Source organism: Rhodococcus coprophilus NBRC 100603 (assembly GCF_001895045.1).
GTDB lineage: Bacteria > Actinomycetota > Actinomycetes > Mycobacteriales > Mycobacteriaceae > Rhodococcus > Rhodococcus coprophilus.
In genome coordinates this window covers 169484-226032 of record NZ_BDAM01000011.1, presented here as the reverse complement: position 1 = coordinate 226032, position 56549 = coordinate 169484, and the positions used below count along the sequence as shown (strand labels likewise).

At 66.7% G+C, this 56549-nt stretch carries 60 protein-coding genes and 4 tRNA genes (2 of these 64 running past the window's edge); 14 read left to right on the top strand and 50 right to left on the bottom strand.

Annotation, left to right across the window (positions count from 1 at the left end; all coding sequences use genetic code 11):
* From RDCOP1_RS19660 to RDCOP1_RS19535, 26 genes are all read right to left on the bottom strand, one after another.
* Nucleotides 1-3175, bottom strand: the 5' portion of a protein-coding gene (locus tag RDCOP1_RS19660) for a DNA-directed RNA polymerase subunit beta' (protein ID WP_072704465.1). 797 nt of this gene lie to the left of the window's left edge; 3175 of the gene's 3972 nt are visible here — the first part of the coding sequence; its start codon is at nt 3173-3175; its stop codon lies off the left edge, out of view.
* A 116-nt stretch (nt 3176-3291) separates the two neighbouring features.
* Entirely contained in the window at nt 3292-6798 is a 3507-nt protein-coding gene (rpoB, locus tag RDCOP1_RS19655; protein ID WP_072704462.1) for a DNA-directed RNA polymerase subunit beta, read from the bottom strand.
* A gap of 352 nt (nt 6799-7150) precedes the next feature.
* Nucleotides 7151-8041 carry a Tim44 domain-containing protein gene (locus RDCOP1_RS19650; protein WP_072704459.1) on the bottom strand — a complete coding sequence of 297 codons (891 nt, stop codon included), beginning with the start codon at nt 8039-8041 and terminating at the stop codon, nt 7151-7153.
* Nucleotides 8042-8096: 55 nt separating this feature from the next.
* Nucleotides 8097-8726 (bottom strand): hypothetical protein, encoded by a 630-nt coding sequence (locus RDCOP1_RS19645; protein WP_072704456.1) that lies wholly within the window; start codon nt 8724-8726, stop codon nt 8097-8099.
* 77 nt (nt 8727-8803) lie between these two features.
* On the bottom strand, nt 8804-10051 hold the full coding sequence (locus RDCOP1_RS19640) for an MlaD family protein (protein ID WP_072704452.1): 1248 nt from the start codon (nt 10049-10051) through the stop codon (nt 8804-8806).
* Nucleotides 10048-11385, bottom strand: a complete 1338-nt coding sequence (locus RDCOP1_RS19635) for an MCE family protein (protein WP_084722719.1) — start codon at nt 11383-11385, stop codon at nt 10048-10050. The genes RDCOP1_RS19640 and RDCOP1_RS19635 overlap by 4 nt, the downstream gene beginning before the upstream one ends.
* A complete protein-coding gene (locus RDCOP1_RS19630) occupies nt 11382-12638 on the bottom strand; it encodes an MCE family protein (RefSeq protein ID WP_072704449.1) in 1257 nt (418 codons plus the stop codon). The genes RDCOP1_RS19635 and RDCOP1_RS19630 overlap by 4 nt, the downstream gene beginning before the upstream one ends.
* Nucleotides 12638-13636 (bottom strand): MCE family protein, encoded by a 999-nt coding sequence (locus RDCOP1_RS19625; protein ID WP_072704447.1) that lies wholly within the window; start codon nt 13634-13636, stop codon nt 12638-12640. The genes RDCOP1_RS19630 and RDCOP1_RS19625 overlap by 1 nt, the downstream gene beginning before the upstream one ends.
* Nucleotides 13633-14712, bottom strand: coding sequence for an MCE family protein (locus tag RDCOP1_RS19620; RefSeq protein ID WP_072704444.1), 1080 nt, complete (start codon nt 14710-14712; stop codon nt 13633-13635). The genes RDCOP1_RS19625 and RDCOP1_RS19620 overlap by 4 nt, the downstream gene beginning before the upstream one ends.
* Complete coding sequence (locus RDCOP1_RS19615) at nt 14709-16079, bottom strand: MCE family protein (RefSeq protein ID WP_072704441.1); 1371 nt, start codon at nt 16077-16079, stop codon at nt 14709-14711. Before RDCOP1_RS19615 ends, RDCOP1_RS19620 begins: the two co-directional genes overlap by 4 nt.
* Entirely contained in the window at nt 16076-16936 is an 861-nt protein-coding gene (locus RDCOP1_RS19610) for an MlaE family ABC transporter permease (RefSeq protein ID WP_072704438.1), read from the bottom strand. Before RDCOP1_RS19610 ends, RDCOP1_RS19615 begins: the two co-directional genes overlap by 4 nt.
* A 4-nt stretch (nt 16937-16940) precedes the next feature.
* Nucleotides 16941-17732 carry an MlaE family ABC transporter permease gene (locus tag RDCOP1_RS19605; protein WP_072704435.1) on the bottom strand — a complete coding sequence of 264 codons (792 nt, stop codon included), beginning with the start codon at nt 17730-17732 and terminating at the stop codon, nt 16941-16943.
* Nucleotides 17733-17740: 8 nt separating this feature from the next.
* Nucleotides 17741-18850 (bottom strand): ABC transporter ATP-binding protein, encoded by a 1110-nt coding sequence (locus tag RDCOP1_RS19600; protein WP_072704425.1) that lies wholly within the window; start codon nt 18848-18850, stop codon nt 17741-17743.
* Nucleotides 18851-19170: 320 nt separating this feature from the next.
* Entirely contained in the window at nt 19171-19557 is a 387-nt protein-coding gene (gene rplL / locus RDCOP1_RS19595; RefSeq protein WP_072704422.1) for a 50S ribosomal protein L7/L12, read from the bottom strand.
* Between the two features lie 111 nt (nt 19558-19668).
* A complete protein-coding gene (rplJ, locus tag RDCOP1_RS19590) occupies nt 19669-20199 on the bottom strand; it encodes a 50S ribosomal protein L10 (RefSeq protein WP_072704419.1) in 531 nt (176 codons plus the stop codon).
* Between the two features lie 389 nt (nt 20200-20588).
* On the bottom strand, nt 20589-21302 hold the full coding sequence (gene rplA, locus RDCOP1_RS19585) for a 50S ribosomal protein L1 (RefSeq protein WP_072704416.1): 714 nt from the start codon (nt 21300-21302) through the stop codon (nt 20589-20591).
* A 124-nt stretch (nt 21303-21426) separates the two neighbouring features.
* Complete coding sequence (gene rplK / locus RDCOP1_RS19580; protein ID WP_072704413.1) at nt 21427-21861, bottom strand: 50S ribosomal protein L11; 435 nt, start codon at nt 21859-21861, stop codon at nt 21427-21429.
* A 62-nt stretch (nt 21862-21923) separates the two neighbouring features.
* A complete protein-coding gene (gene nusG / locus RDCOP1_RS19575) occupies nt 21924-22733 on the bottom strand; it encodes a transcription termination/antitermination protein NusG (RefSeq protein WP_072704410.1) in 810 nt (269 codons plus the stop codon).
* A 43-nt stretch (nt 22734-22776) separates the two neighbouring features.
* Nucleotides 22777-23208 carry a preprotein translocase subunit SecE gene (secE, locus tag RDCOP1_RS19570; RefSeq protein ID WP_072704407.1) on the bottom strand — a complete coding sequence of 144 codons (432 nt, stop codon included), beginning with the start codon at nt 23206-23208 and terminating at the stop codon, nt 22777-22779.
* Between the two features lie 32 nt (nt 23209-23240).
* Nucleotides 23241-23313, bottom strand: a tRNA-Trp gene (locus RDCOP1_RS19565).
* A 178-nt stretch (nt 23314-23491) separates the two neighbouring features.
* Entirely contained in the window at nt 23492-23917 is a 426-nt protein-coding gene (gene hadB / locus RDCOP1_RS19560) for a (3R)-hydroxyacyl-ACP dehydratase subunit HadB (RefSeq protein ID WP_072704405.1), read from the bottom strand.
* Complete coding sequence (hadA, locus tag RDCOP1_RS19555; protein WP_072704402.1) at nt 23904-24476, bottom strand: (3R)-hydroxyacyl-ACP dehydratase subunit HadA; 573 nt, start codon at nt 24474-24476, stop codon at nt 23904-23906. The genes hadB and hadA overlap by 14 nt, the downstream gene beginning before the upstream one ends.
* 89 nt (nt 24477-24565) lie before the next feature.
* Complete coding sequence (rpmG, locus tag RDCOP1_RS19550) at nt 24566-24733, bottom strand: 50S ribosomal protein L33 (protein WP_003941903.1); 168 nt, start codon at nt 24731-24733, stop codon at nt 24566-24568.
* Nucleotides 24734-24790: 57 nt separating this feature from the next.
* Nucleotides 24791-24866 (bottom strand) — tRNA-Met (locus tag RDCOP1_RS19545).
* A 43-nt stretch (nt 24867-24909) separates the two neighbouring features.
* Nucleotides 24910-24982: transfer RNA gene (locus RDCOP1_RS19540), tRNA-Thr, on the bottom strand.
* A gap of 244 nt (nt 24983-25226) precedes the next feature.
* Nucleotides 25227-25312 (bottom strand) — tRNA-Tyr (locus RDCOP1_RS19535).
* Nucleotides 25313-25460: 148 nt separating this feature from the next.
* Here RDCOP1_RS19535 and RDCOP1_RS19530 point away from each other — a divergent pair.
* Nucleotides 25461-25952: a YajQ family cyclic di-GMP-binding protein gene (locus RDCOP1_RS19530; RefSeq protein WP_072704708.1), complete on the top strand. Its 492-nt coding sequence runs from the start codon at nt 25461-25463 to the stop codon at nt 25950-25952.
* 85 nt (nt 25953-26037) lie between these two features.
* On the opposite strand, the gene htpX is transcribed toward RDCOP1_RS19530, so the two are convergent.
* Together htpX and RDCOP1_RS19520 are read right to left on the bottom strand one after the other, a co-directional pair.
* Nucleotides 26038-26898, bottom strand: a complete 861-nt coding sequence (gene htpX, locus RDCOP1_RS19525; protein WP_072704399.1) for a zinc metalloprotease HtpX — start codon at nt 26896-26898, stop codon at nt 26038-26040.
* 120 nt (nt 26899-27018) lie between these two features.
* Nucleotides 27019-28065, bottom strand: a complete 1047-nt coding sequence (locus tag RDCOP1_RS19520) for a polyprenyl synthetase family protein (RefSeq protein WP_072704396.1) — start codon at nt 28063-28065, stop codon at nt 27019-27021.
* Nucleotides 28066-28177: 112 nt separating this feature from the next.
* Between RDCOP1_RS19520 and RDCOP1_RS19515 the strand changes: the two genes are divergently transcribed.
* On the top strand, nt 28178-29449 hold the full coding sequence (locus tag RDCOP1_RS19515) for a geranylgeranyl reductase family protein (protein WP_072704392.1): 1272 nt from the start codon (nt 28178-28180) through the stop codon (nt 29447-29449).
* A 27-nt stretch (nt 29450-29476) separates the two neighbouring features.
* Here RDCOP1_RS19515 and RDCOP1_RS19510 read toward each other — a convergent pair whose 3' ends face one another.
* From RDCOP1_RS19510 to menD, 3 genes are read right to left on the bottom strand one after another with little or no spacing between them, the layout of a single operon-like run.
* A complete protein-coding gene (locus RDCOP1_RS19510; RefSeq protein WP_072704389.1) occupies nt 29477-30175 on the bottom strand; it encodes a demethylmenaquinone methyltransferase in 699 nt (232 codons plus the stop codon).
* Nucleotides 30176-30227: 52 nt separating this feature from the next.
* The gene (locus RDCOP1_RS19505) at nt 30228-30683 is read right to left on the bottom strand and encodes a DUF3592 domain-containing protein (RefSeq protein WP_072704387.1); all 456 of its coding nucleotides are present in this window, start codon (nt 30681-30683) and stop codon (nt 30228-30230) included.
* Entirely contained in the window at nt 30680-32299 is a 1620-nt protein-coding gene (gene menD / locus RDCOP1_RS19500) for a 2-succinyl-5-enolpyruvyl-6-hydroxy-3-cyclohexene-1-carboxylic-acid synthase (protein WP_072704384.1), read from the bottom strand. The genes RDCOP1_RS19505 and menD overlap by 4 nt, the downstream gene beginning before the upstream one ends.
* 118 nt (nt 32300-32417) lie before the next feature.
* Here menD and RDCOP1_RS19495 point away from each other — a divergent pair, with 118 nt between their 5' ends.
* The gene (locus RDCOP1_RS19495) at nt 32418-33005 is read left to right on the top strand and encodes a flavin reductase family protein (RefSeq protein WP_072704381.1); all 588 of its coding nucleotides are present in this window, start codon (nt 32418-32420) and stop codon (nt 33003-33005) included.
* Between the two features lie 73 nt (nt 33006-33078).
* Entirely contained in the window at nt 33079-33942 is an 864-nt protein-coding gene (locus RDCOP1_RS19490; RefSeq protein ID WP_072704705.1) for a siderophore-interacting protein, read from the top strand.
* A 96-nt stretch (nt 33943-34038) separates the two neighbouring features.
* On the opposite strand, the gene RDCOP1_RS19485 is transcribed toward RDCOP1_RS19490, so the two are convergent.
* From RDCOP1_RS19485 to RDCOP1_RS19475, 3 genes are all read right to left on the bottom strand, one after another.
* Complete coding sequence (locus RDCOP1_RS19485; protein WP_072704702.1) at nt 34039-34479, bottom strand: DUF6918 family protein; 441 nt, start codon at nt 34477-34479, stop codon at nt 34039-34041.
* 86 nt (nt 34480-34565) lie between these two features.
* Nucleotides 34566-35549: an o-succinylbenzoate synthase gene (locus RDCOP1_RS19480; RefSeq protein ID WP_072704378.1), complete on the bottom strand. Its 984-nt coding sequence runs from the start codon at nt 35547-35549 to the stop codon at nt 34566-34568.
* The gene (locus RDCOP1_RS19475) at nt 35546-36229 is read right to left on the bottom strand and encodes a PaaI family thioesterase (RefSeq protein WP_072704375.1); all 684 of its coding nucleotides are present in this window, start codon (nt 36227-36229) and stop codon (nt 35546-35548) included. Before RDCOP1_RS19475 ends, RDCOP1_RS19480 begins: the two co-directional genes overlap by 4 nt.
* A gap of 63 nt (nt 36230-36292) precedes the next feature.
* Here RDCOP1_RS19475 and RDCOP1_RS19470 point away from each other — a divergent pair, with 63 nt between their 5' ends.
* Complete coding sequence (locus RDCOP1_RS19470; protein WP_072704699.1) at nt 36293-37186, top strand: 1,4-dihydroxy-2-naphthoyl-CoA synthase; 894 nt, start codon at nt 36293-36295, stop codon at nt 37184-37186.
* Nucleotides 37187-37276: 90 nt separating this feature from the next.
* Here RDCOP1_RS19470 and RDCOP1_RS19465 read toward each other — a convergent pair whose 3' ends face one another.
* Complete coding sequence (locus tag RDCOP1_RS19465; RefSeq protein ID WP_072704372.1) at nt 37277-37555, bottom strand: DUF4193 domain-containing protein; 279 nt, start codon at nt 37553-37555, stop codon at nt 37277-37279.
* Nucleotides 37556-37840: 285 nt separating this feature from the next.
* On the opposite strand from RDCOP1_RS19465, the gene RDCOP1_RS19460 reads away from it, so the two are divergent.
* From RDCOP1_RS19460 to RDCOP1_RS19435, 6 genes are all read left to right on the top strand, one after another.
* On the top strand, nt 37841-38245 hold the full coding sequence (locus tag RDCOP1_RS19460) for a VOC family protein (RefSeq protein ID WP_072704368.1): 405 nt from the start codon (nt 37841-37843) through the stop codon (nt 38243-38245).
* A gap of 129 nt (nt 38246-38374) precedes the next feature.
* Complete coding sequence (locus RDCOP1_RS19455; protein ID WP_072704365.1) at nt 38375-39556, top strand: inorganic phosphate transporter; 1182 nt, start codon at nt 38375-38377, stop codon at nt 39554-39556.
* The gene (locus tag RDCOP1_RS19450; protein ID WP_072704360.1) at nt 39553-39816 is read left to right on the top strand and encodes a hypothetical protein; all 264 of its coding nucleotides are present in this window, start codon (nt 39553-39555) and stop codon (nt 39814-39816) included. Before RDCOP1_RS19455 ends, RDCOP1_RS19450 begins: the two co-directional genes overlap by 4 nt.
* A 117-nt stretch (nt 39817-39933) precedes the next feature.
* Nucleotides 39934-40233 carry a DUF3349 domain-containing protein gene (locus RDCOP1_RS19445; protein WP_072704357.1) on the top strand — a complete coding sequence of 100 codons (300 nt, stop codon included), beginning with the start codon at nt 39934-39936 and terminating at the stop codon, nt 40231-40233.
* 13 nt (nt 40234-40246) lie between these two features.
* Complete coding sequence (menE, locus tag RDCOP1_RS19440; RefSeq protein WP_072704355.1) at nt 40247-41395, top strand: o-succinylbenzoate--CoA ligase; 1149 nt, start codon at nt 40247-40249, stop codon at nt 41393-41395.
* Nucleotides 41396-41458: 63 nt separating this feature from the next.
* Entirely contained in the window at nt 41459-42328 is an 870-nt protein-coding gene (locus RDCOP1_RS19435; protein WP_072704352.1) for a 1,4-dihydroxy-2-naphthoate polyprenyltransferase, read from the top strand.
* A 43-nt stretch (nt 42329-42371) separates the two neighbouring features.
* Here the strand turns inward: RDCOP1_RS19435 and RDCOP1_RS19430 are convergent, their stop codons facing one another.
* The 5 genes from RDCOP1_RS19430 to RDCOP1_RS19410 all read right to left on the bottom strand — a co-directional run bounded on the left by RDCOP1_RS19430 (nt 42372) and on the right by RDCOP1_RS19410 (nt 45200).
* Nucleotides 42372-42764 carry a phage holin family protein gene (locus tag RDCOP1_RS19430; protein WP_072704349.1) on the bottom strand — a complete coding sequence of 131 codons (393 nt, stop codon included), beginning with the start codon at nt 42762-42764 and terminating at the stop codon, nt 42372-42374.
* A 43-nt stretch (nt 42765-42807) separates the two neighbouring features.
* Complete coding sequence (locus tag RDCOP1_RS19425; protein ID WP_072704696.1) at nt 42808-43386, bottom strand: Clp protease N-terminal domain-containing protein; 579 nt, start codon at nt 43384-43386, stop codon at nt 42808-42810.
* Nucleotides 43387-43391: 5 nt separating this feature from the next.
* Nucleotides 43392-43607, bottom strand: coding sequence for an HTH domain-containing protein (locus tag RDCOP1_RS19420; RefSeq protein WP_072704346.1), 216 nt, complete (start codon nt 43605-43607; stop codon nt 43392-43394).
* Nucleotides 43608-43689: 82 nt separating this feature from the next.
* Nucleotides 43690-44802 (bottom strand): L-cysteine desulfhydrase Cds1, encoded by a 1113-nt coding sequence (cds1, locus tag RDCOP1_RS19415; protein WP_072704343.1) that lies wholly within the window; start codon nt 44800-44802, stop codon nt 43690-43692.
* Nucleotides 44799-45200, bottom strand: a complete 402-nt coding sequence (locus RDCOP1_RS19410) for a DUF4229 domain-containing protein (RefSeq protein WP_072704341.1) — start codon at nt 45198-45200, stop codon at nt 44799-44801. The genes cds1 and RDCOP1_RS19410 overlap by 4 nt, the downstream gene beginning before the upstream one ends.
* 197 nt (nt 45201-45397) lie before the next feature.
* Here RDCOP1_RS19410 and RDCOP1_RS19405 point away from each other — a divergent pair, with 197 nt between their 5' ends.
* Nucleotides 45398-45607 (top strand): BldC family transcriptional regulator, encoded by a 210-nt coding sequence (locus tag RDCOP1_RS19405; RefSeq protein ID WP_072704338.1) that lies wholly within the window; start codon nt 45398-45400, stop codon nt 45605-45607.
* Between the two features lie 212 nt (nt 45608-45819).
* Complete coding sequence (locus RDCOP1_RS19400; RefSeq protein WP_072704335.1) at nt 45820-46017, top strand: hypothetical protein; 198 nt, start codon at nt 45820-45822, stop codon at nt 46015-46017.
* Between the two features lie 7 nt (nt 46018-46024).
* Here RDCOP1_RS19400 and RDCOP1_RS19395 read toward each other — a convergent pair whose 3' ends face one another.
* The 7 genes from RDCOP1_RS19395 to hemL all read right to left on the bottom strand — a co-directional run bounded on the left by RDCOP1_RS19395 (nt 46025) and on the right by hemL (nt 53227).
* A complete protein-coding gene (locus RDCOP1_RS19395; RefSeq protein WP_072704332.1) occupies nt 46025-46981 on the bottom strand; it encodes a MinD/ParA family ATP-binding protein in 957 nt (318 codons plus the stop codon).
* Nucleotides 46982-47033: 52 nt separating this feature from the next.
* Nucleotides 47034-48008 carry a c-type cytochrome biogenesis protein CcsB gene (ccsB, locus tag RDCOP1_RS19390; RefSeq protein ID WP_072704329.1) on the bottom strand — a complete coding sequence of 325 codons (975 nt, stop codon included), beginning with the start codon at nt 48006-48008 and terminating at the stop codon, nt 47034-47036.
* Nucleotides 48005-49696 (bottom strand): cytochrome c biogenesis protein ResB, encoded by a 1692-nt coding sequence (gene resB / locus RDCOP1_RS19385; protein WP_072704326.1) that lies wholly within the window; start codon nt 49694-49696, stop codon nt 48005-48007. The genes ccsB and resB overlap by 4 nt, the downstream gene beginning before the upstream one ends.
* Nucleotides 49693-50511: a cytochrome c biogenesis CcdA family protein gene (locus RDCOP1_RS19380; protein WP_072704693.1), complete on the bottom strand. Its 819-nt coding sequence runs from the start codon at nt 50509-50511 to the stop codon at nt 49693-49695. The genes resB and RDCOP1_RS19380 overlap by 4 nt, the downstream gene beginning before the upstream one ends.
* 50 nt (nt 50512-50561) lie before the next feature.
* Nucleotides 50562-51164: a TlpA disulfide reductase family protein gene (locus RDCOP1_RS19375; protein ID WP_072704323.1), complete on the bottom strand. Its 603-nt coding sequence runs from the start codon at nt 51162-51164 to the stop codon at nt 50562-50564.
* Nucleotides 51161-51811, bottom strand: coding sequence for a histidine phosphatase family protein (locus tag RDCOP1_RS19370; protein WP_072704320.1), 651 nt, complete (start codon nt 51809-51811; stop codon nt 51161-51163). The genes RDCOP1_RS19375 and RDCOP1_RS19370 overlap by 4 nt, the downstream gene beginning before the upstream one ends.
* A gap of 90 nt (nt 51812-51901) precedes the next feature.
* A complete protein-coding gene (hemL, locus tag RDCOP1_RS19365; RefSeq protein WP_072704317.1) occupies nt 51902-53227 on the bottom strand; it encodes a glutamate-1-semialdehyde 2,1-aminomutase in 1326 nt (441 codons plus the stop codon).
* Nucleotides 53228-53353: 126 nt separating this feature from the next.
* Here hemL and RDCOP1_RS19360 point away from each other — a divergent pair, with 126 nt between their 5' ends.
* Nucleotides 53354-55300, top strand: coding sequence for an acyl-CoA dehydrogenase family protein (locus tag RDCOP1_RS19360; protein WP_072704314.1), 1947 nt, complete (start codon nt 53354-53356; stop codon nt 55298-55300).
* Here the strand turns inward: RDCOP1_RS19360 and RDCOP1_RS19355 are convergent.
* From RDCOP1_RS19355 to RDCOP1_RS19345, 3 genes are all read right to left on the bottom strand, one after another.
* Nucleotides 55282-55485, bottom strand: a complete 204-nt coding sequence (locus RDCOP1_RS19355; protein WP_072704311.1) for a heavy-metal-associated domain-containing protein — start codon at nt 55483-55485, stop codon at nt 55282-55284. The genes RDCOP1_RS19360 and RDCOP1_RS19355 overlap by 19 nt on opposite strands.
* 39 nt (nt 55486-55524) lie before the next feature.
* Nucleotides 55525-56016 carry a transport-regulating membrane protein Mce1N gene (gene mce1N, locus RDCOP1_RS19350; protein ID WP_239537301.1) on the bottom strand — a complete coding sequence of 164 codons (492 nt, stop codon included), beginning with the start codon at nt 56014-56016 and terminating at the stop codon, nt 55525-55527.
* Nucleotides 56017-56228: 212 nt separating this feature from the next.
* Nucleotides 56229-56549, bottom strand: partial view of a hypothetical protein gene (locus RDCOP1_RS19345; RefSeq protein ID WP_231922903.1) — the 3' portion only. It continues 213 nt past the right edge of the window; 321 of the gene's 534 nt are visible here — the last part of the coding sequence; its start codon lies off the right edge, out of view; its stop codon occupies nt 56229-56231.

Sequence of the window (56549 nt, the reverse complement as noted above, 5' to 3'; positions counted from 1 at the left end):
GGATACGGCCGGACACGTCGGCGATCGGAGCCTTGCCCTTCGGCACACGTGCCTCGAACAGCTCCTGGACACGCGGCAGACCGCCGGTGATGTCCTCACCGACACCACCCTGGTGGAAGGTACGCATGGTCAGCTGCGTACCGGGCTCACCGATCGACTGTGCTGCGACGATACCGACGGCTTCGCCGATGTCGACGAGCTTGCCGGTCGCCATCGAGCGGCCGTAGCAGGTGGCACACACACCGGTTCCGGTGTCGCAGGTCAGGACCGAACGGACCTTCACCTTGCGGATACCGGCCTCGAGCAGTGCCTCGATCGCGGGGTCACCGAGATCGGAACCACGCTCGACGACGACGTTGCCGTCCTTGTCGACCGCATCGGTGGCGAGCGTACGGGCGTACGTGCTCGTCTCGATATGGGCGTCGCGGACCAGCTTGCCGGTCTCGTTGCCGTCGGCGTCACGCTCGGGCTCGGCGATGATCATCTCGATGCCACGCGGCGTACCGCAGTCGACCTCACGCACGATGACGTCCTGCGACACGTCCACCAGACGACGGGTCAGGTAACCCGAGTCGGCGGTACGCAGAGCGGTATCGGCCAGACCCTTACGAGCGCCGTGCGTGTTGATGAAGTACTCGGCGACGGTCAGGCCCTCACGGAACGAGGACTTGATCGGACGAGGAATGAACTCGCCCTTCGGGTTTGTCACCAGGCCCTTCATACCCGCCAGCGAGCGGATCTGGGTCATGTTGCCCGCAGCACCCGACTTGACGATCGTGGGGATCGGGTTGTCGTCCGGGTAGTGCGCCTCCATGGCCTGACCGACCTCTTCGGTCGCTTCCTGCCACAGCTTGACGAGCGAATCGCGACGCTCGTCCTCGGAGAGCTTTCCTCGGTCGTACTGCCGCTGGATCGCGTCGGCCTGGCCCTCGTAACGCTCGAGGATGTCCTTCTTCTCCGGCGGAACGAGCACGTCCGCCATCGAGATGGTCACGCCCGAACGAGTGGCCCAGTAGAAGCCGGCGTCCTTGAGCTTGTCGACGGTCTGCGCGACGACGATCATCGGGTAGCGCTCGGCGAGATCGTTGATGATCGCGGCCTGACGCTTCTTCGGCATGATGTCGTTGACGAAGCCGTAGTTGACCGGCAGGAGCTCGTTGAACAGGACACGACCGAGGGTCGTCTCCGCCGTCCACGCCTGGCCGTACTTCCAGCCCTCGGGGAACAGCTCGTTCTCGAGTTCACGCGACGGACGCTGGTGCGTGAGCCGCACCTTGATCGGAGCCTGAACCGAGAGCACGCCGCGGTCGACAGCCATCTGCGCTTCGGCCGGGGACGAGTACACGCCCTGCTCGGCCTGATCGCCGGTGGCCGGCTGGTAGGCACCCGGAGCGTCTTCACGCAGACGGGTCAGGTGGTACAGACCGGTCACCATGTCCAGACGAGGCATGGCGAGCGGACGACCCGAAGCCGGCGACAGGATGTTGTTCGAGGACAGCATCAGGATGCGGGCCTCGGCCTGCGCCTCCGCGGACAGCGGAAGGTGCACGGCCATCTGGTCACCGTCGAAGTCGGCGTTGAAGGCCTCACACACCAGCGGGTGGAGCTGAATGGCCTTGCCCTCGACGAGCTGCGGCTCGAACGCCTGGATGCCCAGACGGTGCAGCGTGGGAGCACGGTTCAGCAGAACCGGATGCTCGCTGATGACCTCTTCGAGGACATCCCACACCTGAGCGCGCTGACGCTCGACCATCCGCTTGGCGGACTTGATGTTCTGCGCGTGGTTGAGATCCACCAGACGCTTCATGACGAACGGCTTGAACAGCTCGAGCGCCATCAGCTTGGGCAGGCCGCACTGGTGCAGCTTGAGCTGAGGACCGACGACGATGACCGAACGGCCCGAGTAGTCGACGCGCTTACCGAGCAGGTTCTGACGGAAGCGGCCCTGCTTGCCCTTGAGCAGATCGGACAGCGACTTGAGCGGGCGGTTGCCCGGACCCGTGACGGGCCGGCCACGACGACCGTTGTCGAACAACGCGTCGACGGACTCCTGCAGCATCCGCTTCTCGTTGTTGACGATGATCTCGGGAGCACCGAGATCGATCAGTCGCTTGAGGCGGTTGTTGCGGTTGATCACGCGGCGGTACAGATCGTTGAGGTCGGACGTCGCGAAACGGCCGCCGTCGAGCTGAACCATCGGGCGAAGCTCCGGCGGGATCACCGGAACGGCGTCGAGCACCATGCCCATGGGCGAGTTGCCGGACTGCTGGAACGCCGCGACGACCTTGAGTCGCTTGAGCGCGCGCAGCTTCTTCTGGCCCTTGCCGCTGCGGATGGTCTCGCGCAGCGACTCGGCCTCGGCATCGATGTCGAAGTTCTCGATGAGCTTCTGGATCGCCTCGGCGCCCATGGCACCGGTGAAGTACTCCCCGTAGCGGTCCTGCAGCTCGCGGTAGAGCATCTCGTCGACGATGAGATCCTTCGGCTTCAGCTTCGTGAAGGTGCTCCAGATCTCGTCCAGGCGATCGAGTTCGCGCTGCGAGCGGTCGCGCAGCTGACGCATCTCGCGCTCGCCGCCGTCCTTGACCTTGCGGCGGACGTCGGACTTGGCACCCTCGGCCTCGAGCTCGGCCAGGTCTGCTTCGAGCTTCTGCGCACGGGCCTCGAGGTCGGCGTCGCGCTGATCTGCGACAGCCTTCTTCTCGACCTCCATCTCGGCCTCGAGGGTCGAGAGTTCGTTGTGACGCAGGTCGTCGTCGACTGCGGTGATGACGTACGCAGCGAAGTAGATGATCTTTTCGAGATCCTTCGGAGCGAGGTCGAGCAAGTAGCCGAGACGGCTCGGCACACCCTTGAAGTACCAGATGTGGGTGACGGGCGCGGCCAGTTCGATGTGGCCCATCCGCTCACGCCGCACCTTGGCGCGAGTCACCTCGACGCCGCAGCGCTCGCAGATGATGCCCTTGAAGCGGACGCGCTTGTACTTACCGCAGTAGCACTCCCAGTCCCGGGTGGGGCCGAAGATCTTCTCGCAGAAGAGGCCGTCCTTCTCGGGCTTGAGCGTGCGGTAGTTGATGGTCTCAGGCTTCTTGACCTCGCCGTACGACCAGTTACGGATGTCCTCGGCGGTGGCCAGGCCGATCCGGAGTTCATCGAAGAAGTTGACGTCGAGCACGTAACTTCCTTTCCCCTGTGCGGGCTTTGTTGCTGCTAGTTGTCGCTATCGCTGCCGGGGCCCGATGCGGTACGCGTCCCGGTTCTACTCGGTGGCGTACCGCATCGGCTCGGCTCCTAGTTCGCGAGGTCGTCGACGGTGGCCGACTCGTTGCGGGAAAGGTTGATGCCCAGGTTGGCGGCAGCCCGTTCGAGATCCTCGTCGTCGCCGTCGGCCATCGTGATGGCCGCGCCGTCGCTGGAGAGCACCTCGACGTTCAGGCACAGCGACTGGAGTTCCTTGAGGAGCACCTTGAAGGACTCCGGGATACCCGGCTCCGGGATGTTCTCGCCCTTGACGATCGCCTCGTAGACCTTCACGCGGCCCACGACGTCGTCGGACTTGATGGTGAGGAGTTCCTGGAGCGTGTACGCGGCACCGTAGGCCTGCATGGCCCAGCACTCCATCTCACCGAAGCGCTGGCCACCGAACTGGGCCTTACCGCCGAGCGGCTGCTGGGTGATCATCGAGTACGGACCGGTCGAACGAGCGTGGATCTTGTCGTCGACCAAGTGGTGCAGCTTGATGATGTACATGTAGCCGACCGACACGGGGTACGGGAACGGCTCGCCGGAACGTCCGTCGAACAAGGTCGCCTTGCCGTCGGGCCCGACCATGACTTCGCCGTCACGGTTGGGCAGCGTCGACGAGAGCAGACCGGTCAGTTCCTCTTCACGGGCACCGTCGAACACCGGGGTGGCGATGTTGGTGTCGGGATCTGCCGACACCATCTCCTCGGCGAGGTTCTCTGCCCACTCGGGGCGGCTGCCGTCGTCGGCGATCTGGATGTTCCAGCCCGCCTTGCCGATCCAGCCGAGATGCGTCTCGAGGATCTGGCCGATGTTCATACGACGCGGAACACCGTGCGTGTTGAGGATGATGTCGACCGGCGTGCCGTCCGACAGGAAAGGCATGTCTTCCTGCGGAAGGATCTTGCCGATGACGCCCTTGTTGCCGTGGCGGCCGGCGAGCTTGTCGCCGTCCTGAATCTTGCGCTTCTGTGCCACGTACACGCGGACGAGCTCGTTGACACCGGGGGGCAGATCGTCGTCGTCCTCGCGCGAGAACACGCGGACGCCGATGACCTTGCCGGTCTCACCGTGCGGAACCTTGAGCGACGTGTCGCGAACCTCGCGCGCCTTCTCACCGAAGATCGCGCGGAGCAGGCGCTCCTCGGGGGTCAGCTCGGTCTCGCCCTTCGGCGTGACCTTGCCGACGAGGATGTCGCCGTCGCGGACCTCGGCACCGATGCGGACGATGCCGCGCTCGTCGAGATCCGCGAGGACCTCGTCGGAGACGTTCGGGATGTCCCGGGTGATCTCCTCGGCACCGAGCTTGGTGTCGCGGGCGTCGATCTCGTGCTCCTCGATGTGGATCGAGGTGAGCACGTCCTCCTCCACGAGGCGCTGCGACAGGATGATCGCGTCCTCGTAGTTGTGGCCTTCCCACGGCATGATCGCCACGAGCAGGTTCTTGCCGAGCGCCATCTCACCGTTCTGGGTGCAGGGGCCGTCGGCGAGGACCTGGCCGGACTCCACGCGCTGACCCTCGTCCACGATCGGACGCTGGTTGGAGCAGGTGCCCTGGTTGGAGCGATCGAACTTGCGCAGGCGGTACGTCCGGCGGTTGCCGTCGTCGGCCATCACGGTGATGAAGTCGGCCGAGACCTCCTCCACCACACCGCTCTTCTCGGTGACGATGACGTCGCCGGCGTCCACAGCGGCACGGAGTTCCATGCCGGTGCCGACGATCGGAGACTCGCTGCGCACGAGCGGGACAGCCTGACGCTGCATGTTCGCGCCCATGAGTGCACGGTTGGCGTCGTCGTGCTCGAGGAACGGAATCATCGCGGTAGCGACGGAGACCATCTGGCGAGGCGAGACGTCCATGTACTCGACGGTGTCGGCCGAGACGTACTCGATCTCCGCGCCCTTCTTACGGACGAGCACGCGATCTTCAGCGAACGTTCCGTCCGCGGCGATCGGCGAGTTCGCCTGCGCGATGAGGTAGCGGTCCTCTTCGTCGGCCGTGAGGTAGGCGACCTCGTCGGTGACCACGCCGCCCTCGACCTTGCGGTACGGGGTCTCGATGAAGCCGAACGGATTGACCCGTGCGTACACCGACAGCGAACCGATCAGGCCGATGTTCGGGCCCTCAGGGGTCTCGATGGGGCACATGCGGCCGTAGTGCGACGGGTGGACGTCGCGGACCTCGAGGCCGGCGCGCTCACGCGACAGACCACCCGGGCCGAGCGCGGACAGACGACGCTTGTGCGTCAGGCCCGACAGCGGGTTGTTCTGGTCCATGAACTGCGACAGCTGGGAGGTTCCGAAGAACTCCTTGATCGCGGCCACGACAGGACGGATGTTGATCAGCGACTGCGGCGTGATCGCCTCGACGTCCTGAGTGGTCATCCGCTCGCGAACCACACGCTCCATGCGGGACAGGCCGACGCGGATCTGGTTCTGGATGAGCTCACCCACGGTGCGCAGACGACGGTTGCCGAAGTGGTCGATGTCGTCGACCTCGACGGGAACCTCGACGCCACCGGGAACGGTCATCTTGTTCTCGCCGGCGTGCAGACGCACGAGGTACTCGATCGTGGCGACGATGTCTTCCTCGGTGAGGGTGGACGCCTCGATCGGCTGACCCGAGTTCAGGCCGAGCTTCTTGTTGATCTTGTAACGACCCACGCGGGCGAGGTCGTAGCGCTTGTCCTTGAAGAAGAGGTTTTCCAGCAGGGTCTGCGCGCTCTCCTTGGTCGGCGGCTCACCCGGGCGGAGCTTTCGGTAGATGTCGAGCAGCGCCTCGTCGGTGCCGGCCGTGTTGTCCTTCTCGAGCGTGGACATCATGATCTCGGAGAACCCGAAACGCTCCACGATCTGCTCGGTGGACCAGCCGAGCGCCTTGAGCAGCACTGTGACGGGCTGACGACGCTTGCGGTCGATGCGCACACCGACGGTGTCGCGCTTGTCGACGTCGAATTCGAGCCAGGCGCCGCGACCGGGGATGACCTTGACGCTGTGCAGGTCCTTCTCGGTGCTCTTGTCGACGGACTTGTCGAAGTACACGCCCGGAGAACGCACGAGCTGCGAGACGACGACGCGCTCAGTGCCGTTGATGACGAACGTGCCCTTGTCGGTCATCATCGGGAAATCGCCCATGAAGACCGTCTGGCTCTTGATCTCGCCGGTGTTGTTGTTGATGAACTCCGCGGTGACGAACAGCGGAGCCGCGTACGTCATGTCCTTGTCCTTGCACTCCTCGACGGAGGCCTTGACCTCGTCGAAGCGCGGGTCGGAGAAGGAGAGGGACATCGAGCCCGAGAAGTCCTCGATGGGCGAGAGTTCGTGGAGGATCTCTTCGAGACCGCCGACGAGATGGCCGTCTTGTCGTTCGGCAGCCTTCGCGCGCCAGCGCTCGGAGCCGATCAACCATTCGAAGGAATCCGTCTGTATGTCGAGGAGCCCTGGGACTTCGAGAGGCTCGCGAATTTTCGCGAACGAGACCCTCTTCGGGGCTCCGGGGATTCCGGCTACTGCCTTGGTCTGGCTAGAGACTGCCAAGATGCGTCCTTCCAGCACCTCACGCGGGACGCTCCAACCGGTGCGACCGCCGCTGTACCTGCTTCTTCATGTGGGGCGTTTTCGCTGGTCGCAACCCGATTGAATACTCACCGAACAACCGGGAGGATCTCACCCTCGGGGCGAAATCCGTCTCGACGATCGAGGAGTGGACAGGAGGCAGCCAGCGCAAAGAACGAGCCTACACCAAGCAAACGCAGATGTCCACAGGGGTGCCTCAAAGAAACCTGGCAAGCGGCGCGGGAAGGAACGAACCGCACAGGCGTACCGATAGAGTGACCGTTCGCGCCCGCTGCGTCAAGCCTTGCGGAGGATCAAGATCCGCGAATCTGCGCGGACCCCGTCCCGTCGGTCACCTGTCCCGGATCTCGGACACCAGCCACTTGCCGTCGACCTTCTCCATCCGCACGAGCACAGGCGCCTGGGCGCTGCCCTGGGCGATGCCGTCGCCGGTCGCGCTCACGTTGATGTACGCGGCGACCTCCGCCTGCGTCTCGTCGAGAACCGACGCACCGATGTGCAGGACGTTCACCTCGGTCACGGTGTGCGTCTGGATCGCGGCCTGTTTGGTCACCTCCGCCGTCGCGTCGAATTCCTCGAGTCGCTCGGGGGTGAGCAGACTGCGGATCTCCGCGAAATCTTCGTCGATCGTCTCGTAGTCGTAGCCGTGCATGGCTTCGATGGCCTGCTTGGCAGCATCGGTGACCTCACGCGTGGCGGGAGCATCGACCCATGCCTCGTTGGACACGCTCGTCCCCGGGCGGAAGGCGGCAACGACGGCCACCACGGCGAGTGCCACGGCAACCGCACCGAGCACCAGGGGCGCGCGCATGCTCCGGGTTCCGGCTCGCCCCGGCGCGGCCGGCGACGCAGTGGCAGAGACGCGCGCGACGGGCGTCGTCTCGTCGGACTTCGTCGCGGAGACCGCTGCAGCCTGGTCGGGGTCGCGGTCGCCGTGGTCACCGTCGTCGGCGTCGCCGTCGTCGGCGTGGGGCGTAGCCGTTGTCTCCGTGCGCGGAGTGTCCGCCCGAGGAGTGTCCGTGGCGGGTGTCTCGGATGCGGGTGTCTCGGCCGCGGACGTCTCGACGGCAGGGCTCTCGACGGCAGGGCTCTCGACTGGAGTCGTCTCGGCTGCGGGATCGGCGTTCGAAGGATCCGACGACCGGGCACGCGTCGACCCTGCGATCTTCGGGCGCCGACGCGGCGGTCCGCCCGGTCCGGACTTCCGTCGCTGCGGTGGCACTACACACACTCCTTCATCGGTTCGAGCAGACTCACGCCCGCACGCGGGGCAAGTCTCACGGTCCCTGAGGTTCTTCCGGGGCCGGCGCCTCGGCAGGCGCGGGCGCAGCGGGAGCGGCTTCCGGAGGCACAGCACCCGGAGCGGGTCCCGCCTCCATCTGCACGGAGCCGAGCGGCTCGATCGTCTCGGCCCTCCACACGCCGTCTACCTCCCGGAGGGAGACGTTCACCGATACCTTGTTGGTCACGAAGTTCTCCGGGGTGGTGGTGCGTACCGCAAGGACCACCAGAGCCTTCGCCACCTCGTCGTCGGTGTTGAGTTCGGTGAGAGTTCCGAACAGCACTTCACCCGCCATGCTCGTTCCGGTCTGGGCGACCTGATCGCGGATCTGCTGCTCGGTCGCCGCCAGATCGTTCTCGAGCGCCTCACCGGTGATCGACGATCGCATGTTCTCGATCGACGCGTCGACGTTCTCGGCATCGACACTGTTGAGATTGATCGCGGCCTGGAAGGCACCCGAGAGGGCGGCGTCGCGCGCATCGGCCACCGGTCGATCCACGAACAGGGCCTTACCCCAGCCGAATCCGAACCACACCGCGGCACCGAGAGTGACGGCGGCCAGCAGTCCGGTGATTGCCGTAGCAGCCCTGCGCGGCCGGCCACGGCCCTTCCGGTGCCGATGCATCTCCGGGGACGTAGTGGCTTCGTCGGGTGCGACGACGGAGGATCCTGATGCACTCACTCCAACAACCTACTCACTGCTCACTTGGGGGTGACCCCGAGCAACGGCGCCAGTTGCGTCGCCACCGGGTTCAGGTCGAGACGATCGGGGTCCTTCTTCGGGGTGAAGTCCCACGGCTGGATGGTCGCCGGATCGGCGAAGACGATCCGGTTGGCGCTGCGCACGCCGGTGACGCTCCCCTGCGGCACCTCGCACGACGCGTTCGTGTTGAGCGGGAAATCCTGCTGGGTGTCGTCGAAGTTCGGATTCTCCGCGCGCATCCTGTCGAGGATCTCCTGCGTTCCCTCGTACCCGATGGTGCACGACGGCGGGTTGTTGGTCTCCAGGACGATGCCCTGCCTGACCGTGCCGTCACCGGGCGCGACCGTACCCGCGCTGCCCGCGATCGCAGGCAGGAAAGCGAGGATCGGTTGCAGCGCGATCGCCTGCGGCGCAAGCGTTTCCCCGAGCGCCGCGAGATTGGTGAGATTCGCGGTGAGGCCGGGCCCCGAACCGGAAATGAGCTGCGACAGTTGGTCGCTCGCATCGGTTCCGGTGTCGATCAGCCGGCGGATGTCCGGATCGCTGTCCCGCAACTGCGCCGTGACGAGTTCCAGGTCGGAACTGAACTGCCGGATCGACGACGACTGCTCGGACTGGGTGTCGAGCACAGTCTGGCTGTCACGGATCAGGGTGAGGGTCTGAGGCAGGTACTGCACGCCCGACTCGCTGATACCCGCGAGCGAGTCGACGAGCAGTTGGAGGTCGCCTCCACGCCCGTCGAGCGCGGCCCCGAGCTCGGTGACCACCGTGCGCAGCGGCTCCAGAGGAACCGAGTTCACGAGGTCGCTCGCGCTCACGAGCAGTTCCTCGACCGGGGTCGGCAGGTCGTCGGAAGTGGCCTCTACGACCGAGCCTTCGACGAGATACGGACCGTCGGCGCTCGTGGGCTGGAGATCGACGTACTGCTCACCGATCGCCGACCGGTTCACCACGACGGCGCGGGTGGCCGCCGGGATGGACGGTCCGCCGTTGTCGAGCCGGAGCTCGACGTCGATGCCGTCCTCCGTGAGGGTCAGCGGGCCCACCCGGCCCACGGGCACACCGAGGTAGGTCACCTCGGCGTTCTCGAAGACGCCTCCCGAATCCGGGAAGCGGGCGTTGACCGTGTACTGCCCGAACCCCATCAGGTTGTCGAGCCGCACGTAACGAGCACCCACGTACAGGACGCCGAGGACGGCGATCACCACGAACGCGACCAGCTGGAACCGAACGAGACGTGATCTCACTGTCCACCCCCGAATCCGAGACCGTTCAACAAGCCCTCCAGCGGGTTCGAGGGCGCGGGTGCCGCGCCGTCGGTACCGGGACCGCCCCCGGCGCCTGTGGAGGCTTCACCGAGGCCGGGGATGCGGATGCCTTCCGGCAGCGCCACCCCCTCCGGCAACGGAAGCCCGGACAGTGTCGGCAGGGGCAGCGGGGGAACCAACGACACTGTGGGCCAGCCGACGGCGGGGCCGTTGCCGTTGTAGTACGGGTTCGACGGATCGATCACCGGCTTCGGATTGCCGAACCGGGGCTGCCGGTACTCCGGCTCGCCCTGCCCGACGCCGAGCGCAGCGAGCGCATCGCCGATCTGCAGATCCACGACGAGGAACAGGTTGACCGAACTACCGAGCGCGACCTTCTCCACACCGTCCGGGAACGGCACGGTCGGAATGAACGGCAATGCCTCGACGAGGTCGTCTCCCGACGCGGCGAGTTGCTGCAGGGTCGGACGAAGTGCGAGCAGATCCGCGATGAGGTCTTCCTTCGACTGTTCGAGGACGTCGATACCGGCGACACCGAGCCGGTCGAGCTGGGCGAGCAGTGCGGTCAGCTGCGGGCGCTGCTGTTCGAGCACTTCCGTGGCCACGGGCAACTCGTCGAGTACCGCGGCGATCTTGTCGTTCTGTTCGGCGACCCGCACGGTGAGCGCGTCGAGTCCGTCGAGCGCGCGCGTGATGTCGTTGCGTTGCTTGTCGAGCCCGGTGATCAGGGTTTCTGCTTGTTCGAGCAAGCTACGGGTCGTGCCCTCCCGGCCGTCGAACGCGCTCGACAGTTCTTTGACCACCGGCGCGATCTGCCCGACGCCACCACCGTTGAGCAACAGCGACAGTGCGCCGAGGACGGGTTCGATCTCGGTGGCGTGCCGGGTGCGATCGAGCGGAATGACGTCGCCGTCGGAGAGCCTGCCCACCGGGGGCTCACCCTCGGGCGGGGTGAGCTGGACGAACTTCTCCCCGAGCAGACTGGACTGCTCGACCGAGGCGATCGAGTTGGCGGGCAGGTCGACCGCAGAATCGAGCACGATCTCCACGTCCGCGGTCCAGCCGTCGTTCGGGGCGACGCCGATCGACTCCACGCGTCCCACCGGAACGCCGTCGACCTTCACCGTCGACTGTGGGACCAGGTCGAGGACGTCGTCGAACTGGATGCCGACGCGAATCGGCGAACTACCGATATCCGCTCCACCGGGCAGCGGAACACCGGAGAGCCCGCTACAGCCCGACAGCGCAAGGGCCACCACGCATGCGCCCGCACCGAGAACGGTTCCGCGTGCCACCCGCACCGTGCCGCTCATCGGCCACCCCCCTGACCGTCGAGATCGAGCCGGGGTGATTCGACACCCGGCACCGTGCCCGGAACCACCTGTCGCTGAATGTTCTCCCCGCTGAGGATTCCGAACGGAAGGATCAGATCCGGCGTCTTCTGGGCGGCCGTCACCTGTCCCGCGATCATGTCGCACCTGTCGATGAGAGGCTGCATCTGCCTGCCGAGTTGCTCGAAGCGCGGGTCGCCCGGCACGAGCCGGCCCACGTCGATGAGATTGCACACCGCGCCCGCGGGGTCCTGCAGGTCGGTGAGGACCAGACGCGACGCCAGCACGCCGGCTTCCGCGTCGTACGAATTGACGAGGTTGCTCACCGCCAGCGGCAGCAGGGTGAGCGAGTTCACCAGCGACTCCCGGCGTTCCGCCAGCGTCGTCGTCACCGGAACGAGGGCATCGACGTTGTCCTTCAGCGCCGTCTGGTTGTCCCGCACGAAAGTCGCGACCTCACCGAGCGTCACCGAGAGCTGGTTCACCGCCTGTCCGAGATTTTCGCGTTCACCGGCGAGGAATCCGGACAACTCCGCGAGCTGGGTGTTGAACTCGCGAACCTGCTGGTCGTTCGCAGCCAGCGCACTCACGAACACCTGAAGATTTTCGATGGTGCCGAACAGGTCGCCGCGCGACTCGTTGAGGGTTCGCGCAGCCGCGGACAGTTGATCGATGCTCTGTCCCAGTGCGGCACCGTTGCCTGCGAGATTGTCGGCACCCACCTCGACGAACTCGGTCAGGGCTCCGTCGCGGTTGGCGCCTTCCGGCCCGAGTGCCCGCGACAGGTCCTCGATGCTCGCGTAGAGCTGGTCGACTTCGACGGGAGTGGCTGTGTGGTCACGATCGATCACCGCGCCGTTCTCCAGCTTGTCGCCCCCGGAGTAGGCGGGCGTGAGCTGGACGTAGCGGTCGGCGACGACGGAGGGACTGATCTGCACGGCACGCACGTCGGCGGGGATGTCGATGCCGCGGTCGACACGGATCCCGACCTTCACCACGTCGCCCTGCGGTTCGACAGAGGTCACCGAACCGACCTCGACGCCGAGCACGCGCACACCGGACCCCTTGTAGATGCCGACACTGTTGTCGAAGTACGCGGTGACGTTCGTCGTCCCGGCGCGGGTCCACAACCACCATCCGCCGGCACCGGCCGCGACCACCACTGCCACGACGAGGGCGATGATCGCGATGCGGCGGCGACCCGATCCGGTTCCGGTGTCTTCGGAGTGCGCCATCAGTTCACCCCTTCCATCTGGCGGGCGGGCTCGCGATAGCCCGGAATGTCGGGCAGACCCGGCGGGGTCAGGTTGACGATGACCTGGTCGAACCAGCGGCCGTTACCGACGACGTTGGTGTACACACGGACGAACGGTTCGTACAGCTCGATCGCACGGGCGAGGTTGTCGTTGTTCTCCTGCAGGATCTGGACGACACCCCGAAGCTGTTGCAGGGCCGGACCGATCGATTCCTGGTTCTCCTGCACCAGGCCCGACAACTCGGTGGAGAGCCGTTTGGTCCCGTCGAGCAACTGGGAGATCGCCTGCTGCCGGTTGTTGAGCTCGGCGACGAGCAGCGCGCCGTCGCTCAGCAAGCGGTTGAACTCGACGTTGCGGTCGGCGAGAACCTTCGAGACGTTGCTCGTCGCGCCGAGCAGCTTCTTCAGCTCCTGGTCGCGGCTGGCGACGGTCTCCGACAGCCGGCTCACGCCGTCGAGCGACGCCCGGAAGTCGTCCGGAGTCTCGGAGAACGCCTCGGACAGCGCCTCGAAGCTCGTCGCGAGCTGGTCGGAATCGATCTCGCCGAGCGTGGTGGCGGCGGACGAGAACGCCTCGATCACGTCGTACGGCGCGACCGTGCGTTCCAGCGGAATCCGGGTGTCCGCGCGCAGCACCTCGGTGCCTCGCGGATCGAGGGCGAGGTACTTCTGGCCCAGGATCGTCTTGATCTGGATCGAGGCCGAGGTGTCGTTTCCGACCCAGGCGTCCTGGACCTTGAACGAGACGACCACACGATCGCCCTCGAGGTCGACGCCGGTGACCTGGCCGACCTTGACTCCGGCGATGCGTACTTCGTTGCTGGGCCGAAGCCCCGCGGCTTCACTGAATTCGGCCTCGTAGGTGACTCCCGCGCCGAGAATCGGCAACGAACCGAGGAAGAAGGCGGACACTGTGGCCAGCAGAACTATGACGATGCCCAGGGCACCGGCTGCGGCCGGACTGCGGCGTTTGCTCATCGTCCCTGCAACTCCTGCATCCCGTCCTGCGTGCATCGCTGTGCCGCATTCGTGTAGATGGGCTGGTTCACGGTGGGCAGACCCGTCGGCAGGTTCAGGTACGGAACCGATCCGGGGCCGGCCACAACGTCGATGCCGCACAGGTAGAACTGGAACCACGAACCGTAGCTGGCGACCCTGGTCAGTTTGTCGAGCTTCACCGGAAGCGTTTCGAGCACCTTGTCGAGGTCGTCCCGGTTCGAGTTGAGAGTCGAAGAGAGCTGCTCGAGCGCTGTGATGGACTGCGAGATCGACGGCCGCGTCGGCTCCAGGACGTCCGAGACCGCGTCGGTCAGGCCCGCGAGCGACTGCACCGCCGAACCCACCGTGTCCCGGTCTGCGGCGAGGCCGCTGACCAGTGCCTGGGTGTTGACCAGCAGCGAATCGAGTTGACGGTCGCGCTCGTCGACGGTCGTGAGGACGACGTTGAGGTTGTCGATCACGGCACCGATCACCCGGTCCTTGTCGGCGATGGTGTTGGTCAGGCTCGCCGTGCTGCGCACGAGGTCGCTCACGGTGCCGGCCTCACCCTGGAAGACCTGGATGATCTGGTACGACAGCTTGTTCACGTCGTCGGCGCTGAGAGTCTGGAAGAGCGGACGGAACCCGTCGAACAGCGTGGTGAGGTTGACGGCGGGACGGGTCCGTTCGAGAGGGATGGTCTCCCCCGCGTTCATCTTCGATCCCTGCCGGGATTCCCCCTCCGCGAGCGCGATGTAGCGCTGGCCGACCAGGTTCCGGAACCTGATCGTCGCGGTCGCTCCGGCGGGGAGCCAGTCACGTTGCTCGAGCGAGAACGTGACGCGGGCTTCGCGGTCGTTGACGACGGCGATCTTGTCCACCTGGCCGACCCGCACGCCTGCGATCCGGACGTCGTCCCCCTCGTTGAGAGAGGTCACGTCGGAGAAGACGGCGTGGAACTTGGTACCGCCACCACCGCCGACACTGGCGATCGTGGCCGCGAGGACGCCTGTCGCAACGATGGTCACAAGGGCGAAGACGATGAGTTTGATCAAAGGAGCGGCGAGGCCTCTCATTGGATACTCACCTCCGTTCCGCGCAGCGCCGGCGCACCCAGTCGGGTGGTCCAGGTCGGCACGTCTTCGGGTGCCATCCCGGAAGCCTGGCCGTAGATCACCTCGAGTGTGGCCTGCTCGGCCTCCGAACCCGCGTACGACACGGTCGACGTCGTGTCGGGTGAGGTGCCGATGATCTCGCTCACCGCGTCCGGCACTCCGGCACCCTCGGGCGCCGGGAAGATCGGGAGGCTGTCCGGCCCGGGGTTACGCGAGGGAACCTGGTAGGACCCGTCGTTGACCGAACCGCCGGGGTACTGCGGGAACTTGCGGCCGGGTTCGGCGACGTCGAGGTAGCAGGACGGGCCGCGGTCGTCGAGCAGTCGTGGCTCGTCCTGGTTCGGAAGGTAGCGGCCCTTGGGATTGGTGAACTGGACATTGGCGCGCACGCCGGGGAACGGATCGTCCACCGCGAGCACTCCGGCCGCCGCAGGCAATGCGTCGGCGAAACCCTTGAAGGTGCACGGGAACGACGGCGAGTATCGGGCGAGCAGTTGCAGCGCCTCCTTCGAGTCGGCCGACAGGCTGATGATCGAGTTCGCATTCGTCTCGACGAAATCTGCGGTCACCGACGAGGCGCCGGTGGCGCTGGCGAGGAGCGTCCGGATCTGGTTCTGCTGCTCGACGACAGTCCCACCGGTGGTGCGGAAGTTGTCGAGCGCATCGACGAGGTCCGGAGCCGCGTCCGCGTAGGTCTGCGAGAAGTCGGCGAGACCTCGCAGATCTTCCTGCAGCGTGGGCAGCTCGACATTGACTTCGCGGAACACCTGCTCGAGCTGCTCGACCGTACGGCCGAGGGTTTCGCCGCGACCGCTCAGACCTTGAGAGAGGGCGCCGAGGGTGTTCGCGAGATCCTGCGGGGGGATGGCCTGCAGCAGCGGCAGCAGACCGTCGAGCACATCGCTCAGTTCCGCGCTGCGCGCGCTGGTGTCCTGTCGTAGCACGTCGCCGGGCTGCACGGGATCGGCCGGGTCGTCCGGGATGATCAGCGAAACGTATCGCTCGCCGAACAGTGTCTTGGGCAGGAGCTGGGCGGTGGCATTGGACGGGATCTTGTCGACCATGGCGGGATCGAGTGCCAGATGTGCCGTGACCGCGCCGTCCTTCGCGCTGGTCCCCCGCACCTCTCCCACGTTCACGCCGCGAACCTTCACGTCGGCGTTCTGAGGAAGGGCATTTCCGATGCTGTCGGTGAGGACGTCGACTTCGACGACCTTCGTGAACGTCTTGTTGTAGACGGCGATCGTGAAGTACAGGAACAGTCCGACGACGAGAAAGAACACCAGCCCGAGGACGCGTCGGCGCAGCACCGATGTGGGCTCGCTCATCCGGCAATCCTCACCGTCGTCGTCGTGCCCCAGATCGCGAGGCTGAGAAAGAAGTCGAGCACCGCGATGGTGACGATCGCGGTACGGACCGCGCGGCCCACCGCCACCCCGACGCCGGCCGGGCCGCCGCTGGCATGGAACCCGTAGTAGCAGTGGATCAAGATCAACACGAAGGCGAAGATCAGCACTTTCGCAAACGAGTAGAGCACGTCTTCGGGTGGGAGGAAGAGATAGAAATAGTGGTCGTACGAGCCGGCGGACTGGCCGTTGAACAGCGTGCTGATCACCCGTGTCGCGAGATACGCCGCGAGCAACCCGATGATGTAGAGCGGGATGACCGCGACGAAACCCGCGATCATGCGCGAGGTCACCAGGAACGGCACCGAGGGCACGGCCATCACTTCGAGCGCATCGATCTCTTCACTGATGCGCATCGCCCCGAGTTGCGCGGTGAAGCCACACCCGACCGTCGCCGACAACGCGAGCGCCGCGACCACCGGAGCGAGTTCTCGGGTGTTGACGTATGCGGACAGGAAGCCTGTGAGCACCGACGAACCGAGCTGCTCGAGCGCCGCGAATCCCTGGAGACCGACCACGACGCCGGTGAAACCCGACATCATGGCGATCACTCCGATGGTGCCGCCGATGACCGCGAGGGCTCCGCTGCCGAAAGTGACCTCGGCGAGCAGCCGGAGTACTTCTTTGCGGTAGTGGGTGAGGGTTCGCGGAGTCCACGCGACGGCGCGCGCATAGAAAGACATCTGCTCACCGGCGCGATCGAGCACGTTCAAGGGTGCGCGCAGCACCTTGCGACCCCGGAGAAGGACGAGATCTCCGCGGCCCTTGGAGATTGTCATGGCGTCAAGATCCCTTCGCAGGAACGATCTGCAGATACACCATCGTCAAGATCAGGTTCGCGAAGAAGAGCAGCAGGAACGTGATGACAACCGTCTGGTTCACGGCCTCCCCCACACCCTTCGGCCCCGGCCCGGGGTGCAGACCCTTGTAACACGCGACCACCCCGGCGATGAGGCCGAAGACCGCAGCCTTGAGTTCGGCGACATACAGATCCGGCAGCTGGGCCAGCGCCGAGAAGGACGCGAGATAGGCCCCCGGCGTACCACCCTGCAGAACGACATTGAAAAAGTACCCGCCGGCGATACCGACGACGGAGACGAGCCCGTTGAGCAACAGCGCGACGAGCACCATGGCCAGTACCCGGGGTACGACGAGACGCTGCACCGGGTTGATCCCCAGCACCTCCATCGCGTCGATCTCCTCACGGATCGTCCGCGACCCGAGGTCGGCCGTGACGGCAGAGCCTGCCGCTCCTGCGATCAGCAGCGCCGTCACGATCGGACTTCCCTGCTGAATCACCGCAAGCACACTGGCCGCTCCGGTGAACGATTCGGCGCCGAGCTGCTTGATCAACGAACCGGTCTGGAGCGAAACCACCGCGCCGAACGGGATCGCGACGAGCGCCGTCGGCAGGATCGTCACGCTGGCGATGAACCACGCCTGCTCGATGAACTCGCGAAACTGGAACGGTCGGCGGAAAGTGTTCCGCACGACGTCGACGAAGAGCTCGACGATATTCCCGGCTTGGGTGAGTGCGCCGTGCGCGGGACGCAACAGCGAGCTACCAGCCCCCATCTAATCTCCTACTTCTGGCCCTGCGGCTGGCCGTGCTGCTCGGGGGAGTACACGGGAATCACCTGCGTATCGGCGTCGAAATCATGGTGGGAATCGGACGAATTCCCCTGCTGTCCCGGTGCGGGCGTGGGTGTGTCGTCTTCGTCGAGCGATTCGAGGATTGCGCTCTGGGCGGCGGCCGGAAGCGTGTGCAGGATCTGCCGCACACGGTCCTTACGGCGCGTGACCGCCTGGCGGAAAGGCATACCGGGAGTGGCCTTCATCTGCGGCACGATGCCCTCGACATCCTCGACGCCACCGGCGTGGTGGCCGGCGTCGACGAGTGCCTGCTCGTGAGCCATCTGCGCTTCGTCCTTCTCCTCCGACATGCCGATCGGGCCGATCATGGTGCCGTTGAGGAACTGCTTGACGACCGGCTCGTCCGACGTCAGGAGCACCTCACGTGGACCGAACATCACCAGCTGACGACGGAAGAGCATGCCGATGTTGTCGGGCACCGTGCGCGCGAGATTGATGTTGTGCGACACGATGAGGATAGTCGCGTCGATCTCTGCATTGATGTCGATCAGCGTCTGGGAAATGTAGGTGGTGCGCACCGGATCGAGGCCCGAGTCCGGCTCGTCGACCAGGATGATCTCGGGATCGAGCACCAGCGCGCGGGCCAGTCCGGCGCGCTTACGCATACCGCCGGAGATCTCACCGGGCAGTTTGTCCTCGGCGCCGAGCAGACCGACGAGTTCGAGCTTGCTCATCACGATCTGCCGAACTTCGGACTCGGACTTCTTGGTGTGCTCGCGCAACGGGAAGGCGACGTTGTCGTAGAGGTTCATCGAACCGAACAGTGCGCCGTCCTGGAAAAGCACCCCGAACAGCTTGCGGATCTCGTACAGTTCGCGGCTCGAGCACTGAAGGATGTCGGTGCCGTCGATGATGATCGAGCCCTGCTCCGGCCGGAGCAGGCCGATCAGGGACTTCAGGAACACGGATTTACCCGTACCGGAAGGCCCGAGCAGCACGCTCACCTCGCCGGGAGGGAGGGTCAGAGTCACGTCTTGCCAAATGCGCTGCGAGCCGAAGGACTTGGTAAGCCCCTCGACGGAAACCTCGACGCCCACGATTACCTCCGCGCTGTTCGATCCCGTGTCCCCATGTGGGTTGCGCCACTCTATCGCATCGACGTGTCACCTGTGACAAGTGACCCTACTCCAAAGTAAGTAAAGAGTGTCCCAAGAACAACATAGGTCGACTTATGGGTTGACCTGCGGGAACGAGGCGGGCGCACCCTCCGGGCTCGGATTGGGGAAGGGCGTCGGGGCATTCCGGAACGCGGCCGGAAACGCAGAAGACCGCCCCCACGGAACGAATCCGTAGGGGCGGTCTTCGGAGCTACGCCGCGTGGGAGAGACGAATCCGTCCCGCCCGTGCGAGGTGAACCGTCTTACTTGACGGAAACCTTGGCGCCGGCTTCCTCGAGCTTGGCCTTGGCAGCTTCGGCAGCGTCCTTGGCGACCTTCTCGAGGATCGGCTTCGGAGCACCCTCGACGAGGTCCTTGGCTTCCTTCAGGCCCAGGCCGGAGACGATCTCGCGAACGACCTTGATGACCTGGATCTTCTTCTCGCCGGCACCTTCGAGGATGACGTCGAACTCGTCCTGCTCTTCGGCAGCGTCGGCAGCAGCGGCCGGAGCGCCGGCAGCAGCAACGGCGACCGGAGCAGCAGCGGTGACCTCGAAGGTCTCCTCGAATGCCTTCACGAACTCCGAGAGCTCGAGCAGGGTCAGTTCCTTGAACGCGTCGAGCAGCTCTTCGGTGGTGAGCTTCGCCATGATGGCGGTCCTTCCTGTAAGTCCCATGTCGCTGATCCGCGACCGGATGGGATGGTGCACGCCGGAGCGTGCGTGGATTTCTTCAGCGATACGCGGTTATGCGGATCAGCGTCAGGCGGCGGCCTCTTCGGCTTCCTTCTTCTCCTGCAGAGCGGCAGCAAGACGAGCCACCTGCGAAGCGGGAGCGTTGAACAGGCTTGCAGCCTTTGCCAAGTTGCCCTTCATCGCGCCGGCGAGCTTGGCCAACAGCACCTCGCGGGACTCGAGGTCCGCGATCTGGTTGACCTGATCCACGGACAGCAGATTGCCGTCCATGTACCCGCCCTTGATGACGAGTGCCTTGTTGTCCTTCGCGAAAGCCTTGATGGCCTTCGCTGCGTCCACCGGCTCGCCCTTGACGAACGCGATGGCGGTCGGACCGACGAACAGGTCGTCGAGACCCTCGACGCCCGCCTCTGCGGCGGCGCGCTTGACCAGGGTGTTCTTGGCGACGGAGTAGGTAGCACCCTCTCCGAGAGCGCGACGCAGCTCAGTCAGACTTCCCACCGACAGACCACGGTATTCCGTGATCACGGCGGCCGTCGAGCTCTTGAACTGCTCGGTGATCTCCGCAACCGCGGAAACCTTCTCGGGCTTTGCCATACTTCGCCTCCTCTCAGTAACAGTCGTTTTCCCGGTGTCCCGATTGGGACGTCCCACTGGGAACCGTCGGGCCGGGAACGACAAACGCCCCGGCGCAGGGCACACGGGGCGTTGAGAGAAGGATCAGAATCACGCGGAGGCGATCATGTTTCGCATCTCCCCTAACCTCGTCCTCCTGCGTGGGCCGCCGGATGAATCCGGACCTTCAACCGATGCTGCGAACAACTTCGGTGACCAACGGTCTTCGGTAGAACATGATCGGGGTGGAGATCGGCACAATGCCGAACTACCCGATTACTGTAGCCGACCGCAAGGGCCGAATGCAAAACGGCCGGCACAGGGATCCTGTGCCGGCCGTTTCGAGTACTGCCTACATGCGAACCGAGTGACTACTCGGCGACCTCGAGGAGGTTACGCGTGCGCTGCGGGTCCACCGGGATGCCCGGTCCGGTGGTCGTAGCGATCGTGACCTTCTTGATGTAGCGGCCCTTCGCGCTGGAGGGCTTCGCACGGAGCACCTCGTCGAGGGCAGCGGCGTAGTTCTCGACCAGCTTCGTGTCGCCGAAAGATGCCTTGCCGATCACGAAGTGAAGGTTGGCGTTCTTGTCGACGCGGAAGTTGATCTTGCCGCCCTTGATGTCGGTGACAGCCTTCGCGACATCGGGGGTGACCGTGCCGGTCTTCGGGTTCGGCATGAGACCACGCGGGCCGAGGACACGCGCGATGCGTCCGACCTTGGCCATCTGGTCCGGCGTCGCGATCGCGGCGTCGAAGTCCAGCCAGCCGCCCTGGATCCGCTCGATCAGATCCTCGGCACCGACGACATCGGCGCCTGCGGCCTCTGCCTCGGCAGCCTTCTCGCCGACGGCGAAGACGATGACGCGAGCGGTCTTACCCGTGCCGTGCGGCAGGTTGACCGTGCCGCGGACCATCTGGTCGGCCTTGCGGGGGTCGACGCCGAGACGCATCGCGACCTCGACCGTGCTGTCGCTGTTCTTCGAGGCCGTCTCCTGCGCGAGCTTCGCAGCTGCGAGGGGGCTGTAGAGAGTGTTCGAGTCGATCTTCTCGGCGGCGGCGAGGTATGCCTTGCTGCGCTTTGCCATGTTCTTTCCTAACTTCTCACCCTGCGGTGAATGGTTCGGGAGTGGTTGCGGACCTGGCCGGCCCTCCCACGTGGTGGTGCTGCAGCCGGAAGAGAGCCTGTCCCTTCCGACCGGTGAGGGCTTCTCAGCCCTCGACCGTGATGCCCATCGAACGCGCGGTGCCGGCGATGATCTTCGCGGCGGCCTCGACGTCGTTGGAGTTCAGGTCTTCCTGCTTGGTCTTGGCGATCTCGCGCACCTGATCCATGGTGACCGTGGCGACCTTGGTCTTGTGCGGCTCGCCGGAGCCCTTCTGCACGCCTGCAGCCTTGAGCAGCAGCTTGGCGGCCGGAGGCGTCTTCAGCTTGAAGTCGAACGAGCGGTCTTCGTAGACCGTGATCTCAACCGGCACGACGTTTCCGCGCTGCGACTCGGTCGCAGCGTTGTACGCCTTGCAGAACTCCATGATGTTGACGCCGTGCTGACCCAGTGCGGGGCCGACCGGCGGAGCCGGGTTGGCCGCGCCGGCCTGGATCTGGAGCTTGATGAGCCCGGCGATCTTCTTCTTCTTGGGGGGCATCTCTGTTCCTAGTTTCTTGCTCGGTGTGGTTCTTGCGTATTGCTACTGCAAGCTTTCGTGCGTCAGATCTTCGAAACCTGCGTGAAGGACAACTCCACAGGGGTCTCGCGACCGAAGATCGACACCAGGACCTTGAGCTTCTGCTGCTCGGCGTTCACTTCGCTGATGGACGCGGGCAGCGTAGCGAACGGACCGTCCATGACGGTCACGGACTCACCGACCTCGAAGTCCACCTCGATGGTGGGCTTCGACGACGCGGCAGTCGACTGTTCGCCGGCGGTGGCGGTACCGGCCGCCGGCTTCTTCTTCGCCTGCTGCGGGAGGAGGAATTTCACAACCTCCTTGATCGTCAGCGGCGACGGGCGGGAGGTCGCACCGACGAAGCCCGTCACGCCGGGCGTGTTGCGCACGGCGCCCCACGACTCGTCGTTGAGCTCCATGCGAACCAGGATGTATCCGGGCAGAACCTTGCGGTTGACCAGCTTGCGCTGCCCGTTCTTGATCTCGGTGACCTCTTCCGTGGGCACCTCGACCTGGAAGATGTACTCGCCCAGGTCCAGGTTCTGCACGCGGGTCTCGAGGTTGGCCTTCACCTTGTTCTCGTAACCGGCGTAGGAGTGGATCACATACCAATCGCCGGGCTCGAGGCGGAGCTGCTTCTCGAGAGCCACGGCCGGATCGACCTCTGCCTCGGGCTCGCCGCCTTCGGCGGGTGCATCGGCATCCTCGGCCGCGGGGGCAAGGTCGTCGACGTTCTCGGGCGTCGCGTCGGCATCGACGGCCTCGGCGGATGCCGCGTCGTCAACGAAAACCTCGTCCGAAACGTGCTCGTCGGCCGAAGCCTCGTAGGAGTCGTTCTCGGGGGTGCTCACCGGCACTTTCCTCTCGTCGATCAAATTTGCAGGCGCGCGTGCGCTAGCCGAACAACCAGCTGACGCCCTGCACGAACGCCAGGTCCAATCCGAAGATGAACGCCGTCATCACAGCCACGAACACCACCACGACGATCGTGTAGGTGGTCAGCTGCTTGCGATTCGGCCAGATCACCTTGCGGAGTTCGGCGATCACCTCACGGAAGTAGCGGCGCAGGCGCTTGAAGAAGTTCTCGGGCTTGTCCCCGGAGCGTTCACCGGTCGCGACGGCGGACCTGGCACGGCGCGAACCGGCCTGATCGGAATCCTTGACGACGGAAACCCGTCCACCATCGGACGAGCCGCGAGCGACACGCTTGCCGCTCGGCCTCGCGACCGCAGAGGAATCGTCGGGGGTTGCGCCGGTTGCCGGTCCAGCGTCGCGGGAGGTGAACCCTCCGGTGTCGCTGAGGCGCTTACCGCGCTCCTCGCTCACATCGTTCCTCTCGGTCGCTGGCAGTCCGGGGGCAGGGGCGACAGGACTTGAACCTGCAACCTGCGGTTTTGGAGACCGCTGCTCTGCCAATTGAGCTACGCCCCTTTGGTCGATCCTCGGTGTCTCGTGCGAGAACCTTGTCGATCGACCCATCTGCGATCACATGACACGCGCGCCACCCCATCGGCTTGTACGAGCACCGAAGAGCAGCGCGCTGCGCTATACGATCCCAGAAGCTTTAGTGTACTGCATTGCCCCGGAACAAACCCAATCCGCCCGGCCGTCAGGCCAGGCGAACCGTTGCCGTAGCCCGTCCGAAGATCTTACGACCTTCCGACTTCGCCACGATCGCGACCACTGCTGTCTTGCTTTCCGGGTCCAACGACTTGATCTTGCCGTTGAACTCGATCGCGGCGGCCGTGTCGGCCTCCACAAATACCGGACTGGTGAAGCGAACGTTGTATTCCTTCACCGCACCGGGGTCTCCCAGCCACTCCGTGACGAAGCCGGCTCCGATGCCCATGGAGAGCATGCCGTGACCGACGACGCCGCGCAAGCCGGCAAGTTCTGCGACGTTGTCGCTCCAGTGGATCGGGTTCGGATCACCCGAGACACCGGCATAGTTGACGAGATTTCCGCGCGTGAGCGTTACGACCTTGGTGGGGAGTTCGTCCCCGACCACGACGTCTTCGAAACTACGAAGGCTCATGCATCATCACATCCTTGACCGCGTGCGCAATATTGGCGTCGACCTCGCCACCGGTCCGACCCACCAGGGTGGTCCACGACGTCAGCACCAGATTGTCGAACTGATCGGTGATGATGTTCTTCGTGGTGATGATGTCGCTGCCGGCCACCTGGCGGAAGTCCTCCAGGTACACATCGCAGAACAAGCGGTCGCCCACCTGGATGGGCCGGTGGAAGACGAGCCGCTGATCGGTCTGCATGATCTGGCTGAGGTCGTAACCCGTGACGACTTCCTCGAACAGCTTGCGCTGCGCGATCATGCCGACGATCGAGACGAACGTGAGCGGCGCGATCAAGCCGTCGTAGCCGAGGCCCTTCGCGGCCTGTTCGTCGTAGTGCGCAGGATGTCCGTCGAGCACCGCGCGGGCGTACTCGCGAATCTTCTCGCGACCGACCTCGTAGAAGTCGTCCACACGGTAGTGGTGTCCGACCATGGACTTCGCATGCGCGGCGACATCGAACTGGATCCCGGCCTGTTCGGTCACGTCCACAGAGTCATCGGATACGAGTGCGTCCGTCATACGCAAAAACCTCCGCAATTCCGCCCAGGACGCCAACAGGCGCGGTCGGTATTGCGGAGACCTTACGCGTCGACGTCTATCGGATCAGGCTACTTCGACTCGCGGTGCGACTGATGCGTACCGCAGTTCGGGCAGAACTTCTTCAGTTCGAGCCGATCGGGGTCGTTGCGACGGTTCTTCTTGGTGATGTAGTTGCGGTGCTTGCACACCTCGCAGGCCAAGGTGATCTTCGGCCGGACGTCTGTAGAGGAGGCCACGGGATGCCTTCTTTCGGTTAAATCTGATCAGGATCGATCAGGTGGTTCATTCAACTTTGGTAGCGATGGCCGGACTTGAACCGGCGACACAACGATTATGAGTCGTTTGCTCTACCAACTGAGCTACACCGCCTCGGTGTCATGTGCCGCACGGAATAAAGGCACACAATCCAGCGAGCCCCCTGACGGAATCGAACCGTCGACCTTTTCCTTACCATGGAAACGCTCTGCCGACTGAGCTAAGGGGGCGCGGCCACGTGAAGCATCTCTGCTCGCTGCGGCCTCCAAAAGATTACACACACTCGCCCTCAGCACAAAATCAGCAGGTAGTGGCACTAAAAGGACGATCTTGCACGGCACTCCGCGCAGCCCTCCACGTTCGCTTTCCCTCGGCCGGCGGTGCGTTTCCGGCCGTCGCGCAGGCCGACCGGAGCACCGCCGAAAACGTCCCCGGAACACACGACAGCCCCGGTTCCGAAGAACCGGGGCTGTGTGGTGGCAGGTGTAGGATTCGAACCTACGTAGGCGTAAGCCGACGGATTTACAGTCCGCTCCCATTGGCCGCTCGGGCAACCTGCCGGGTGCTTTCGGGACCGTGTCCCTGATGCGCTTGGAAGAATACAACGCATACCCCCCTGAAATGCAAACCGGGTGGTTACGGGCGCGAACGACCCGATAGCGTCGGCATGACAACCCCCGTACAGACCGATCCGAAGTGGAGACAGACGTGGCTGATTCGTCGTTCGATGTGGTGAGCAAGGTCGACCGTCAGGAAGTGGACAACGCCCTGAACCAGACCGCGAAGGAGATTGCGACCCGCTTCGACTTCCGCAACACGGGCGCAAGCATCGAATGGTCCGGCGACGAGAGCATCGTGATCACCGCCGACACCGAAGATCGCGTGAAGGCGGCACTCGACGTGTTCAAGGAGAAGCTGATCCGGCGGGATCTGTCGCTCAAGTCGTTCGAGACCGGCGAACCGATGCAGTCGGGCAAGGTCTACAAGCTCACCGGCACACTCGTGCAGGGCATCAGCCAGGAGAATGCGAAGAAGATCACCAAGCTGATCCGCGACGAGGGACCCAAGGGCGTCAAGGCGCAGATCCAGGGCGACGAACTGCGCGTGAGCAGCAAGAAGCGCGACGACCTGCAGGCGATCATCGCGCTGCTCAAGAACGCCGACCTCGACGTCGCACTCCAGTTCGTCAACTACCGCTGAACCGCGTCCCGCAAGACACCGACACCGCCCGCGCGTCCAGCCGCGGGCGGTGTCGTATCCGGAGTGGCTTATCGGTTGCGGCGCATCACCGCAGGCCCGCCATCTTCTCGAGCCGGGCGATGCGCTCCTCCATAGGCGGGTGGGTGGAGAACAGCCTGCTCATCTTGTCACCGGCTCGGAAGGGGTTGGCGATCATCAGGTGCGACTGAGCGGCGAGTTGCGGCTCGGGCGGCAGCGGCGCGGCTTGCGTGCCCCGCTCGAGTTTGCGCAGCGCCGACGCCAGGGCCAGCGGATCGCCCGTCAGTTCGGCGCCTGACTGGTCCGCCTGATACTCCCGGGACCGCGACACCGCGAGCTTCACGACGGACGCGGCGATGGGCCCGAGCAACGAGACCAGCAGCAACGCGATCGGATTCGCCCCGCCCTCCCGGTTGCCGAACGCACCCGCGAAGAACGCGAAGTTGGCGAGACCGGAGATGACCGCGGCCATCGCGCCGGCAACGGACGAGATCAGGATGTCCCGGTTGTAGACGTGCGACAGCTCGTGGCCGAGGACGGCACGCAATTCACGCTCGTTCAGGATCTCGAGAATCCCGCTGGTGCAACACACTGCGGCGTTGCGCGGATTCCGTCCGGTGGCGAACGCGTTGGGCGCGTTGGTGGGACTGACGTACAACCTCGGCATCGGCTGGTGCGCGGCCGTCGCCAACTCGCGCACGATCCGGTAGATCACCGGTGCCTGCACCTCGGTGATGGGCTGCGCGTGCATCGAACGCAACGCCAGCTTGTCGCTGTTGAAGTACGCGTACCCGTTCACACCGACGGCGAGCACGACCGACAGCAACAGGATCGTCGAATTCTGGAACAACGCGCCGATGAAGACGATCAGCGCCGACATCCCCACCAGCAACCCCACCGTCTTGAGACGGTTCGCATAGCCGTGCACGTGACGCTCCTCCCCCCACCGTTGCCGGACGTGTTCGTACGGCGGTGGTCTGTTCGTCAGGTCAACGAACGGCGGGGCGTCCCGGTTCCAGCGGACGGGCCGGAGCGGAGCAGGGCGGGGTCAGCCCACCCGGGCGATGGTGAAGTCGACGAGCTGCCGCAGCGCCTCGTTGGCGGGCCCCTGGGGCAGCGCCGCGAGTTCGGTGTGCGCCCGCTGAGCGTAGGTCTCCAGCGTCCGCTTGGCGGCGTCCATGCCGGGCGACCGCACCAGAAGGTCGAGCGCCTCGGCGACGTCCGCCTCGTCCTCGATCGGCCCGACGAGCAGTTCGCGCAACCGGTCCGCCTCGGGCCCGCTCTCGCGCAGCGCATAGAGCACCGGCAGGGTGTGTACGCCCTCCCGGAGATCGGTACCGGGGGTCTTGCCCGACTCCGAGGTGGCCGAGGAGATGTCGATGATGTCGTCGACGATCTGGAACGCGGTGCCGACGGCATCGCCGAGTCGCTCGAGGCGCGCGACATGCTCCTCGTCGCCGCCGGAGAAGGTGCCGCCGAACCGTCCGCTCGCCGCGATCAGTGACCCGGTCTTCTCCCACACCACCCGCAGATAGTGCTCGACCTGGTCCTGTTCCTCGCGCGCACCGATGGTCTCGCGCATCTGACCGGTCACGAGTTCGGCGAACGTCTCGGCGATGATCTGCACCGCGGACGGACCGAGTGTGGAGACCAGCCGGGACGCATGGGCGAAGAGATAGTCGCCGGCGAGGATCGCGACGCTGTTGTTCCAGCGCACGTTCGCGCTCGGTGCGCCGCGTCGCATCGTCGCCTCGTCCATCACGTCGTCGTGGTACAGCGTCGCGAGGTGGACGAGTTCGACCACCGTCGCCGCGGTCACGACCGACGGATCGGCGGGGTTGGGGCCGAGTTGCGCGGTCAGGATCGTGAACAGGGGCCGGAACCGCTTGCCACCCGCCTTCGCGAGATGCAGCGCCGCCTCCGTCAGGAAGTCCTCGCCGTCCGACAACTCCTCGACGAGCAGCGCCTCGACGTTCGCGAGCCCGTCGCGCACGCTGGCCGCGAGATCCGGGTCGCCCAGTTCCACACCGGCAACGACTGTGTTCGAGACCGCATCGGCCGGACCGGCGGTCCGAGCCGCCCCCTCAGTGCTCACGATGACGTACCCATCCTCTTCTGTCGCCTCGGCCTCACGGTAGTGAACCTAGCCGCTCCACCACCACACCACCTCGTCGAGGCGCCGAAGTCGGTCCTGAGAGGATGGACATGTGGCGAGCGAAAACTCCGCGAGAGAGCCGCGGCAATCCCGGTCCTGCGTTCCCGACACTACCGATGTTCTCGTCGTCGGTGCCGGGCCCGCCGGTTCGTCGGCTGCGGCGTGGGCGGCCCGTGCCGGTCACGACGTGCTGTTGGTCGACTCCGCGACCTTCCCTCGCGACAAGACCTGCGGCGACGGGCTCACCCCGCGCGCGGTCGCGGAACTGGACCTGCTCGGCCTGGGTGACTGGTTGCGGACCCACACCGTCAACCGTGGGTTGCGCCTGGAGGGGTTCGGCGGCCGATTCGAATTGCCGTGGCCGGAATCCTCCTTCCCGTCGATGGGTAGCGCGGTGCCGCGTACGGAACTCGACGACCGGATCCGCCGGGTGGCTCTCGACTCCGGCGCCCACATGGTCGAAGGCGCCAAGGCCGTCGATGTCGAGCGTGACGCCGACCGGGTGACTTCCGTGATCTTCCGCACCGACGACGGGCCGCGCACGGTGTCGTGCCGGCGACTCGTGGTCGCCGACGGGGTGCGCTCGCCGCTCGGCAAGGTGCTCGGGCGCCGCTGGCACCGCGACACCGCCTACGGCGTCGCGGCCCGCGCTTATGCCACGTCGACGCGCAGCGACGATCCGTGGATCACCTCGCACCTCGAACTGCGTGACGACGCGGGAGCCCTTCAACCGGGCTACGGCTGGGTGTTCCCGCTGGGGACCGGCGAGGTCAACATCGGTGTGGGCACGCTCGCCACCGCCGCGCGTCCCGCACAGGGATCGCTGCGGCCGCTGATCGACCTCTACGCCGGCAAGCGCCGCGCCGAATGGGGACTGGGCGAGGTGACGCGGGTCGCGTCGGCGCTGCTGCCGATGGGCGGTGCCGTGTCGGGCGTGGCGGGCGGCAACTGGGCGCTCGTCGGGGACGCCGCCGCGTGCGTCAATCCTCTCAACGGTGAAGGTATCGACTACGGACTGGAGGGCGGTCGCCTTCTCGCCGAGGTCCTCGACAGCGACGACCTGACCACTGTGTGGCCGGCGTTGCTCCGCGAGCACTACGGCGCCGCCTTCTCGACCGCGCGACGGCTCGCCGGTCTGCTCACCGTGCCGAAGTTCCTGCCCACGACCGGGCCTGTCGCGATGCGGTCGCGCGCGATGATGAACGTCGCCGTGCGCGTGATGGGAAATCTGGTGACCGAGGAGGACACCGACATGGTGGCGAAGGTGTGGCGGACGAGCGGGCGGATGTCCATGCGCTGGGACCGCCGTCCCCTGTTCGCCTGACGAACCGCTCGCCTGACGCACCGCTCGCTAGCGCACCGCGCTGTGCAGCGCCGCGATTCCTCCGGTGAGGTTCCGCCACTTCACGTTGCGCCATCCGGCCTGCCCGATCCGCACCGCGAGTTCTTCCTGCGCGGGCCATTCCCTGATCGACTCGGCGAGGTAGACGTAGGCGTCGGGGTTGCTGCTCACGGCACGCGCGACGCGCGGCAGGGCGCGCATCAGGTATTCCATGTACACCGTGCGCAGCGGTTCCCGGACGGGGGTGGAGAACTCGCACACCACCAGGCGTCCGCCGGGCTTGACGACCCGCGCGATCTCACGGAGGCCGGCGTCGGGGTCGGCGACGTTGCGCAGGCCGAAGGAGATGGTCGCGGCGTCGAACACGTCGTCGGCGAACGGCAGATGCATCGCGTCGCCCGCGACCATCGGTACCTGACGAAAGGCTCCGGCGTCCAGCATGCCGGTGGAGAAGTCGGTGGCCACGACCCACGCTCCGGAGCGGCCGAGTTCGACGGTCGACACTCCGGTGCCGGCCGCGAGGTCGAGCACCCGCTCACCGGGCTTCAGGTCGAGCGCTGCCCGGGTGGCACGCCGCCATCCGCGGTCCTGGCCGAACGACAGGACGGTGTTGGTGAGGTCGTAGCGCGCTGCGACTCCGTCGAACATGGACGCGACCTCGCGCGGATCCTTGTCGAGGGACGCGCGCGATCCGTGAGTGTTTGCCACGGTCGAAACGTTACCCGGCCCCGAGCCGTCGGCGATCGAGGAGACCTCGTCGTCAGGACACCGCGCGTGGCGTCGCGCCGGTTCCCTGGCGTTGTTCGGTCGCGTCGGTGGCACGCCGCCGCAGGTATACGAGAACCGGGACCGCGATCGCCCACGTGACCACGATCACCGAGCCCGCGGGGACCAGTGCCACCCGGGCGTCGCGGCCGGTGACCCTGACCAGATCCGGATCGCTGCGCGCGTACTGCACGGCGATCCGCTGCCCCGTCGTCAGGCCCGTGGGATACAGCACGCCGAGTTCGGGATTGTGCGTCACACCGTCGGGGGTGACGAACGCGACCGCGGAACGGAGCGAGCCGGCGGACAGGACCTCGGCGGTCGCGGTACCCATGTCCTGCTCGATGGTCCTGTCGTTGCGGAGTGCCCCGAGGAACAGGGCGACCGCCAGTGCGGAGAGCGCGATGGCGACCGTGAGGACGGCGCGGCGCGCGCGTTCGGTTCCGGTCACAGCTGGGCCCGCACCGCCGCATGCAGTTCACGCAGGCCCGCCCGGTCGGTGATGACCTCGACGACCCGGATACCGCCCGCCGGGGCGGTGGTGTCGGCGAGGGCGGTTGCCAGGCCCTCCAGGTCCACGCGCTGGTGCGGGACGCGGTAGGCGCCGCACAGCGCTCCGAGGTCCATCCCGTGGGGAGTGCCGAAGACGCGTTCGAACACGCCCGCATATTGCGGGTCTCCCTGTTCGAGCAGTTCGAAGATGCCGCCGCCGTCGTCGTTCGCGACGACGATCGTGAGATTGCGGGGCCGGGGCTCCGACGGCCCGATGAGCAGTCCCGCCGCGTCGTGCAGGAAGGTGAGATCGCCGAGGAGAGCGACCGTGCGGCCGTCCGTGTATGCGAGCGCAGCGCCGACGGCGGTCGACACCGTCCCGTCGATGCCCGCGACTCCGCGGTTGGACAAGACGCGCACATTCGGCTTCGGATAGCTGACCAGCGCAGCGTCACGGACGGGGTTGGAGGCGCCGAGCAGCAACTGGTCGCCGTCTCTCATCGCGTCGGTGACCACTGCGGCGACATGCAGGCCGGTGGCCTTCGGATGCGCGTCGAGTTGTGCGCGCACCGCCTTGTCCGTGTGCGCCGACAGTTGCCGGCACCGCTCGAGCCAGGCCTCGTCCGGACCGCCGGAGATTTCCGCGCGGGTGCCGGTGGCGAGCACGTTGCCGGACACGTCGGGCCAGCGCGGGCCGGTGGTGAGGGCGTAGACCGCGACCGCCGGGTCTGCCAGCAGGTTCGACACCGGCCGGTGCAGCGTCGGACGGCCGGTGATGATCGCCTGCCGCGGCTTCAGGTGCGGCAGCGCCATCGGGTGCAGCGGTATCCCGTGCAGCGGTGCGGTCGGTTCTGCGACGGTGGGCAGGCCCGCGAGTTCCGGCCGGAGCGCCGAGCCGTGGCCCGAGACGACGACGGTGTCGGGAGTGAGGTCGATCTCGACCGGAACGTCGAGGGTCGCGTGCGCGGTGGTGGTCCACGCCTTGCCGTCGGGGCGCCCTTCCGGGGCGGAGCCTTTGTGATCCGGCGCGGGCACGAGCGGCTCGCGCAGCGGAATATCGAAGTGCACCGGACCGGCGTTCCCCGAGCGGGTGCCGCGCGCGGCGGCGAGCACGCGACTGACGGCGGACCGCCACGCACTGTTCTGGTCGGCGCTCTCGGCCAGTCCGAGGCTGATGGTCGCGCGGACCTGGGTCCCGAACAGCCCGAGCTGCTCGATCGTCTGGTTCGCACCCGACCCGAGCAGTTCGTAGGGACGATTCGCACTCAGAACGACCAGCGGCACTCGCGCGTAGTTCGCTTCCAGGACGGCGGGCGCGAGGTTCGCCACCGCGGTCCCGGAGGTCATGACGACGGGCACGGGCTGCTTCGACGACAGCGCGAGGCCGATCGCGAGAAACCCGGCCGTCCGCTCGTCGATCCGCATGTGGAGCCGGATCCGGCCCGCAGCGTCGGCCGCCTGCAGAGCGAACGCGAGCGGCGCGTTGCGCGAGCCCGGGCACAGCACGACGTCTCGGACACCGCCTCGGGCGAGTTCGTCGACGACTGCGGTGGCCTGGGTTGTGGACGGGTTCACGACGTCCAGGGTAGTGCGGCCCGGCGCGACGCCGGTTCTCCCCCGCGCTCCGCCCCGTGGCGCGCCGCGTTCCGGGACCGGCGCCGATCCAGGGGTCCATGACCACCACAATGGGGAGATGCGCACCGTCTACGACCCCGCAGATCTGAGCCCCGGACGCTTCTATCGGCTGCTCACCGCCACGATCGTGCCGCGTCCCATCGCGTGGGTCTCGACCGTCTCGGCGGACGGGGTCGCCAATGTCGCGCCGTACAGCTTCTTCACGGTGGCGAGCACCGCTCCGCCGGTCGTGCAGTTCACGTCGGTGGGTCGTAAGGACAGTCTCCGCAACATCGAGGAGAGCGGGGAGTTCGTGGTGAACATCGCGACGGTTCCGTTGATCGACCAGGTCAACGCGTCCTCGGCGAGTTTTCCGCGCGAGATCGACGAGTTCGCCGAGGTCGGGCTGCGGGCCGAGCCGAGCGAGCGCGTGCGTCCTCCGCGCGTCGCAGACTCTCCTGCGTCGATCGAATGCACGTTGCGACGGGTGATCGAAGTGGGCGACAGCTTCGTCGTCATGGGTGATGTCGTCGCGGTGACGGTGCGCAGCGAGGTGCTGGCCGAGGACGGGCTTCCGGATTTCGCGGCCCTCGCACCCCTGAGCAGGCTGGGCCGGACGGAATGGGGACTGACTCCCCCGGTGCGGTTGCTCGACCGCCCGAGCTGAACCCTCCCTTCACGACCGCGCGCGCCCTGAGGTTAGGGTCGGCTCAGTAATGGGCGGCACCGGAAGGGTGGTCATGGCCGAACGAACCGAGGCAGCGCGCAGGGTGACGAAACTCGTCAAACCCGCGACGCGCGAGGTCGTGCGCGCCCGCGTGCTGGCCACCGCGCGGATCAGTCCGACCTTCGTACGGGTCACCCTCGGTGGCGATGCGGTGTCGACCATCAGCCCGATGGGGTACGACCAGTGGTTCCGGATGTTCTTTCCCACTTCCGGCCGACGAACTTTCTCGCTGCCCTCGGCTACGGACGACCGCTGGTGGCCCGAGTACCAGGTGATCCCCGACGACGAGCGGCCCGTGCTGCGGAACTACACGTTTCGCCGCTTCCGCGCGGCCGGTTCCGGATCGTTCGGCGACACAGCGGAAATCGACGTCGACTTCGCCTCACACGGAGATCTGGGACCGGCGTCGGCGTGGGCGAACACCGTCACGCCGGGCGAGGAAGTCGGTGTGCTCGACGAAGGCATCCGCTACGTGCCCGACCCTGGTGCGCGCTGGCAGTTGCTGGTGGCCGACGAAAGCGCGCTGCCCGCGGTCGCGGGAATCCTCGAGTCGGTGCTGTCGGGGGATCCGGAGGCGTTGGTGGAGGTGTTCGCGGAGGTGCCGCATCCAGATGATCTCGCAGCCGAGCAACTGGCGACCGGCCCCAACGTGCGGGTGCATCCCGTGATCCGCGCCGACGCCGCTGTGCGACCGGGAGTGCCGGCCATCGAGGCCGTGCGAGCGGCGACTCTGCCCGCCCGACCGGGCTACGCGTACGTGGCCGGTGAATCCGATCTCGCCACCGGGATGCGCCGGCACCTCGTGCGTGAACGGAACTGGGACAAGACCCGCGTGACGTTCACGGGTTACTGGAAGTACGGCGAGCCCGTCTACTGACGGTTCCTCCGAAAAGCAGAACGTCGCGGTGCCGACCGGCCGGGGCCGGTGGTCACCGCGACGTTCGTCGGGTCGTCCGCAAAAAGTGCGAGCCGGTCAGCCCGCGTGCTTCTGGACGAGGTCGCCCAGGCGGGGCAGAGCCTCGATGACGTGCTTCTTGGCCGAAGGACGCAGCGAGTCGTAGACCTTCTTCACGGCGGTCTTGGACGAGCCGGCGATCTTCTCGTCGGTCACTCCGAGCAGCGCGTCGGCGACCGCGTCACCGCGAGCGGTGAGGAAGTCGGCGAACGAACCGGCACCGGCGTACTCGTTCCAGAACGGCTGGAGCCGCTCGACGAAGTCGGGCAGCAGGCTCTCGATCGCGCTGGGCACGACGGAGGGGCCGACCTTCTTCACTGCGGCGTACCCACCCTTGAGGGCGAGGCCCGAGGCACCCTTCTTGTCCGACACTTCTGCGTCGATCAGAGCTTCGACGTCGGTCTTGACCGCCGGAAACTTGTCAGGTCCGAGCAGAGCATCGTGCAGAGCTGCAACCACTTTCACTGCCTCCGTAAATGTGACACTTGGGACTGTTGGGACTGGGGGAACGATATACGACTCTGTAGCTGGTACATACTCGGCGTTCAGCCAAGCAGTGCACGGCACCGTCTCAGTCGCTCGAACCACCACAGCGCACGGTCCGGGGCGGCCCGGACCGCGTCGAGCATCTCGGGTTCCGGGGCAACCGCACCCACTGCCAGTGCGCCTCCGGACATGCGGCGCGGCACCGCGACATCGTCCGTGAAGAAGCCCCCGGTACCGAGGCCGCATGCGAACGGCAATTGAGGCAGAGCGGCTGCCGCAGCGAGTCCGGCGCTCATCCCTACCGCCGAGTCGAGAGCACTCGAAACCACCACTTCGACCCCCTGAGCTGCGAGTTCGTCGGCCAGTGCCAGCAGCGGCCGCACCCCACCGAGCGGAGCGACCTTGACCACGGCGACGTCCGCTCCACCGGCACGCACGACGCGCATCGGGTCCTCGGCTCTGCGGATGCTCTCGTCCGCGGCGATGCGCACGTCGGGTAACCGCTTCCGGACGGCGACGAGTTCGGGCACGGTCGCACACGGTTGTTCGGCGTACTCGAGCGGTGCGTCCGCGGCGAGAGCGGTCAGGGCGGTGACAGCCTCATCGACGGTCCATCCACCGTTGGCGTCCACGCGGACCACAGGCACCAGTTCGCGCACCGCCCTCACCCGCGCGAGGTCCTGGGCGAGATCCTGGCCGGGTTCGGCGACCTTCACCTTTGCGGTCCGTGCGCCGGGAAACCGGGCGAGCACGTCGGGAACACGGTCGGGACCGACTGCCGGGACGGTCGCGTTGACGGGGACCACCGACCGGAGCGCCGGAGGGAAGCCGGCCCATGCCGCTTCGATCGCCGATCGCAGCCAGTGCGCAGCCTCGTCGTCCTCGTATTCGGGGAACGCCCCGAACTCTCCCCAGCCGGCCGGCCCGCGCACCAGCAGAACCTCACGCCGGGTGATGCCCCGGAAGCGCACCCGCATGGGCAGCGAGACGACGACGGCGCTCTCGAGAAGCTCGTCGACGGACGGGAGGGCCGCAGCGGTCACTGCTGGCCGGGCAGAAGCTGGATCATCAGGGCCTCGGAGTCGGCGAGGAGATTGCCGTCGAGGTCGCGGAGTTCGGCCTTGCAGTAGGCCTTGCGTCCCTCGACCCGGTCGACCCATCCGTCGACCACGAGTTCCGTTTCGATCGGGGTGATCTTGCGGTAGTTGACGTGGAGGTATCCGGTGCGCGCGATCGGGCGGCCGTTGGCGTGGATGACCATGCCGAACAGGTCGTCGAACAGCAGCGGCAGCGTGCCACCGTGGGCGGCGCCGTTCCCGCCGAGGTGATAACGACGGAACATGCCGCGCTCGCGTACCCCGTCCTCGCCGAACTTCTCGATCTTCCACGGCAGCAGCAACGCACTGCCCCGACCGGGCAGCTCGACGTTGAAGCCCGCCGGCGACCTCCCCTCGGGCACCTCGTACGGCGCGAGGAGCTCGACGAGCGCCTCGGTCTGCTCGATCGCCCGGTCGATCACGTCGTCGGGAGCGTGGGTCGAGACCATGAGGTCCTGGAGGCGACGGAACGTTTCGACGAAGGTGCCGTAGTTCGGCCCGGCCTTCACCGGTTCGTAGACCGGGAAGCCTCCGTGGTGTTCGTAGTCGTCCCCTGCCCCGTCGGCGCTGATCTCTCGGTCGGCGCTGACGTTTCGGGCGGCGTCGGCGCCGGTCTGCTCGCTCATGTGATGCACGTTATCCGCCCCGCGGTCCCGGCGTGCGTCGGCACGGGCCTCTATGGTGACGACGTGACCTTCGATTCCCAGTTGTGGCGCCCGGTTCCCGGGTTCGAGAACCTGACCGACATCACCTACCACCGTCATGTCACGCAGGGCACCGTCCGTGTCGCGTTCGACAGGCCGGAGGTACGCAACGCCTTCCGGCCGCACACCGTGGACGAGCTCTATCGTGCGCTCGATCATGCGCGGATGACGTCGGACGTCGGTGTCGTCCTGCTGACGGGCAACGGCCCGAGTCCCAAGGACGGCGGATGGGCGTTCTGCTCCGGCGGAGATCAGCGCATCCGCGGACGCAGCGGCTATCAGTACGCGACCGGCGAGACCGCGGACACCGTCGACAAGGCCCGCGCGGGCAGGCTCCACATCCTCGAGGTGCAGCGCCTGATCCGTTTCATGCCCAAGGTCGTGATCGCGCTCGTCAACGGGTGGGCCGCCGGCGGTGGTCACAGCCTGCACGTCACGTGCGACCTGACCCTGGCGTCGCGCGAGCACGCGCGTTTCAAGCAGACCGACGCCGACGTGGGCAGCTTCGACGGTGGTTACGGCAGCGCTTACCTCGCGAAGATGGTCGGGCAGAAGTTCGCCCGCGAGATCTTCTTCCTCGGCGACACCTACTCTGCCGACGACATGCACCACATGGGTGCGGTCAACCGGGTGGTCGCGCACGACGAGCTCGAGACCGTCGCGCTGGAATGGGCGGAGAAGATCAACGGCAAGTCGCCCCAGGCACAGCGCATGCTCAAGTACGCGTTCAACCTCGCCGACGACGGTCTCGTCGGCCAGCAGTTGTTCGCGGGCGAGGCTACCCGCCTTGCATACATGACGGACGAGGCGGTCGAGGGCCGCGACAGCTTCCTCGAGAAGCGCGATCCGGACTGGTCCCCGTACCCCTGGTACTACTAGACCCCAGTACTACTGGAGCAAAGACGCGAGGCGGGCACCCCCTGTTCGGGAAGTGCCCGCCTCGTGTCCGTTCCAGGGACCGTTATGCGATCAGGCGCAATCGCGGCAGTATTCGCCGGTGCCGGGCGCCTTCCGGCTGTAGTGCTGAACGAGGAAGCAGCTCATGCAGGTGAACTCGTCGGATTGCTTCGGCAGTACGCGGACGGTCAGTTCTTCGCCGGACAGGTCGGCGCCGGGCAGATCGAACGACTCGAGAATCTCGGCCTCGTCCGCATCGGCTTTCTGGGTGGGTGTGAGCGCCAACTCGTCGAGGACGGTTCCTGCTCCGAGGACGTCTGTGGTGCGCGGGGAGTCGTAGTCGGTCTTCATGGCTCTCTCCTGGGGTCGTCCCGGTAACGGTCGTAGCTTGCGGTTGCTCTGCCGGGCCCTGTGGGCACCGCACTGCACCTGCGGACATGATGTCCCGTTTGTCGGTTCGCCAAACACCCCGCCCCCGTTACCGCCACGGGGTGTGCAATGCACCACACCTCGGCGCTGACCCCTCGAACGAGCCCGATCCGGGACAGTGGAGGCAGCCGTACCATCGCCGGTGGCAGACGACGCCCGGCAGGATTCGGCGCGAGACGACGCATCACCGACAGGAAGGCTTCCGACGTGGAGATACTCAGTAGCCGCACGATTCTTCGACCTCGCGACTACGCGGCCGCGCTGGAGTTCTACGGCAGGCAACTCGGCCTTGCCGTCGCGCGGGAGTACGCCGCCGGCACGGTGTTCTTCGCCGGCCAGTCGCTGATCGAGATCGCCGCACACGGCCGCGACGACGTGGACCAGACGTTCCAGGGCGCGCTGTGGCTCCAGGTCCGCGACGTGTACGAGTGCGAGGCCGAACTGACCCGCGACGGTGTGCCGATCGTCCGGGAGGCGCGCGAGGAGCCGTGGGGTCTGCACGAACTGTGGATCGAGGACCCGGATGGTGTGCCCATCGTGCTCGTGCAGATTCCAGCGGAACATCCCCTCCGACGCGACCTCCGCAAGCCTTCCGGCTCCGATCAAACCTGAACTACGGGTGATCTTGACCACATCGTCGGGCCGGATACCGCCCTCCTTGCACGTGGTCACCGCCGGGTGTCCGCATTCACCCGGCCGTCGCTGTACTTTCACGTGCCCGCTACCCCACAATTGGAAGACGTGACCGCAGAGTTCGTTGTCCTACTGGTAGTGGTCGTCACTGCCCTCGCATTCGATTTCACGAACGGCTTCCACGACACCGGCAACGCAATGGCCACGTCCATCGCCACCGGAGCGTTGAAGCCGAAGGCGGCCGTCGCACTGTCGGCGGTCCTCAATCTGATCGGTGCGTTCCTCTCCGTCGAAGTCGCGGCCACCGTCGCAAAAGGCGTCGTCGATCTGGGAACCGTCGGCGGTGAGGACCTTCTGCTGATCGTCTTCGCCGGTCTTGTCGGCGGCATCCTCTGGAACATCGCGACCTGGCTCTTCGGTCTTCCGTCCAGTTCGTCGCACGCGCTGTTCGGCGGCCTCGTCGGCGCCGCGCTCGCGTCCATCGGCGTGCAGGGCGTGGTGTGGGACGGCGTTCTCGGCAAGGTTCTCCTCCCTGCCCTCCTCGCTCCCGTCATCGCGGCTCTCGTCGCCACCGTCGGCACCTGGTCGATGCGCCGGCTCACCCGTGAGATCTCCGAGGAACGCCGCGACCGCGGATTCCGGCTGGGGCAGATCGGCACCGCGTCGCTGCTCTCGCTCGCGCACGGCACCAACGACGCCCAGAAGACGATGGGGGTGATCTTCCTGGCGCTCGTCGCCCACGGCAGCATCACCGCGGACACCGAAATGCCGTTCTGGGTGAAGTTCGCCTGCGCGGTCGCCATCGCGCTCGGCACCTACCTGGGCGGCTGGCGCATCATCCGGACCCTCGGCAAGGGACTCGTCGAGATCGCCCCGACCCAGGGGCTCGCGGCCGAATCCTCGTCGGCGGCGATCATTCTGACGTCCAGCCACTTCGGCCTCCCGCTGTCCACCACCCACGTCGCCACCGGCTCGATCCTCGGCACCGGCCTCGGTACCAAGGGCGCCGAGGTGCGCTGGGGCGTCGCCGGCCGCATGGTCGTCGCGTGGCTGATCACGCTCCCGAGTGCCGCGCTCGTCGGCGCCCTGTGCTGGGCGCTCGCCCACGTCATCGGGGGCCTCGCGGGCGTTCTCGTGGTCTTCACGCTGCTGTGCGGACTGTCGCTCTACATGTGGCTGCGCTCGCGCAAGGAACCGGTCGACGCCTCCAACGTGACGGCGGAGTGGGACGGTTCGCTGGTCCCCGCCGGAACCACCCCCGAACCCGTCGTCCAGGAAGGCCGCCCGTGAACCTGCTGACCCACACCTTGGATTCGCTGTGGCAGGTAGTGCTCGTCGGGCTCGTCCTCGGGGCCGGGCTGCCGTCGCTCTTCGCGCTCGGCGTGCGGTCGCTGCACGCCGGCCGTTCGTCGGACGAGAGTGCGCTGCAACCCCTCGGTATCGCGGGCGCGGTCGTGTGCTTCGCAGTCGTGGCCATCGCCGTCATCTGCGGGATCCTGCTTCTGACCGCAGACTTCCTGTCGGGCACCTTCGGTATCCACGTTTTCTGACGTCGCGTTCCCTCGTCGCAGGGTTTCGGCTGGAAGGAGTGCAGTGACCCCGAACACGGTCCTCACGCGTCGTGCCCGGTCCTGCGCGATGCACGGCGGCCTGCCGAGCAGGTCGCGATGATTCTTCCGCCGTTCCTCACATCCATCGTGGAGTGGCTCCGCGCGGGTTACCCGGATGGGGTTCCCGAACAGGACTACGTTCCGCTTTTCGCGTTGCTGTCCCGGCGACTGTCCGAGGAAGAGGTCGATCAGGTCGCCGACAGGCTCGTCGAAGACGGGGACCTCCCCATCGACAAGACCGACATCGCTGTTTTCATCACCAAGATCACCAACGAGATGCCGTCCGATCGCGACATCGACCGCGTCCGCCGGCACCTCGGCACCGGAAGCTGGGACCGGACGGACCACGATCTGTGAGCGCATCCCCCGCATGACCGCCCTGCTGAAGACACTCACCGTCCCGTCGGGCGATGCCGTCCGCACACTGCTGCCGACCCTGCATCGACTGCTCGACGGCAGCTCTCCCCCGCTGCTCCCCGTTCCCGCGGGAGACACCCGGGAGACGCGGAGGCTCACCGACGCCCTGCGCCCCGGCGAACCGATCGACGAGAGCATCGGCCTGGTGGTGGCGACCTCGGGTACGACAGGTGTCCCGAAGGGAGCGCAACTCACCCCGGCCGCGCTCCGGGCGAGCGGAGAGGCCACCCACGCGCGCCTCGGCGGCACCGGTGCCTGGTTGCTGGCACTGCCTGCCCACCACATCGCGGGAATGCAGGTCCTGCTCCGCAGCGTGCTGTCCGGAACCGAGCCCGCCGTCGTCGACGTCTCCCGCGGGTTCGATCCGGGACTGCTTCCCGACGCGGTCGCGGCGATGTCCGGCCCGCGCCGCTACACCTCGCTCGTTCCCGCCCAGCTGATCAAGGCACTCGACCATCCCGGCGCACGGGCGGCACTCGCAGAGTTCGACGCGATCCTGCTCGGCGGCGCGGCCACCCCCGCCTCGGTGCTCCGCCGCGCGCTCGACGCCGGATTGAAGGTCGTGCGTACGTACGGGATGAGCGAGACGTGCGGGGGGTGCGTGTACGACGGTGTCGCCCTTCCGGGTGTGCGGGTGCGCGTCGGGGAGGACTCACGGGTGTGGCTCGGCGGGTCGGTGCTCGCTTCGGGGTACCGCGGACTGCCCGATCATCCGGCATTCGCGGATTCCGGCTGGTTCCGAACCGACGACGCAGGGGTCCTCGACGACGGGGTGCTCCGGGTGCTGGGCCGGCTCGACGAGGCCATCTCGACCGGCGGACTGACCGTCGTGCCGCAGGTCGTCGAAGCCGTCCTGACCGAACACCCCTCGGTGCGGGAGGTCGCGGTGATCGGCCTGCCCGACGAGCGGCTCGGGCAGCGGGTGACCGCGATCGTCGTCGCCGCGGACGGTGCGATACCCACACTGGAGTCGCTGCGCGAGCACGCTGCGGCGGCCCTCGATCCGACGGCGGCACCGAGGGAACTGCACGTCGTCGAGGCCCTTCCCGTCCGCGGGCCGGGCAAGGTCGATCGTCGCGCGCTCGTCGCACGCTTTTCGTAGCGGCGCTACCCGCGCGCGTACGGGTGGTGAAACCCGTCGGCGCCGAAGTGCGAAGATCGATGCATGGCAACCGCTGGTCACTGGATCGAAGGCGCTCGTCCGCGCACCCTCCCGAACGCGATCGCACCCGTCTTCGCGGGCACGGGCGCGGCCGCAGCCCTCGGCGAGGCCGTGTGGTGGAAGGCGCTGCTCGCGCTCGTCGTCGCGCTGGCGTTCGTGATCGGCGTCAACTTCGCCAACGACTATTCCGACGGTGTCCGGGGCACGGACGACGACCGCGTGGGTCCGGTCCGGCTCGTCGGGTCGGGTCTCGTGGCGCCCGCACTGGTCAAACGGGCGGCGTTCACGTGCTTCGGGATCGGTGCGGCGGCGGGAATCGCGCTGGCACTGACGAGTGCGTGGTGGCTGATCGTCGTCGGCGCCCTGTGCATCGCCGGCGCCTGGTTCTACACCGGCGGTCGCACGCCGTACGGCTACAACGGGCTGGGCGAAGTTGCCGTGTTCGTGTTCTTCGGTCTGGTCGCGGTGCTGGGCACGCAGTTCGTGCAGGCGGGCCGCGTCGACTGGGCCGGGCTCGCGTGTGCGGTCGCGGTCGGTTCCTTTTCCAGCGCGGTCCTGGTGTCGAACAACCTCCGTGACATCCCCACCGACACCGTGACCGGCAAGCACACGCTCGCCGTCCGGCTCGGCGATGCCCGCACCCGGGTCCTGCACCTCGTTCTCGTGGCGGTGCCGTTCGTGATGTCGGTGGCGCTCGTCGCGGCGACCCCGTGGGCGCTCGCCGGCCTGCTCGCGGCCCCGTTCGCGGTGCGCGCCAATGCGCCGGTCCGGTCCGGGGCATCGGGGCTCGATCTGGTTCCGGCCCTGCGCGACTCCGGCTTGGCGATGCTGGTGTGGGCGGCCGCGACAGGACTGGCGCTGGCCTTGGGCTGAGCGCCGTTCCGGGCGGTCGCGCGACCGCCCGGAGCGGGCGTCCTCAGCTGCGGTCGGGTACGGCCAGGCCGAGGACGAAGTTGACGAGCGAGATGATGATCGCGCCCCAGAAGGCGGACCAGAATCCGGCGATGGTCAGTCCGTAGTCGGTGAATCCGCTGAGCCATGCGGTCAGCCAGAGCATGAGCGCGTTGACGACGAGGGTGAACAACCCGAGGGTGAGGATCACCAAGGGCAGCGACAGCATCTTCACAATCGGCTTGACCAGTGCGTTCACGGCGGTGAAGATCACCGCGAGGACGAGGAGCGTGCTGATCGTGCGGAGATCCGTCGGGGACCCGCCTCCGGGTTCCGTGACGTAGATGCCGGATACCAGTTGGGCGGCAAGCCACAGGCCGATCGCGTTGATGATCAACCGCAATACGAGTGAAATCATGCAGCCACTGTGGCACACCTGCAGTGGGACGGTCTCGGAGGTTTCAGGCAGCGGCGTCGAGATGGTCGATGACGCGTTGCCGCAGTTCGTCACGGCCGATGTGCGGGGTCACGAGAGCGGCGATCGACGGGTCGTCGCCGCGGAGCAGCCCGAGCAGGACGTGCTCGGCACGGATGACCCGCTCGTGACGGGCGACTGCTTCCCGGAGGGACAGTTCGAGTGCCTTCTTGGCACCTTTGTCGAACGGGATGCGGCCGAGCCTGCCCCAGAGGTTCTTACGTCCGGCGCCCTCGGCTCCTGACGGATCGGGGTCGAGGACGCCTTCGCCGAACGACTCCTCGAGCCGCGACTTCACCGCGTCGAGATCGATGCCGATCGCATCGAGTGCGGCGGCATCGTCGGCACCGAGCGCGTCGCCGGATGCTTCTGCGGCGCAGTCGGATCGGAGCGCGTCGAGCGTGAGTCCCGCATCGGCCAGCAGGGTGCGTAGAGGTTCGTCCGCGCTGACGGCGGTTCCGAGAAGCAGGTGCGACGCGTGGATGCGCGGTTCGCCCAGCCGTTTCGCCTCGGACTGCGCGGCGACGACCGCGGACCGAGCGCTGTCTGCAAATCTTTCGAACATGACGATCACCTGCGCTTCCGGTTGTGCTTCTGGTGGACGGCCTGCCTGCTCACTTCGAGTTCGTCGGCGATGGCCTGCCAGGACCATCCCTGATTCCGCGCGTTCTCGACCTGGACCGTCTCGAGCCGCTCGAGCAGTCGTCGTAGTGCACGGACCGCCCGGAGACCCACTTTCGGGTCGGGGCTCGCGGCAGATGCTGCGAGGTCGGCGGTTTCGGTCATGCTGTCAATGTAGGTTGACAACACGGGACACGTCAATAGATGTTGACAGACCCGCAGAGAATCGACCGGCTACAGCGCTCGGTCACATGCCTGTGCCGGGCCTCCAGAATCCGGTGGCGAAGAACTTGTCGAGCACGGCACCCGGCTCCGCGAGGTCCATCGAGTGAGCCGCGATCCAGTCGTCGGAGAAATACGTGTCGCTGTAGCGTTCCCCGCCGTCGCACAGCAGGGTCACCACGCTCCCCCGGCGGCCGTCGGCGAGCATTTCGGCCAGCAGCCCGAACGCTCCCCACAGATTGGTGCCCGTCGACCCGCCGACGCGGCGGCCGAGCGCGTCGCTCGCGTGCCGCATCGCGGCGATCGAGGCCGCGTCGGGAACCCGGATCATGCGGTCCACGACCTGCGGGACGAACGACGGTTCCACACGCGGCCTGCCGATGCCTTCGATACGGGACGGCATACCGGTGGTGTAGTCGGCAGAGCCGGTCTCGTAAGCGCCGAAGAACGCGGAATTCTCCGGGTCGACCACTGCCAGGCGCGTCCGGTGCCGGCGGTACCGGATGTATCTGCCCAGAGTCGCGCTGGTTCCGCCGGTTCCCGCACCGACGACGATCCAGTCCGGAACCGGATGCTGCTCGAGCCGCAACTGGGAGTAGATGCTCTCGGCGATGTTGTTGTTCCCGCGCCAGTCGGTCACCCGTTCGGCGTTCGTGAACTGATCCATGAAACATCCGCCGAGTTCGTCCGCGAGGCGGCGCGCCTCGCTGTACATCTCGGGCGGGCTGTCGATGTAGTGGCAGCGGCCGCCGTGCGCCTCGATCAGCGCGACCTTCGCGGGCGACGTGGTGCGCGGCATCACCGCGACGAAGTCTAGACCCAGCAACTTTGCGAAATAGGCCTCGCTGACCGCGGTGGACCCGGACGACGCCTCGACGATCGGCGTGCCCTGCCTGATCCAGCCGTTGCACAGGCCGTACAGGAACAGCGACCGCGCGAGACGGTGCTTGAGGCTGCCCGTGATGTGGGTCGACTCGTCCTTGAGATACAGCTGGACGTCCCATTCGGCCGGAAGGGGATATCGCAGGAGGTGGGTGTCGGCGCTGCGCTGGGCGTCGGCCTCGATCAGCCGGACAGCGTTGTCCACCCACTCACGCGACTCGCTGCGGTCGACGACGGTGACGTCCGCATCGGTCACCGCCGGCCCTCACCGCGCAGCCGGTTCTCCAGATCTTCTCGGTCGGTCCGGCGGCGCTCGTCGACGGCGGCGATGCCTTCGTTGACACGGCGCCGGAGCGACTTGAAGAGCACCAGCGACAACGGGAGCGCGATGAGCACCGCGAACAGCACGGCGACCAGGAGCGGGATCTCGACCCCGAAGGCGCGCGGGACGTACAGGATGACCAGGGCGAGCACCGCGACGAGCCCGAGACGCGCGAGCGAGTACAACGCCACGTCGCGGACGAGGCTGCCCGTTCCGGACGCGCGCACGGCACCGTCGACGCGGTTTTCGGACGCGGGGCGTGAAGTGCCTTCGGAGCGGCTATCCGAGGAGGAGTCTTGTTCCGGGGAGTGCTTTCGGCGTTCGTCGTTCACCTGACCAGGGTAACCGCCTACGCCGGAGGGCCTCGGCACTCGGACCGCTGGTAGTCGGCCGCTCGTCCGTTTTGTCTATTACTTCCGCTTTACCAACGGCTGACCGTTCGAGCAACCAGGGGTTCCGGTGCAACCATGTCCTAGGACAACACGATCGAACACCTCGATCACGGCAATCCAACCGGGAGGATTTCAACATGAGTGCACCCACTTTCAACGGCGCCAAAGAATCCCTGCTCACTCCGGGCCAGGTGGCAGCTCTGTTCCACGTGGATCCGAAGACGGTCACGCGCTGGGCGCATGCGGGTCGGCTGGGTTCACTCCGGACACCTGGAGGACACCGCCGCTTCCGCGAGTCGGAAGTGCTCACGTTGCTTCGTTCCCTGACGACCGAAGCCACACGCTGACCCTGCGTCGCTGACAATCCCGCAGGTTCACCCCTTGTAGCGGACCCGACCGCTGCTCGGAATCTGCGGTTGCGCACCACCACCGGATACGCCCCGCACCGGGCTACCACCCGTCCCAGCGGGCACAACTCCGGGACGCATAGACTGTGGGAATGTAGGACTGCCGGCACCGGATCCCCCCGACGGTGCCGTCCACGGCAAGGAGGTGCGTAGTGCTCTACCTGTTGGCCCTCATCGGCGCAGTGACACTGGCCGTTTTGCTGTGGAAGGCATACGGGCCCCGTTCTTCGACCCCCACCCGGGTCGTCGGTCCCGACGACGACCCCGAGTTCCTGTGGAAGGTCGACCGCGAAGTACGTCGCCGTCCGCCGGACGATTCCGCGCAGGACACCGGCGAAACCGGGAAGTGACGATCACCTAGGACGAGGAGAAACCGGCAGCGACGTCGGCTGCGAGTTCGAGCAGAGCCCGCCGGGTACCGTCCTGCAGACGGTCCAGATCGATGTCCGCGCCCTCCTCCAGATGCGGATCGAACGGCAGCACGTGCACCGCGCGGCATCGCAGCGCGAAATGTCCTACGAGCCGGTCTAGATCGACTTTCCCTGAGCGTGGCCGCACCGCGTTGACCACTGCGACGGATCCCGCGACGAGATCCCGGTAACCGTGTGCCTCGAGCCAGTCGAGCGTCGCCGAGGCGCTCTGCGCGCCGTCCACTGATCCAGAACTGATGACGATCAGGGTGTCCGCGTTTCCCAGAATCGAGCGCATCGCCGAATGCATGAGTCCGGTTCCGCAATCCGTGAGCACGATGCTGTAGAAGCGTTCGAGGACGGCAAGGGTGCGCTCGTAGTCTTCTCCGCTGAATGCTTCCGATACCGCCGGGTCCGTATCCGAAGCGAGAACCTCCAGCCGATGCGAGTTCTGCGACATGTACTCGCGGACGTCGGCGTAGGTGACGAGCCGCTGTTCGTCGCGCAGCAACGTCCGGACAGTCGCGGTGGTCTCGCCGCCGATCTTCTGGCTGAGCGTCCCGCGATCCGGGTTCGCGTCCACCGCGACGACCCGATCCCCGCGAAGCGCAGCGAACGTCGATCCGAGGGTGACCGTGGTGGTCGTCTTCCCGACGCCGCCCTTGAGGCTCAGCAACGCGATCCGGGAACAGCCGTGCGAGGGCGTGCGCACTCTTTCGACGAGTTCGCGGCGGCGTTGCTCGCGGGCGCCGTCACCGATCGTCAGGAGGCCACCGGTCGCCCGGAACACGGCACGACGCCATCCTTTGCGCGGCGGTGAGGCCACCGGGCGGACGAGAAGCGATGCGTCGAGATCCAGTGCGGTCGGCCGTTCCGCCCCTGGTAGCTGCGTTCCGTCCCCCACCGCGTCTCCCCCCGCCGTTCGTGTGCGACGGCGAGACGATAGCAGGGTCGGGTCAGTTCAGCCCGGCGTACGAGTGCAAGCCCGACACCACCATGTTGATGATGAACAGGTTGAACAGCATCGCCACGAAGCCCGCGACGTTGATCCAGGCCGCGCGGGTGTTACGCCAGCCCGAGGTGGCACGCGCGTGGAGGTACGCGGCGTAGATGACCCAGGTGATGAACGAGACGGTTTCCTTCGGGTCCCAGCCCCAGAACCGGCCCCACGCCGCTTCCGCCCAGATGGCGCCGAGGATGATACCGGCACCGAACAGCGGGAAGCCGATGATCGTCGTGCGGTAGGCGAGGCGGTCGAGCGTCTGGGCGTCGGGAAGACGCTGAGCGATCGAGGCGAACACCCCACTGTGCGCTTCGCCCTTCGGGAACCGGATACGCAGGAGGAACAGCAGGCTCGCGACGCCGGAGACGAGGAAGATGCCGCTTCCGACACTGATGATCGTGACGTGGATGGGGAGCCAGAACGACCGCAGGGCGGGCACCACAGGCGCGGCGTCGGCATACAGCACAGTCGCGGCGAGGAACATCAGGATGAGCACCGGGACCAATACGTACACCCACATGATCCGGTAAGAGGGCTTGCGGAGCACCACGAGACCGAAGACGATCGCAGTCGCACACGCCATCGCGACGAACTCGTACATGTTGCCGAGCGGGAACCGCTCGGTGGCCAGGCCGCGCAACACGATGGACGCGATCTGAAGACCTGCGACCACGAAAACGAGTGCGCGTCCCATGTTGCCGAGGCGCTGGGAGAGCGGGCGGGCATTCGACTCGGGAACCCGGCCCGGCCCGTCGAGGGGAGCATTACCCGAGGGGACCAGCACACGTTCGCGCTCGCGCTCGGCGACGGCGTCGGCACGGTACGTCGCGTACTCGGCGACCAGCAGGATCAGTGCGAGTACCAGTACCGCGAATGCGGACTCGAAGGCCCAGTCGCTGTACTGCCCGAGTGTCTCGTTGAGTGTCATGCCTTTTTCTCCTGTGCCGCCGAGGCGGAGGCGATGTCGTGTGCAGCGTTGACGTGCGTGGGGGAATGCCCGAGGAGGCGCTCGACCAGGCGGTCGAACTCGTCGCCCCATCCGGCCTGGTCGGTACGCGCGAGCCCACCGACCTCTACTACAGTTCGTCGTTTACCGTCTGCCACTGTACCGTCCGGGTACACCCGGACCCATATTCTCCGCCGTTTCACCACCAGCGACACCAGCAGGCCCGCCATCATGGCGATCGCGGCCACCAGCACCCACTGCTGCGCCGGGTCGTGCGACACCTGCAGGTTCACGAAGTCGACGGCACCGTCGAAACGCACCTGCGTGCCGTCCGCGAGGGTCACGCTCTCCCCCGGCATGAGGTTCACGCGATCCTGTTTGACGAGACGTCCCTGGTTGATCAGTTCCTTGTTGAGGGAGAACAACGACTGGGGACTACCGGTATCGAGACCGGCTTCGCCCTTGTAGACGTCGATCGCGACCGCTGGGTCGAGCATCGCGGGGAACACCGACGACAACAGCGTGCCGTGGAACGAGGCGGTGGGAGCGAACAGTCCCTCGATCGCGATCTGGTTCTTCCGACGCTCGTCCTGCTCGGTGAACATGTCGCCCGGCGGGTCGAAGCGCATCGCGCCACTGCTGAGGAACGTCGTGGCGTCTTCCGGCGCCCATTGCAGCGTCTCGGTGCGGGTCTCGCCGTTGGGCCAGGTAACGGTGAACGTGGGCGCGTAGCCGTGTCCCTGGAGGTACACGCGGTCGCTGCCGACGCGCAGCGGGTGGTTGACCTTCAACTGGGCATCGCGCCAGGTGTCGGACGAGAGGTCGTCGCCGTACTGGTATTCGATGTTGGAGGTGAACATCTCGGCCTGGCCGTTGTCGAGGTAGTCGGCCGAGAAGTCGTTGACGCGCACGCACATCGGGTTGAGCCCCGTGCCGTCGAGGTTCACGCCCGCGATGAACGAGTCGAACGCCGCCGGCGAGGTCGTGCAGAATTCCTCGCCGTTCGCGACGACGATGCGCTGTCCCTCGTAACCGAGGAGCTTGCCGATCGCGACCGCCGCGAGCAACGCGACGAGTGAGATGTGGAAGACCAGGTTCCCGACCTCCCGGAGATACCCCTTCTCTGCCGAGAGGGTCAGCTCGCCGTCACGCGCGCGGGGTCCGCCCTCACGACGCTCGACCTTCCATCCGCGCAACTGGCCGCGCACCCGCTCGACCACCGCGTCGGGTGCGTCGTCGACCGTCGTCTCGACGTGGTGGGGCAGGCGGGCGAAGTTGCGCGGCGCCGGAACCGGCGGGGTGCGCAGGGCGCGATAGTGCGCCACGCAGCGGGGCAGGATGCACCCGACAAGCGAGACGAACAGCAGGACGTAGATCGCGGTGAACCAGAAGCTGCCGAACACGTCGAACAGTTCGAGCCGGTCCATGAGCGGGCCGAGCGTCGGTCGGGCGGCGATGTACTCGTCGACCTTGCCGGCGTTGAGACTGCGCTGCGGCAACAGCGCGCCGGGAATCGCGGCGAGCGCGAGCAGGAACAACAGCACCAGCGCCGTCCGCATGGAGGTCAGTCCGCGCCAGGTGTTGCGTACGAGAGCGAACGCCTTCCCGGCGGGGCTCTGGCGCGGCGGTGCGGGCTTCGGCGCGGGAGCGGACGTGTCTGTAGCGGTCATACTGGCAAGATCACTTCCGAGATGAAGGCGTCACGAACCCAGGACACGAACACGTCCCATGCCCCGGTGACGAGAGCGATTCCGACGACGATGAGCAGCACGCCGCCGACGATTTGCACGGTACGCGCATGCGTACGCAACCAGCCCACTCCGCGCAGGGCTCTGGCCGACCCGAGCGCGAGGACGATGAACGGCAGACCCAGACCGAGGCAGTAGGCCACGATCAGGGTCACACCGCGGGCTGCGGTCGTGCCCTCGGTACCTGCCGCCAGCGAGATCACGCCGGCGAGCGTCGGGCCGAGGCACGGAGTCCAGCCGAGCGCGAACACCGCGCCGAGAAGCGGAGCGCCGGCCAGACTGGAGATGCGCCGGGGCTCGGGACGGGTGTCGCGCTGGAGCGCCGGGATGAGTCCGATGAACACCAGTCCCATGACGATGGTGACGACGCCACCGATGCGCATGAGCAGTTCGCGGTTGACGGCGAGCGCCGAGATCGCCCCGAAGACCGATGCCGTCGCCAGGACGAAGACCACGGTGAAACCCAGGACGAACAGTGCGGCAGCACCGGCGACACGCAAGCGGCCGTCGTCACGGACCTTGGTGGTGCGTGCACCCGCCTGGTCCGCTGTGACGGCCGGCGCCTCGGCGCCGACCACACCCGCGAGATACGACAGATAGCCGGGGACGAGGGGAACCACGCACGGCGACGCGAACGACACGAGACCGGCGAGCATGCACGCTCCGATGGCGAGCAGAAGCGGCCCGGAAAGCGCGGTGTTCTGGAAAGTTTCGCCGACACCGGAAGCCAGTACCACCTCAGCAGTACCCCGCCACAGCACATCCGCGCCCGCTGCCCCGCTCACAGCTACCCTTCGTCCGATTCGGCCGCGACCCGTTCCACGACGGGTTGCAGGTCGCTCGCCAGCAGTTCGGTGAGGAACACGGCCGCGACGCGGTGGTCGCGGTCGAGGACGACGGTGGTCGGCACGACGGAGGTCGGATAGTTGCGCCCGAGCGCGAGGAGCGAGCGCATCGACGGGTCGTAGATCGACGGGTAGCCGACCTGCTGGGACACCACGAAATCCTGGGCCTTGTCGCGCTGGTTGTCGCGGACGTTGATGCCGAGGAACTCGACTCCGAGGTCCTTGGTCTGCTCGTAGACCTCTTCCAGGTCGTCGGCTTCGTTACGGCACGGCGCGCACCACTGGCCCCACACGTTGAGCACGACGACCTGCCCGGCGAAGTCCTCGAGGGAGATCGTGGTGCCCTCGTTCATGAGGTCGTCGCCGGACAGTTCCCCCAGGGTCCCGCGCTCGGCGGGCGGGTCGTAGAAGATGCGGGTCTGCCCGCCCGGCGAGACGAAGTCGAACGTGCCGCCGGTTGCGACGGCATCGTCTCCGGTCGCGCACGACGAGAGAAGCCCGGCACCCAGCAGTGCCGCGCAGAACGCCACGAACGCTTTTCTCATGCGCCGTGGACGGTCGGGTCGGATGCGCCGGCCGGCTCGGAGTAGACGAGATCGACCAGGGTGTCGCCCTCGTAGACGAGCGAGGTAAGCGAGGCGAGGGAGCACTGGCGGTGACGCGGGTCGTGCCACAGGCGTTCGCCCTCGAGGAACCGACGCAGCGTCCACACCGGCAACTGGTGGCTCACACACACGGCTTCGCGACCGACGGCGGCAACGCGGGCGGCATTGACCGCCGCGAGCATGCGATGCGCGATCTGCAGGTAGGGCTCGCCCCACGACGGGGTGAACGGATCGCGGAGCTTCCACCAATGCCGGGGCTTGCCCAGCGCACCGTCGCCCACCGACACCTTGAGGCCCTCGAAGTCGTTGGCGGCTTCGATGAGGTTCTCGTCGGTGCGGATGGTGAGTCCGTGCTTTTCCGCGATGGGACCGGCAGTCTGCTGCGCACGCTCGAGCGGCGACGCGACCACGTGCGCGATGTCGTGGTCGGCGAGGGATGCCGCGACGGCCCGGGCCTGCGCCTCACCGGTCGTCGACAGCCGGAATCCGGGGAGACGGCCGTACAGGATGCCGTCGGGGTTGTGCACCTCACCGTGCCGGAGCACGTGCACGATGGTGCGGGTCTCGGACTGGGCGGCTTCGGTCACGTGAGTATTCCTCGGGGTGATGGGCGGAGTGAGCGGGCGGGTGGGTCGTTCTACGGGCGGGTCGTCTTCGGGTCGGTCATCCGGCGGTAGTCACGGTGCGGTCGCGGCGGCGGCTGCGCGCGCCGCGTGCGGCAGCGCATCGGCGATCCGGGAGAACGCGTCATCGTCGAGAGCGGACGAGACGAACCACGTCTCGAACGCGCTCGGCGGGGCGTACACGCCGTGCTCGAGCAATGAGTGGAAGAACGCGGGGAACCGCCAGGTCTGCGCGGCTTTGGCCTCCTCGTAGTTCGTCACCGGGTCCTCGGTGAAGAACACGCTGAGCAGGGTGCCTGCGTTCTGGATGCGGTGCGGAACGCCCTCGGAGGCGAGCGCCTCGCCGAGCAGGCGGCCGAGCGTCGCGGCGTTGCGGTCGAGCGTCGCGTACACCTCGGCGTCCGCGGCGCGCAGGCTCGCGAGACCGGCGGCGACGGCGACGGGGTTACCGGAGAGGGTGCCTGCCTGATACACGGCGCCTGCGGGGGCGAGGTGTGCCATGACGTCGGCGCGGCCACCGAAGGCCGCGGCCGGCAGTCCGCCGCTCATCACCTTGCCGAACGTCATCAGGTCGCCCGCGACCCCGTCGATGCCGTACCAGCCGGTGGAGCTCGCGCGGAATCCCGTCATCACCTCGTCCATGATCAGCAGCGCGCCGTGCTCACGGGTCAGCGCCCGCAGTCCCTCGTTGAAGCCGGGGAGCGGGGGCACGGTGCCCATGTTGCCGGCGGCTGCCTCGGTGATGACCGCGGCGATCTCACCGCGGTTCGCCTCGAACACGGCGCGCACGGCGTCGAGATCGTTGTAGGGGACCACGAGTGTGTCGCCCGCCTGCGCTCCGGTCACGCCGGGCGAGGTGGGCAAGCCGAAGGTGGCGAGCCCGGAGCCGGCGTCGGCGAGGAGGGCATCCACGTGACCGTGATAACAGCCGGCGAACTTCACAATTTTGGATCGGCCGGTGAATCCGCGCGCCAGACGCACCGCGCTCATGGTGGCTTCGGTACCGGAGTTGACGAGCCGGACCTCTTCGACGGGAGCGATCCGGGCGACGATTTCTTCGGCGAGTTCGACCTCGCCGGCGGTGGGCGCACCGAACGACAAGCCGGATCCGGCGGTCGTGCGCACGGCTTCGACGACGGCCGGATGAGCGTGTCCGAGGATCATCGGCCCCCAGGAACACACCAGGTCGACGTAGGTATTGCCGTCGACGTCGGTGAGGGTGCAACCCGAACCCGAGGCGATGAAGCGCGGCGTGCCGCCCACTGATCCGAAGGCGCGGACGGGAGAATTGACACCGCCGGGAGTAACCTTCGATGCCCGCTGGAAGAGTGCGGCTGATCGGGTGTCGCGGGCGGGCGAGGCATCGGGGGTCGCAGTCACGACTTCCAGTGTCCCAGTTTCGCCGGATTTGCCAAAAAACCGGTTGCCCAAACCTGTTGTGTTTCTTCTCCCTGAGCGTAGGTAAAGGCTCCCCTTTCGCGGTCGCAGCATCCTAGGGTCGATGCCATGCCGACCACAGCCGAACACCTCCGCACCGCGCTCGACGGCGCGTGGCACGACGCCCGTGACCGCGCCCGCACCGATCTCGCCCACGACGCCTTCGCGCCGCATTACACCCCGGACCTCGAGAAGGCCCGTGCCATCACTCTCGATCAGATGAAGATCCTGGCGGAGCGGGGCTACGCGGCGTCCGGCTTCTCCGTCGAGTCGGGCGGCACCGGCGACCCCGGTGGCGCGGTCGCGTCGATCGAGATGCTCGCCATGTCGGATCTGTCGCTCATGGTCAAAGCGGGAGTGCAGTGGGGTCTGTTCGGCGGCGCCATCGAGAACCTCGGCACCGAGCGGCCCCACGCGAAGTACATCCGGCCGCTGATCGACCTCGATCTGCTCGGATGCTTCGCGATGACCGAGACCGGGCACGGCAGCGACGTCCAGGCTCTGGAGACCACCGCGACGTACGACCCCGAGACCCAGGAGTTCGTCGTCCACTCCCCGACTCCGTCCTCGCGGAAGGACTACATCGGCGGGGCCGCGCAGCACGCCAGGGTCGCGGCGGTGTTCGCTCAGCTGATCACGCAGGGTGAGTCCCAGGGTGTGCACTGCTTCGTGGTTCCGATCCGCGACGAAGACGGCAACGACCTGCCCGGGGTGACGACCTCGGACTGTGGGCACAAGGGCGGCCTGCCGGGCGTCGACAACGGGCGGATCATGTTCGACTCGGTGCGCATCCCCCGCGAGAACCTGCTCAACAAGTATTCGGACGTCGAGCCGGACGGCACCTATGTCTCCTCGATCGACAATCCGAGCCGCCGGTTCTTCACCATGGTCGGCACGCTCGTGCGCGGCCGCGTCACCGTGGGTGGGTCCGCCGGAGCAGCGGCGCGGGTCGCGCTGACCATCGCGACGACGTACGCGGAGAAGCGCCGGCAGTTCGATGCGCCCGGCCGGGACGCGGAGGTGCCGATCATGGATTATCTGGTCCATCAGCGCCGCCTGCTTCCGCTGATCGCCCGGTCCTACGCGCTGGGGTTCGCCCAGAACGAGTTGCTCGGCACGATGAACCGGCTGCAGTCGATGTCGCTGAAGGACCTCGATCCGCAGGAGCAACGCGAACTCGAGGGTCGTGCGGCAGGCTTGAAGGTCGCCAATACCTGGCACGCGTCGCGGGCGATCCAGGAGTGCCGCGAAGCCTGCGGCGGGGCGGGTTACATGGCGGAGAACCGGCTAACCGCTCTGCGCGCCGACGTCGACGTGTTCACCACGTTCGAAGGTGACAACCACGTCCTCACCCAGCTCGTGGCGAAGGAACTGCTCACCTCCTACGCCGACGAGGTCCAGGGCATGAGCCCGGTCGAGTGGATGCGCTTCGCGGCGACGACGATCTCCGACGTGGTCAAGAAGCGCACCGCCGCGCAGCAGATCATCCAGACCTTCGTCGACACCCGGCAGGACAACGAGGAGGACGGCAGCCTCTTCAACCGGGGCACGCAGCTCACCATGTTCGAGGACCGTGAGCAGTATCTGATCTCGACTGCGGCGCGGCGTCTCCAGGCCGCCATGAACCGCGAGGAGAACGCGTTCGACGCGTTCAACTCCGTTCAGGATCACGTCCTGCACGCCGCCGAGGCGCACATCGATCGCGTTGTGCTCGAAGCGTTCGTCGCGGCGATCAGCGATTGTGCGGACGAAACAGCATGCGGACTGCTGTCGGAACTGTGCGACCTCTATGCCCTCACCGTCATCGACGGGGACAAGGCCTGGTTCATGGAGCACCGGCAGTTGTCCGTCGAGCGGGCGAAGGCGGTCACGCGCGGTATCAACGAGCGGTGCCGCACCCTCCGGCCGCATGCGCTGACGCTGGTCGAGGGCTTGGGCGTGCCGGACCATCTGCTCGGTTCGGCGATGCTCGATCGAGAGGGCGCGATGGTTCCGCTTCAGGACGCGAGCGTGTAACCCGCTTCGTCGACAGCGGCGGCGACGGCATTCCGGTCCGGTTCGTCGCCGCTGTCCACGACGAGCTGTCCGGTCTCGAGGTCGGCCTTCGCGGCGGTCACGCCGTCGAGCGCACCGACCTCTTCTTCGACTGCGGCGACGCAGTGTCCGCAAGTCATGCCTTCGACGCGGTAGGTGGTCTGCATGGGTGTTCCTTTCGGCAGGGGACCCAGCCGAATATACCCCTAGGGGGTACCTTCCTCGGAAACGAGATCCTCTAGCCGCGTGCGCAGTCCGTCCGCATTCTTCGCCCATGCGCGTACCAACCCGCCCCCGCGCAACCGCAGGCCGACGGCCGTGCGCCCCCGGGGCACACCGGAGAGTTCGCCGAGCGTGCGCGCCGACTCCCACCGGTCGGGTTTCCACGGGTCCGCCGACGGCGGCAGCACGGCTTCTATTTCGTCCACCGGAAGTTCCTCGGTGCCCTGCCGCAGCGTCGCCGGAGTCAGCTCGACGCTGACGTGCCGCTTGGCGGCGACCACCATCGGATAGGCGAATCCCGCGAGCAGGACGGCGATCACCGGCAGCGCCACCCAGTGCACGACCGGTCCGGTGGCGATCTCCACGACCAGACCCACCGCACACAGGAGCGGGCCGTAGGCCACCGTCCTCCAGTGACCACCGGGCTCGTAGAACAGCGGCACCGTGATGTCGCCGGCCGCGGAAGGGCCGCTCAAGCTGCGAGCACTCCGGGTATGACGATCAGCAATGTGGTGACCAGGCCGAGCACACCGATCAGAGCGATCAGGACCAGTTCGCGTCGACGCCCGTAGGGCCGCGGTTCCACCTGCATGACGTCCTCGAGGTCGACGGGAGACGGCCGGTACAGCCGTCGATGCCAGCGCTCACCGTACTATCCCCGAACCCCGATTCGCACCTGGTGACGCGCCTAGTTTTCGGGCAGCCGGAGGAAGAAGTGGTTCGATTCCTTCCGGTGCATCAGCACGATCGCACCGACGGTGAGTACGGCTTGCACGATGCCGACGAAACCGAGTATCCAGCCCAGGGTTCCGCCGCCGACCCCCACGCCGAACACCGTCGGCAGGGTGGACAGCGACATGAACACACCGAGCAGCGTCAACAGCATTCGCGCCCAGTTCTTTGCGCGCCGTATCTGCCTGACCACCAGATACAGCAAGCCGATGACCGCAAGGCCGAGCGCGGCGGTGAGCCCGACGAGCAACGGAACCGCAGATTCCAACTGCTCGGT

Bases quoted from the DNA above. Each gene is read 5' to 3' on its own strand.
- RDCOP1_RS19645 (WP_072704456.1), bottom strand. From the start codon at position 8,726: ATGCATCGGCACCGGAAGGGCCGTGGCCGGCCGCGCAGGGCTGCTACG.
- RDCOP1_RS19635 (WP_084722719.1), bottom strand. From the start codon at position 11,385: ATGAGCGGCACGGTGCGGGTGGCACGCGGAACCGTTCTCGGTGCGGGC.
- RDCOP1_RS19630 (WP_072704449.1), bottom strand. From the start codon at position 12,638: ATGGCGCACTCCGAAGACACCGGAACCGGATCGGGTCGCCGCCGCATC.
- RDCOP1_RS19625 (WP_072704447.1), bottom strand. From the start codon at position 13,636: ATGAGCAAACGCCGCAGTCCGGCCGCAGCCGGTGCCCTGGGCATCGTC.
- RDCOP1_RS19620 (WP_072704444.1), bottom strand. From the start codon at position 14,712: ATGAGAGGCCTCGCCGCTCCTTTGATCAAACTCATCGTCTTCGCCCTT.
- RDCOP1_RS19615 (WP_072704441.1), bottom strand. From the start codon at position 16,079: ATGAGCGAGCCCACATCGGTGCTGCGCCGACGCGTCCTCGGGCTGGTG.
- RDCOP1_RS19610 (WP_072704438.1), bottom strand. From the start codon at position 16,936: ATGACAATCTCCAAGGGCCGCGGAGATCTCGTCCTTCTCCGGGGTCGC.
- RDCOP1_RS19605 (WP_072704435.1), bottom strand. From the start codon at position 17,732: ATGGGGGCTGGTAGCTCGCTGTTGCGTCCCGCGCACGGCGCACTCACC.
- rplL (WP_072704422.1), bottom strand. From the start codon at position 19,557: ATGGCGAAGCTCACCACCGAAGAGCTGCTCGACGCGTTCAAGGAACTG.
- rplJ (WP_072704419.1), bottom strand. From the start codon at position 20,199: ATGGCAAAGCCCGAGAAGGTTTCCGCGGTTGCGGAGATCACCGAGCAG.
- rplA (WP_072704416.1), bottom strand. From the start codon at position 21,302: ATGGCAAAGCGCAGCAAGGCATACCTCGCCGCCGCCGAGAAGATCGAC.
- rplK (WP_072704413.1), bottom strand. From the start codon at position 21,861: ATGCCCCCCAAGAAGAAGAAGATCGCCGGGCTCATCAAGCTCCAGATC.
- hadB (WP_072704405.1), bottom strand. From the start codon at position 23,917: ATGAGCCTTCGTAGTTTCGAAGACGTCGTGGTCGGGGACGAACTCCCC.
- hadA (WP_072704402.1), bottom strand. From the start codon at position 24,476: ATGACGGACGCACTCGTATCCGATGACTCTGTGGACGTGACCGAACAG.
- RDCOP1_RS19495 (WP_072704381.1), top strand. From the start codon at position 32,418: ATGCGCACCGTCTACGACCCCGCAGATCTGAGCCCCGGACGCTTCTAT.
- RDCOP1_RS19490 (WP_072704705.1), top strand. From the start codon at position 33,079: ATGGCCGAACGAACCGAGGCAGCGCGCAGGGTGACGAAACTCGTCAAA.
- RDCOP1_RS19475 (WP_072704375.1), bottom strand. From the start codon at position 36,229: ATGAGCGAGCAGACCGGCGCCGACGCCGCCCGAAACGTCAGCGCCGAC.
- RDCOP1_RS19465 (WP_072704372.1), bottom strand. From the start codon at position 37,555: ATGAAGACCGACTACGACTCCCCGCGCACCACAGACGTCCTCGGAGCA.
- RDCOP1_RS19445 (WP_072704357.1), top strand. From the start codon at position 39,934: ATGATTCTTCCGCCGTTCCTCACATCCATCGTGGAGTGGCTCCGCGCG.
- menE (WP_072704355.1), top strand. From the start codon at position 40,247: ATGACCGCCCTGCTGAAGACACTCACCGTCCCGTCGGGCGATGCCGTC.
- RDCOP1_RS19435 (WP_072704352.1), top strand. From the start codon at position 41,459: ATGGCAACCGCTGGTCACTGGATCGAAGGCGCTCGTCCGCGCACCCTC.
- RDCOP1_RS19430 (WP_072704349.1), bottom strand. From the start codon at position 42,764: ATGATTTCACTCGTATTGCGGTTGATCATCAACGCGATCGGCCTGTGG.
- RDCOP1_RS19425 (WP_072704696.1), bottom strand. From the start codon at position 43,386: ATGTTCGAAAGATTTGCAGACAGCGCTCGGTCCGCGGTCGTCGCCGCG.
- RDCOP1_RS19420 (WP_072704346.1), bottom strand. From the start codon at position 43,607: ATGACCGAAACCGCCGACCTCGCAGCATCTGCCGCGAGCCCCGACCCG.
- RDCOP1_RS19405 (WP_072704338.1), top strand. From the start codon at position 45,398: ATGAGTGCACCCACTTTCAACGGCGCCAAAGAATCCCTGCTCACTCCG.
- ccsB (WP_072704329.1), bottom strand. From the start codon at position 48,008: ATGACACTCAACGAGACACTCGGGCAGTACAGCGACTGGGCCTTCGAG.
- resB (WP_072704326.1), bottom strand. From the start codon at position 49,696: ATGACCGCTACAGACACGTCCGCTCCCGCGCCGAAGCCCGCACCGCCG.
- RDCOP1_RS19375 (WP_072704323.1), bottom strand. From the start codon at position 51,164: ATGAGAAAAGCGTTCGTGGCGTTCTGCGCGGCACTGCTGGGTGCCGGG.
- RDCOP1_RS19360 (WP_072704314.1), top strand. From the start codon at position 53,354: ATGCCGACCACAGCCGAACACCTCCGCACCGCGCTCGACGGCGCGTGG.
- RDCOP1_RS19355 (WP_072704311.1), bottom strand. From the start codon at position 55,485: ATGCAGACCACCTACCGCGTCGAAGGCATGACTTGCGGACACTGCGTC.